We start from the raw sequence: 46,596 nt of genomic DNA on the forward strand, positions 1-46,596 counted from the left end.
GAGGGAGCCTCCAAAGTGCTCGAGTATGGCCTCGACGCTGAAGCCGACGTAGCCCGACATCTTTTCCTTCGGTATCTCGACCCTCTGCTTCGACCTGTTCGGGAAGTTCTCGACTGCAGTCCTGACGATTTCCTTCGCTATCTCGTCGGCCCTCCTCTCGTCGAACTTGATGTGAATTGCCCCTGGGAACGTCGCTATCGGGCTCGTGTCTATTATCTTGGTGTGGAAGCACCTCGCGACGTCGACCGTTGCGGGCATTATACACTGCACGTCAACGACCATGGCCTCGACGGCACCTGTAACGATGGCCATCTCCTGCTGGAGGAAGTTGCCCGCTATCGGAATTCCGTGCCTCATGAGGACCTCAAGGCCGGTACAGCACATTCCGACGACGTTTATGCCCTTGGCTCCAAGCTTCTGGGCGAGCTCTATCAGCTCGGGGTCCTGGGCCGCCTCGACTATCTTCTCCGAGAGAACCGGCTCGTGGCCGTGGACGACTATGTTGACGTAGTCCTCCTTCAGGACGCCGAGGTTGGCCTCGGCCTTTATGACCTTCGGTGTGCCGAAGAGGACGTCCTGGAGTTCAGTTGCTATGAGCGAGCCACCCCAGGCGTCGCCGAGGGCCGTCTTGAGTCCGTGGAGGAGTATGCTCACCGGGTCGTGGTCTGTTCCGATGTGTGTCCTGTGGAGGCTCTCAACTATCTCCCTGTCTATGCTCCTCGGGAGGACGCCCTTCTCAAACCACGGCATCCCGGCCTTTTCGGCGGCTTTTTCAAGCATCTCGTAGGTCTTCGGGTTGAGGTATGCCTTGAGAAATTCCAACGGTTCCTCGTCCTGCTTTCCGAAGTCCCTGAGAGCTACCTCTGCTACCTCCTTGGCGAGCTCCCTTATGCTCTTGCCCTCGGTTTCGATTCCGAGCCTCTTCGCAACCGCCTTGAGCTTCTCGGGGTCTCTGACCTGGTAGGGCAGGGTGTTCGAGACCATGTTGTCGAGCTCAAGGACGGGCTTTCCTTCCTTCTTGAACTTCTCGGCCATCTCGGCCGCGACGAGGAGCGTTAAAGCAACATGCCTCCCGTGGTCGCTGTGTGCAGCTGCACCGGCCGCTATCATTCTAAGGAGGTTTCTGGCAACGATTGTATCGGCGTCGGCACCGCAGACGCCTCTCTTGGGCTCTCCGCCGAAGGGATTAATCCTACACGGTCCCATCATACAGTTCCTACAGCAGATTCCAAGCAGACCGTAACCGCACTGGGGTTGCTGTTTCTCGAGCCTCTCCCAGACGGTTTCAATGCCCAGCTCTTGGGCGCGTTCGTACATCTTCTGGGTGGTGGGGTCTATCGATACTTCCTTATACTTCTTCATTTCGACTCCCCCTCATTAATCCGAATAACCTCGGCCTGAAAAGACCTAAACAGGTCCCAACCGTTGTATTCCTCCCCGTATTCGCCCTCTTTCAGCTTGATTATCTTCTCGGCGGTCTCCTTCCTGACCTTTGAGACCACCTCGTCTATGGTTCCGAACATAAGTGCGCCGGTCTTACAGGCCTCAACACAGGCTGGGGGCCTTCCTTCGGCTCTTCTGTCGGGGCACATGTCGCACTTGAACATCACGCCGTTGAGGGCGTCGAACTCCGGGATACCGAAGGGACAGACTATCGCACACATCTTGCAACCGATGCACTTGTCCACATCGACGAGAACGGCGCCATCTTCGTCCTTGAAAATCGCCCCGGTCGGGCAGACCTCCATACAGGGTGCGTTTTCACAGTGCCGGCAGTTCATGGGAACGTTGTATGCTCCCATGGGGAGAACGTGTATCCTCGGCTTCGGTAGCGGATTCTCGAATATCGCTGAGAACAGGTCCTTGCTCTGTGAGTGCTCCACTGCACACGCTATTTCACAGTGCCGGCAGCCTATGCACTTTGCTGGGTTTATGAAAATTGTAGGCTTTGAATCAGGTGGCATAGGAATCACCGAAGCTTATGTAACAAATTTGTATATAAATGGGTTTCCATTTCAACTTAAAACCGTGAATTTGTAATTCAAATTGTTACACTTTAGTTCCATATCTTTGTGTAATGAGATTTGGTTCTTATGACTGAATAGTCATACGGATAAGTTATCCTAAGGTTTGAAACTTTTAGTTATGCACCTTTGAACAGAAATGTTCGTATGAACAATTAGATACAATATTATCCAATTATGTTCCCTACAGTCCACAATTCTGCCCATTCTAATAGTTTTAAATTCGAACCTAAAAGCATTTATACGTTGGGTTTTTCAAATTTTTTGGTGTTGCTTATGGGAAAGCCCCTCAAATCGGTTGAAGACGAAAGACGAAAAAAGCTATTTCAGATAGCTGAAGAGTTGCGAGAACGAACCAAAAAGCAGGCCCCGGAAGAGGGGTTCAGAGTTGTAATCACCGGCAAGGGGGGTGTGGGTAAGACTACAATGACCGCCCTTCTCGCAAGACTACTCGCACGCGACGGCTATCGCGTTTTAGCAGTTGATGAGGACCCTCAGATGAACCTTGCACACGCACTCGGTGTTCCCAAGGAAATCAGGGATAAAATAGTTCCTCTCAACAAGAACCTTGACTACATCGAGGAAAAAACTGGGGCGCGACCCGGAACTAACTGGGGGCTGTACTTCTCGTTGACCCCAGATGTACGGGACGTGGTTGATAGGTTCGGTGTTGTTGGGCCCGATGGAGTCATGCTCCTCGTCATGGGAAGCGTTGTTCAGGCCGCCGCCGGCTGTCTCTGTCCTGAAAACGCTCTCCTTGATGCGGTTGTTAAGTACATCAACCTGAGGAAAGGTGAGATAATTCTCATGGATACTCAGGCGGGTCTTGAACACTTTGGAAGGGCTTTGGCCAAGGGCTTCAAGCAGGCCGTTGTTCTCACAGAGCCAACTTACAACTCCGTTCAGGTGGCGGTTGATGCCGCAAAGCTCGCGAGACAGCTCGGCATTAAGTATGTCCACCTCGTGATAAACAAAGTAAAGAAGGAAAGTCAGATTGAGAAGGTCGAGAGGATACTCGACGAGCTTGGATTCAACGATTTCACGACAAAAACGATAATCCCGTACGATGAGCTCGTGGAAGAGTACGACCCGGAAATTGAGGCCATACTCGGGAATCCGGAGTCTCCAACTTACATAAAAGCCCTCGAGCTGAAGGAGATACTGTTGAAGTACGCCGAGTGAATATTGCACAATTCTGACCAATCTTACCCTTTTTGGGACAAAGGTTTTTAAGTTCACCGAACTATTCTCGTCGGTGGTGTAAGATGACGATTAAGGCTCCGACCCTCAACATAGGCGGTCTGGGCGCTGACCCGCTCACGGAGAGGATAAAGGAGAAGCAGAAGAAGTGGAAGTACAAGATAGCGGTTCTCAGCGGTAAGGGTGGCGTTGGAAAGAGCACCGTCGCGGTGAACCTCGCGGCCGCGCTTGCGAAGAAGGGCTACTACGTCGGCCTGCTCGACGCGGACATACACGGGCCGAACGTTGCAAAGATGCTCGGCGTTGACAAGGCCGACGTTCTGGCGGAGAGGCTGGAAGACGGTCGCTTCGAGATGCTCCCGCCGATGGCCGACTTCATGGGTCAGATAACGCCCATCAAGGTCATGAGCATGGGCTTCCTCGTTCCGGAGGACCAGCCGATAATCTGGCGCGGCGCCCTCGTCACCAAGGCCATCAAACAACTCCTCGGCGACGTCAAGTGGGGCGAGCTCGACTTCATGATAATCGACTTCCCGCCCGGAACCGGTGACGAAATCCTCACCGTCGTTCAGAACGTCCAGCTCGACGCCGCCGTCATCGTCACGACCCCCCAGGAGGTTGCCCTTCTCGACACCGGCAAGGCCGTCAACATGATGAAGAAGATGGAGGTTCCCTACATAGCCGTCGTTGAGAACATGAGCTACCTCATCTGCCCGCACTGCGGAAACGAGATTGACCTCTTCGGCAAGGGTGGAGGCAGGAAGCTCGCCGAGAAGGAGGGCGTTGACTTCCTCGGTGAGGTTCCGATAGACCTCAAGGCGAGGGAGGCAAGCGATGCCGGCATTCCAATAGTCCTCTATGGAGATACCCCCGCCGCTAGGGCCTTCATGGAGCTCGCCGATAAGCTCGTGAAGAAGCTCGAGGAGCTCAAGGGAGAGGAGAGCAAAGAGAAAACCGAGTGATTTTTAACTCCTTCTACTCATTCTTTCCCGGGCGCGGCTCAGGCCGGCGGGAGCCGCTGCGATGGGGCCGCGCTGGACCAGGCTACGTTAAGCTTTTTAACCCCTTCCCCTACCTATCCCGGGGAGAGGATGAGAAGGGCTTTGGCTTTGATTTTGCTCCTCCTGCTCGTTTCACCGCTCGTTTCGGCCGGTGGGGTTAGCTATTATCCGGATAAAGAAAGCTTCGAGCACTTTTTGCACTCCAGCACCACTTATCGCGTCGTTCCGGGCAGGGATTACTGGGCAAAGGGCTGGGCCCGCTACGTTGACGCCAAACTCGGTGAAGTCCTTGAGCACGGGAACGGCACGCTCGTTCTCGTCGGAAACGTCTACGAGAACCCTGAGATGAAGAGGCTTTGGAACCTGACGGGTCTTCCCGAGAGTGCCTCGCTTTCTCCCATGGTAATCGTCGTCAACAACACCCTCTTCGTCACCGGAAGCGAGGACAACATTTACCTCACCCACGACGCCTTCTCGGAGATTTGGGTTCCCTCCCGAAGTGCCCTCGGTGTCTTTGCGATTCTGGCGTTTGTTATGGTTCTCCTGTTTGGATTGAGTTTAAGGAAGGACCGGAGCTACTCCGCTAGGTTCTTCCTTCTCGGTGCGTCCCTCATCTTCGTCTGGTTCACCCTATCGGAAACGCCCGTTCTGCCAAGCAACTTCCTTGAGTTCTTCTCACGGGCCCTGTCCGTTTCCGCGGGTGCAGTTCCATCCTCCCCGTTACTGGCCCTCGTTGGGCACCTCCTCTCCATAGTTTCCCCCACGGACGAGAACCTTTGGCTGGCCCACTGGCTTTTCCTTCTAACCCTGGCTGGACTCTTCTTCTACGTCGCCCCCAGGCGTGAGAGGGCGCTCGGCTTCATAGCCTTCGGGCTCGTTTTCTCGGCACCGCTCTTCCGCTCCCAGGTTGCTACGGTTGGAACTGCCCTGCCCGGACTCGTTTTGACGTTACTCTCGATTGCGATAGCCACAAACTCCTCTTTCGTCCCCGGTTCGCGGAGAACCCTGGAGATACTGGCCCTGGCCGGCGCCACGCTCCTCGCGTCCATCTTCAACCCGTACCTTCTGCTCTTCCCTCTGTTCTTCGCCCTGACGTACCCCGGCAGGAAGCTCAGGAACTCCTCCTACCTCGTCCTCGTGTGGGCAGGCTTCTGGGCCCTGTGCAGGGTTTACGGCTTCGACTGGCTGTCGAAGTGGACGAGCTTTCAGCCCCATCCCGGCTTCGTCGAGAACTTCATCCTTCAGTCCCTCCTTGGGCTCGTCATAGTGGTCTACGCCCTGTTAACAGGGCTGAGAAGAATAAGGTGGAGGGGCCCGACGGCCTTCATAACCCTGTCGACGCTGGCGTTCCTTCTGATTGCCCCCTTCGTGGGCGGTTTCTTCCCCTACGCGCTGACCCTCGTTTCGATACTTGCCGTCAGGCTCGTTCATTCGGTCATTCAAACTTGATTGCGCCGAAGACGGCTCCCTTAAGGTGCGGGCCGATTGCCTTGATGATTCCAGGGGCCTGGGTTCCCTTCTTGAGGACGAGTAGGGTTTCCATTAGGCCGAGCTCCTCCATTCTCTTGACGTCCCTGCCGTGGCCCGTCTTGATGAGTGCCTCCTCGACCTTCTCGCTTATCGTCCCCGTTATGAAGAGCTTGTCGTAGCCGTCGCTCAGCCACTCCTTAATCCTCTTCAGCTGGGCGTCGCTGAAGGCTAACTCCACTTCCCTGGCTCCAAACTCGACGTCCGTCACCTCGACCTCGACGGGCAGGTTGTCCACCCAGCCGAACTCCCGAATCATCTGCCTTACCGGCATGTCCCCGAAGGTTTTCTTGAGGTAGTAGAGCGGAATCAGCGCGTCCTTGGGCTTCGGTTTGAAGATTCCAATGTCAACGTAGGCGCCGTAGCCGACTTTGCCGAGGTCTATGAAGCGTCCCTTGTAGGTCTTTCCGACTTCGACGTTCTTGAGGCTGTAGGGAACCTCGCCGAACTCTTCTCTAACGAGGTTCGCGCTGATTTCCTCGTCCTCACCGCTGAGGCTGACCTTGACCCAGTTCTTGGTCGTTGCTGAGAGCTTCCACTCGACCTCCAAATCCCCCAGAAGGGAGCGGAGCTTCCTGTGGAGCTTGTCAAAACCACTCCTGTCCCCGTAAACCTTCTCAAGAATAACCACTTCTTCCATCTTCACCATCCCCGAAGTTCATTAAGAGCCCATTCCGTTTATTTAACCGCTCTTTTTCTTCCTCGGCTTCTTCCTCAGGCCGAGCTCGATTTCGAGTTCCTCTATGCGCTTCTTGAGCTCCTCAACAATTCGACTGTTGTCGTACTGCATGAGCATCTTACCGCATATCGGGCACTGGAACTCGTACTCCATCGCCTCGTCGAAGGTTAGCCTCGGATGGCCCTCCTCGCCACACCAGTAGTAAATCTCGCTGGTCTCTTCCTCGAGCATCTCCTTGAGCCTCTTCAGCTCGGCCATCTTTCGGGCCTTTATTATCTCGGGCAGTCTCTTGGTCTCAAGGCGCCAGTAGTAGTAATACCACCCGGTCTCAGGGTCGCGGATTCTCTTGAAGTCCGCCAGACCCTGGTCGTTGAGCTGGTAGAGAATCCTCCTGACGGTATTAACCCTGATTCCAGTCTTCTCGGCAAGCTCTTCATCGGTCGCCTCTTTCATCTTCTCGAGGGCTTTGACTACCTCAACGGCCTCCTCACCGCCTATGTCCATTGCGATTTCGATGAGCTCCTTGTTCTTCCGTCTTGCCACTGGGACGACCTCCACACGATTTGATTAACGGTCACCTAAACGGATAGACCCCAATAGAAATATTGGGTGCGGGGATATATATAAGTTTCCTGTCAAAACGACAACTATAATGAACAGAAAAGGACGTTAGTCGTTGAAGTACTCGTTGAGGAGTTCCTTCGCGGACGGCTTGTAGAGTTCGAGAACCTCAATATCCTCGATGACGTTTCCCTCACGGAGCTTGAGCTTCACCTTACCCCCGTAAACCTGAAGGTCGTCGAGCATGCCGTAGATGGCGTCTTCCGCCTCAAGGGGGCTCTTGAACTTCATTATGTACTCCTCTCCCTCGGGAAGGATGAGCTTGACCCAGTACTCGTTCTTCCTCTTGAAGGGCCTTGTTATCTTTGGCTTGAAGTTGTCAATCACTATTTCCAAAGGGCTCACCTCCGCTCTTCCGGCTCCCTAACCTTTTTTGAAACCCGAATTTTTAAGGTTTTCCAACTCGAGAACTTTCGTTACCAAGGCAAATCGAGGCCTAGCTCCTTTGACAGTTTGATGACTTCATCGAGCGGAACTATCGCGCTCCTCGCGCCTACCTTCTGGACGGTGAGATACGCCAGGAGCATGCCGAGCTTTGCCGAATCCCTGAGCGACCATCCCTTCAGGATTCCGTAGATTACGCCCGCGTCGAAGGAGTCTCCAGCCCCAGTGCTGTCAACAACCTTCGCGCTCAGCCCGCGAACCTCAAAGGTTTCATCCCCCTCGCGAACTATCGCCCCGCCACCGTTGAGCGTTATTATTAAATTTTTCGCGTTGCTGAGGGAAGTGTCGAGCGAGCCGTACTTCCTCCTGTACTCGTCCTCGTTCATGAGGAGGTAGTCAACCATGCCCTCCACTTCCCTTGGTAGAGTGGCCTCTCCGATGTCTACCGAAATCGGAATTCCGCTGGCGTTGGCGAAGCGGACTGCTTCCTCGATGAGCTCTGGGGGATTTGAGGAGAGGTGCAGGAATCTGGCTTTCTTTGCGTACTCGGGCTTGAACTTCCTGAGCGAGTTGGCTCCAAGGTGCTTGACTATCCTCTTGTCGTCGCCGTGAACCATCGCAACGGCCACTCCCGATGGGACATCAACGACGTCTATTCCCGAGGTGTCGACGCCGAGCCTTTCGAAGTACTTCAGGTGGGCTTCTCCTATCTCGTCCCTTCCAACAGTCCCGATGAAGCCGGTCTTCAGGCCGAACGTTGCGAGCCAGCTTATCGTGTTCCCTGCCGCACCGCCGAGGCCGAAGTGGGCCTCCCTGGAGACGACCTTCTCGTGAAACTCGGGAAAGCGGTCGAGCAGGAAGATTATGTCGTAGTTGAGGTTTCCCATGCCGATTACGTCGAGCATTCCACCACCTCCAGAGTTCCGAATACGACGTTTGAAGTTATAACCTTTGTCCGGGGAAAGATTTAAATATCCATTTCTACCCAGGTATGAGTAAGAGGTGAACAAAGATGATGCTCATACTTGAGGCCTACTTCAAGAACTATCCCGCCAGGAGGAAGGTCGCCGAGTTCCTCTTCGAGAACGGCCTGAGCGTGCGGAACGGTAAAATCTACCTCAAGAACGTTGAGGTCCCGATAAGCGAGCTCGCCAGGGCAATAGGCGTCAACAGGAAGATAATCTACCACACAATCGAGTACATCGAGAAGACCTACCCGCTAAAGCTCATCTTCGAGCGTCTCAACCCACTCCCCAGCTTGATAGACGTCGCCCCGCTCATGGGCTGGGAAGTGCTCGAGATTGACGTTGAAAAGGGGGACTACCAGGGGGCCTTTGCCGAAGTTATGCGGATTCTCGCGGAGAGCAACGTCCCGGTTATGGAAGTCTTCGGCAGGAACCTGAGGGAGGAAACGAGCAAGATATTCATCGTCATCGACGGAACGCTTCCTGTCGAGACCTTCGCGAGAATAAAGGACATCCACGGCTTCCAGAGGCTCATACTCCACACGCCGGAGAAGGAGAAGGAAAAGCTGGTCTGCAACTACTGTGAGGTCAAGTACTGCCCCAAGAGGGTTCTCCTTGAGGCAATCAACCAACGACCTTGAAGCCCTCCAGCCCCTCCGGTTCTTCCCATTTAACCTCGACGCGCGTTACCCTGGCGAGTGGCGGCCCCTGGTGGGCCCAGCCTATCAGCGCCTCGACCCTCTCTTCCTCGCCCTCGACGACTGCCTCAACGCTACCGTCCGGCAGGTTTCTGACCCAGCCGGAAACCCCGAGCTTCTTCGCTTCCCTCTGCATGCTCCAGCGGAAGCCGACCCCCTGAACGCGCCCGTATATCCTAAGGTGCGCCCTAACCTTCCTCATACACCATCCCGTTTCGATTTCTCCACAAGGGATTTAAGCTTTACTTGCCCTACTCTCCTTGGGGTGCCCTATGGAGGCGATATTCGTTTACACGACCTTCCCGGACTGGGAGAGCGCCAGGAAAGTCGTCAGAGAACTCCTTGAGAGGAAGCTCATAGTCTGCGCCAACATGAGGGAGCACGAGGCGATGTACTGGTGGGAAGGAAAAATAGAGGAGGGCAAAGAGATTGGAGTGCTCCTAAAGACCGAGGTGAGCCGGTGGAAGGCTTTGAGGGACGCGCTGAGGGAGCTCCACCCCTACGAGGTCCCGCTGATAGCGAGAATTGACCTCGACAAGCTCAACAGGGAGTACTCGGAGTGGATGGCGAGGGTGCTGTTCGGATGATTCGCAAGGTGAAGCCCGAGATAAGGGTCGTTGGCTTCGACGACGGGACGTTCTCCTTTTCTTCCAAGCTCGAAAGAAGAAAGACGGTTCTCTTCGGGGTCGTCATGAAGGGCTCAAGAGAGGTCGTCGGCGCGGTATCGAGGTGGATAACCGTCGACGGAACCGACGCCACCGAGAAGCTGATTGATGCCGTAAACCGGTCCCGCTTCAAGGATTTGAGAGTAATCCTCCTCAAGGGGATAACCTACGGGGGCTTCAACGTCGTTGACCTCGAAAGACTTCACCGCGAGACTGGCCTTCCGGTGATAGTGGTCGTGAGGAAGAGGCCCGATTTAAACGCCATGGAGCTCGCGCTTAAGAAGCACTTCCCGGACTGGAAGGAACGGGTTGAACTCCTGAGGAAGGCTCCCCCGCTCTTCGAGATGATTCCCAGAAAGCTCTACGTCCAGGCACTCGGCGTTTCTCCCGATGTGGCATTCGAGGTCGTCAGGGTAACCACGAAGACCGGCCTGATTCCGGAACCACTCCGCCTGGCGCACATAATGGCGAGCGCCTTCATGACAGGAGAAAGCACGAAGGAGTAGCTTTATAAGGCCGGAAAAATAGGGAAGGACAGCCGATGATGGCAACAGGGTAGCTACCGAGTTGATGAGGAAGCCGTTCCAGTCTGAGGCTATTCGCACGGGACGAGGAGGACAGGGAGTTTCGAGTCCCGCATGACTCTCTCCGCCGTGCTACCGAGTATCAAATCCTTGAGAATGCTCCTGCCCTTCTTACCGATGACTATGAGCGTTGCATTTTTCGCCAGTGCCGTCCCTATTATCGCCTGGCTGGCGGTTCCGACCATGACCTCAAGCTCGAAGTCGGCTTTGACCCCCTTGGCCGTCTTCTCGAGGTTCGCCTTCGCCACCTCAATGTTGTGCTCCAGCTCGTCGACCTTGCCGTAGTCAACCGAGTGCAGAAGTATTTCCCGCTCTATGAGCTCCTCGAACTTCCGGACGGTCTTGACTATCTTGATTGAGCACTTTGAGAAGTCTACTGCAACCAGAGGCTTCTTGAAGAGCTCGGAGCAGTCAACGGCCAGCTCGTAGGAGTCGTCCTTCTTGACGTACTTGAGCAGGAGGACCGGCCTCTTGGTGGCCCTCGCGAGGTTTGAGGCGGTGCTCCCCATGAACATCTGCCTCCATATGTTCTCGCCGACGCTCGGAGTCACGACGAGGTCAACCCCGGCTTCCTCGCTCGCCTCCGCTATCTCGAGCGATGGGATTCCCACCCTCACGTCGGCCTTGGCGTTGATTCCCCTCTCTCGCATCTCCTCGGCGAGCTTCTCAAGCTTCTCGCGGTAGATTTCTTCAAGCTCGAACGCCTCAAGCTCCGCAACGGTTATGTCGATGACGTGGAGGAGGTGGAGCTCCTTGGCACCGAGCTCGAAGAGTTTGGGGATGCAGTGCCTGAGGGCGTGGAGCGATACGTCTGAGAAGTCGGTCGGGTAGAGGATTCTCTCGAACATTTTGGTTCACCCAAGTATAATTCTGTTCGTCAATGTTTATTATCGTTGCGATGGGCCCTTTGGAAAGTGTTATAACGTTCAGGTCCAAGTTTGAGCGGTGATTGCCATGGTCAAAAGGGTGCACCTCTTCGACTGGCATAAGGAGCACGCCAAGAAAATCGAGGAGTTCGCGGGCTGGGAGATGCCAATCTGGTACTCGAGCATAAAGGATGAACACCTCGCCGTCAGGAACGCGGTCGGCGTTTTTGACACCTCCCACATGGGCGAGATAGTCTTCCGCGGGAAGGATGCCCTCAAGTTCCTCCAGTACGTCACGACCAACGACATAAGCAAGCCCCCCGCCATAAGCGGAACCTACACGCTCGTCCTCAACGAGAGGGGAGCCATTAAAGACGAGACCCTCGTCTTCAACATGGGGAACGACGAGTACCTGATGATATGCGACAGCGACGCTTTCGAGAAGCTCTACGCATGGTTCACATACCTCAAGGGTACGGTTGAGCAGTTTACCAAGCTCGACCTTGAGATTGAGCTCAAAACGTACGACATAGCCATGTTCGCCGTCCAGGGACCAAAGGCGAGGGATTTAGCGAAGGACCTCTTTGGCATAGACATCAACGAGATGTGGTGGTTCCAGGCCAGGTGGGTCGAGCTCGACGGAATAAAGATGCTCCTCTCAAGGAGCGGTTACACCGGCGAGAACGGCTTCGAGGTCTACATCGAAGATGCGAACCCCTACCACCCCGACCCGGAGAAGAGGGGTAAACCGGAGAAGGCCCTTCACGTCTGGGAGAGAATCCTTGAGGAGGGCGAGAAGTACGGCATAAGGCCGGCCGGACTCGGAGCAAGGGACACGCTCAGGCTTGAGGCCGGCTACACGCTCTACGGCAACGAGACGAAAGAGTTACAGCTCCTCAGCACGGACATCGACGAAGTCACCCCGCTCCAGGCCAACCTCGACTTCGCGATATTCTGGGACAAGGAGTTCATAGGTAAAGACGCCCTCCTCAAGCAGAAGGAGCGCGGTTTGGGAAGGAAGCTCGTTCACTTCAAGATGGTCGACAGGGGAATCCCGAGGGAGGGCTACAGGGTTCTGGCCAACGGCGAGGTCATTGGTGAGGTCACGAGCGGAACGCTCTCGCCGCTCCTCGGCATAGGAATTGGAATAGCCTTCGTGAAGGAGGAGTACGCCAAACCCGGCCTCGAAATCGAGGTGGAAATCAGGGGCAAGCCCAAGAAGGCCGTAACAGTTGCACCGCCGTTCTACGACCCCAAGAAGTACGGCCTCTTCAGGGAGGAGTGATTCTTTCCTTTTTCTCCAAACCCTTATTAGGTAACGGTACTGTTACCTGGTCCTGGGGGCAGAACCAAATTTTATTAGGGGACTAAAATCGCTGAATTTATATTCCCCAAATAATGAGTTAATGCCATGTCCAAAAAACACGCCGTCGGTGCCGTTCTCCTCTGGTCAACGGTTGCAAGTGCTTTCAAGCTCTCGCTCCGCTACATGAGCCCTCTCCAGCTCCTCTTCTGGGCCTTTCTGACGTCGCTCGTTCTCTACGGTGCCCTCTACTTCCGGAGCTTCAGGCCCTCCAGAGAAAACCTGCGCTCCGCTTACCTTGGCCTCGTACTCCTCCTCTACTACACCGTCCTCTTCTCGGCCTACGACCTTCTTCCCGCCCAGGAGGCGCAGGCGCTCAACTACACCTGGCCCCTGGCGCTCGTTCTGCTTTCCGGCCCCCTGCTTAAGAGAAAACTTGCCCTGAAGACATTATTTGGCCTCTTTCTTGGCTTTCTCGGTGCCCTTATTGTTGCAACCAGGGGCAACGTCCTATCCCTCGGCTTCTCGAATCCAATCGGGGATGCCCTCGGTCTCGGGAGCGCCCTAATCTGGGCCGCCTACTGGCTCCTGAACGTTCGGGACGGCAGGAGGCTTGAGGAGAAGATGTTCTGGAACTTCGCCTTTGCTCTCTTCTACGCCTCCCTGCTGATGCCCTTCGCGGGCTTTTCACCCCCTCCCCTGAAGGGCATTGCCGGCGCGGTTTACGTCGGCCTGTTCGAGATGGGCGTTACTTACCTCCTCTGGTACCGCGCGGTTGAGAGCGATGTTGCCTTTGCCTCGAACCTGGCTTACTTAGTGCCGTTTCTTAGTCTGCTCTTCATCTCCCTCATCCTCGGTGAGAGGATAGAACCGACAACCGTTCTGGGCTTGATTCTGATAGTGGTGGGAATCCTCCTTGGACGGGAGGAGTAGGCGCTTAACTGGCTTTATCTTTCGCTATCAGTCGGGGACGTTTGAACGAGTGAGAACGGCCTGAAGCTTTTAACGGCCTTTAAGAAAGGCTGGCGAAGAAGCTTTTGGAAAAAGCTTCACCAAAGAAACTTTGCCTTCGCAAAGTTTCATCAAAGTTTGTGATTCCTCTAACAGGGTGTTTTGAGGGGTTTGCACTTTTAACGGCTTTTGTAGATTGTGAATTCCCTAATTTTGGAAGCTCTCTCGTGCGGGTTTACCTTTTCTCGCGCTCCAAAGGGGCGCTTTTAGAGAAAACCCCCTCTTGAGGGCCTTTTAAAGGGAGTTTTCTCAAGAAAATAGCCGTTTAAAAGCGCAAACCTCTTAGAATTTATTTTGAATGAAGAATCACGAACCTTGGTCAAACTCTGCGGGACTGTCGTCCCTTGCGTCGAGCAGAGCTCGACGTCGCGCAGGCGAGCAAGCTTTAAGAAAGCTTGACCAAAAAAGTGCCCTATCTCGCCAACGGGCAAAAAGACAGTTGTGCACTAATTAAGGCGCGATTTTAAAACGAGTTTAACTTCAAAGATACCTTGAGGATTAGTTTCAACTTAGTTTTGGCGTCCGAAGGACGCCGTTTGGAGAGTGAAACACTCAACAAAGGGCAAGTTAATAAGAAACTCCACTTTACAATTGTTAAATCTTAGAACATGCACTCGCTCTTCCGCCAGCGCTGAAGCTTTTGGAAAAAGCTTCACCAAAAGTTAGTAGCTCCTCGTCAAATACCCCCATAAAATCGATTTTACTCACGAAATCGCGCTTTTCAAAGGAGAACACAAAAACAGCGCCCTATATGGTGTTTGCTCTCTTCTTGACGCCCTTCGGGCGTCGATTTTAAAAGCAAACCTCTACAAAAGGAGCAATTTAAAAAGTCCTCACACTCCAAACTGCCAACTGAGGAGAAAAATCACTCGAAATATAGCATTCCAGACGGAGCTACGGACCTTGGTCAAACTTCGCGCAGGCGAAGTTTGCAATGGTGGGGGCGCGGGGATTTGAACCCCGGTCCGCGGGTTTCTCCGGGTCAGAGCTCCAAAGGCTCATCCCCAATCAGCAAACCCGCAAGTCCTCATACCTCTGGAGCCCGCGATGATGGACCAGGCTACACCACGCCCCCGTCCGTCTCAACCTTAGCGATGGGAGGTTTATAAACTTTGCTCCCGGAAGTTTTATTAACCTTGACACACAAAAATCTACCGAGGTGGTGGTGATGGAGGAGCCGATAGTCATCGGAAAGGACAAGTTCAGGATTGGGGAGGACGAGACCGCTAGGAGGGAGCTCAGGGTTGTCAAAGTCCACGACGACGTTATACAGCTCCAGGAGGAGGTTCACGGTATCATAGCCCTCGTCGGCGCGAGCTCGAGCGTCAACATCAAGAAGGACGAGCTCAAGAACCTCATCAAGGTCGTCAAGGAGCAGTTTGGCTGGACAGACATCTGCGAGTGACCTTTCTCCTTTTAGGCCCCCCGTATCATTTATGGTGATATTAACGTTTTATAAGCATAAAACTCCCTATTCTCGTCGGGTGGTTGCCATGGCCGTTGGAGAAAAGATAACGATTAGCGTAATCAAGGCCGACATAGGTGGCTGGCCGGGGCACTCCAGGGTGCACCCGCAGCTGATAGAAACCGCGGAGGAAGTCCTTGCCAAGGCCAAGGAGGAAGGGACGATAATCGACTTCTACGTGGCCTACGCGGGCGATGACCTTCAGCTCATCATGACCCACAAGAAGGGCGTTGACAGCCCCGACGTTCACGGGCTCGCCTGGAAGGCCTTCGAGGAGGCAACCAAGGTCGCCAAGGAGCTCGGACTCTACGGCGCCGGACAGGACCTTCTCAAGGACGCCTTCAGCGGAAACGTCCGCGGAATGGGCCCGGGCGTTGCCGAGATGGAGATAACGCTGAGGAAGAGCGAGCCGATAGTGACCTTCCACATGGACAAGACCGAGCCTGGCGCGTTTAACCTGCCGATATTCAGGATGTTCGCCGACCCGTTCAACACCGCTGGCCTCGTCATTGACCCCAAGATGCACATGGGCTTCCGCTTCGAGGTCTGGGACATCCTCAAGCACAAGAGGGTAATCCTCAACACCCCTGAGGAGGTCTACGACCTTCTCGCCCTCATCGGTGCCAAGAGCCGCTACGTCATCAAGCGCGTTTACCCGAAGGAGGGCCACCCGATTCCGAAGGACGAGCCGGTAGCTGTTGTCAGCACCGAGAAGCTCTACGAGATTGCTGGAGAATACGTCGGTAAGGACGACCCGGTCGCTATAGTCAGGGCCCAGAGCGGACTTCCCGCCCTTGGCGAGGTCCTCGAGCCCTTCGCCTTCCCGCACCTCGTGAGCGGATGGATGAGGGGAAGCCACAACGGCCCGATAATGCCCGTTCCGATGAACTACGCCAACCCGACCAGGTTCGACGGCCCGCCGAGGGTTGTCGCGCTCGGCTGGCAGATAAGCCCCGAAGGAAAGCTCGTCGGCCCGGTTGACCTCTTCGACGACCCTGCCTATGACTACGCTCGCCAGAAGGCCCTTGAGATTACCGAGTACATGCGCAGGCACGGCCCGTTCGAACCCCACAGGCTCCCGCTCGAGGACATGGAGTACACCACCCTGCCGGGCGTGCTGAAGAGGCTTGAGGAGCGCTTCGAGGACATCGAGTGATTCCTCCCTTTTCTATTAACATTTCCGTTTAACTTTTCTCGATTGGGTTAGTTCTTATGTTTTTGGAAAACCTTATTAACTTTTGGCGAGACCTAACACTTAGAGTGATACAAAGGGGTGGTGGCCGTGAAGTTCACTGTCATACATATAAAGCTCAACGAGAACAAAGTTGAAAGCGAGGAAATCGAGAAAGATGGCATTTACGGCGTCATAGATTACGGTCTTGAGCTCCACGAGACCCTTGAGACTCATAGCATTGACCCGTACGACCCGAGGAACGTCGTTATAATGGGCATGGGTCCCTTCGCCGGCTCGGTTCTTCCTGGAGCACACAGGCTCATGTTCTTCTTCCGCTCACCCCTCTACGGCACGCTGTTCCCCTCGGCGATGGGCGGTGCCGCCTACGCCTTCAAGAACGTCGGCGTTGACTTCGTGACCTTCGAGGGCAAGGCCGAGAAGCCCGTCGTGGTTCTCCTCTACAACGACGGCGAGAACGTTAGGGTCGAGCTCCACGAGATTGAGCTTGAAAAGGTCATCGAGATATGGAGGGGCTACAAGGGCGAGGAGGGTGTCTATGCCCTCACCCAGTACCTAATAGACACGTTCGGGGGGCGCTTTGACTTCGAGTACCGCATAGCTGTCGTCGGTCCTTCTGCCCTCAACACCAACTACGGCGCTATATTCTCCCAGGCATTGAGGAAGGGCCAGCGCCTCGTCGGTAGCGAGGACTGGGCCGCTAGAGGTGGCTCTGGAAGCGTTCTGCTCAGGGCGCACAACGTCATAGGAATAATCTTCGGCGGAAAGCCGAGGAAGAGGAAATTCCCGGGCGAGGACATCTCGAACTTCAGGACGGCGAAGGGGATAGTTGAGGGCGTGCACAAAAAGCCCTACAACGAGATTATTGCTGAGAAAACCACCAAGTACCGCTTCAACCCCAAGCTCAACACCGGCGGAACCTTCGGCGGAAACTATCCGGCTGAGGGAGACTTCGTTCCGATACTCAACTGGCAGATGCCTTACATTCCGAAGGAGGAGCGCATAAAAATCCACGAGAACATAATGAAGCACTACTGGGAGCCCTTCAACGAGGAAGCAATAAAGCCCAAGAACTGGACGACCTGTGGCGAGCCCTGTCCTGTGGTCTGTAAGAAGTACCGCAACGGCCACCACGTCGAGTACGAGCCCTACGAGGCCAACGGTCCGCTCAGCGGAAGCATAAGCCTCCGCGCCAGCGACATAAGCGTGAAAGCCGTTGACTCCATGGGCTTCGACGCGATAGAGTTCGGAGGAACCGCCGCGTGGGTTCTTGAGCTTATCCACCGCGGGCTCCTCAAGCCGGAGGAGGTTGGCCTAAGTGGCAAGCCAGAGTTCACGAAGGAAGCTTTAATCGAGCGTCCTGTCGAGGCGAGCGAAATCAACGCCAGGCTCGTTGCTGAACTGGCCCACCGCGTAGCCTTCGGCGAGAACGAGATAGCGAGAATAATCGGTCTCGGCAAGAGGAAGGCGAGCGTAATCTTCGACGAGCGCTTCAAGGACAGGCTCAAGTACGGCGAGAGCTTCAAGGACTACGCGGTCTTCACTCCACTCGGCGAGGACGGCGAGATGACGCCCACGATGTACTGGGCGATAGGCAACTACATACCGCTCCCGATTCAGGGTCGCTACTGGACCTTCTACCAGTTCGGCGTCTTCCTTGAGCCCGAGGAGCTCGCCCAAAAGATAATCGCCTCGGCCCTCTGGGAGTTCTGGTACGACAACGTCGGCTGGTGCCGCTTCCACAGGGGCTGGATGAAGCCGGTCTTGAAGGCGCTCTTCATGGACGCCTACGGCCAGAACATCGACATGGAGGAGCACGCGAAGAGACAGCTCAAGAGGCTCATCGAGTACGCAAGAAAAGCTGGCTACACCCCGGTCTTCTGGGACAGCATGCGCGTCATAGACCTCGTTTCGGCTGGCAGTGAGGAGTTTGGAAACGAAAAGTGGGCCGAGAAGTTCAAGGCCGACAAGGTCGGCACTGCGAAGGAGTACCTGAGCAAAGTCCTGGAAGCCTACAGCGAGATTCTTGGGGTTGAGTGGAGGCTCTGACGACACCCTTTTATATTCCCCCTCTCTTCTCTTCCCGGTGGTAGAATGAGGGCTGTGGTAATAGGCTCAGGCATCGGCGGACTTTTAACCGCTTCATTTCTCGCCAAGAACGGATATGAGGTTACCGTTCTCGAAAAGTCCCCGAGAATCGGCGGCAGGTTCGCGAACCTTCCGTACAGGGGCTTCGGCCTCTCCACCGGTGCCTTCCACATGCTCCCCCACGGCGAGGACGGGCCTCTAGCCCATCTCCTGAAACTGCTCGGTGCGAAAGTCCAGATAGTCAACTCCAACCCGAAGGGCATGATTTTCTACGAAGGTAGAACCTTCCACTACCGCGAGGGCTGGAAGTACTTAAGCTTCACCGAGAAGGCCAAAGCGACGAAGTTGCTTCTCGATGTAAAGAGAAACAAACTCCCAGAGGGAGAAGAGGCCGAGATGAGTGGGCGCGAGTGGATTCGGGAAAAGATAGGCGACAACGAGTTCGTTGACCTCTTCATCAAGAGCTTCCTCGGCTGGGCCGACAGCGTCTTGGACGTTCCCGCGGGAGAGCTGGCGAGGGAAATTAAAGCGGCACTTAAGTGGGGCGGACCCGGACTTATCAAGGGCGGTTGCAGTGCAGTAACCGATGAACTCGCGGGAATCGTCGAGCGGAACGGGGGCAGAGTGCTCACGAGAAAGCGGGTCGTTGAAGTTGATGTTGAGGAAAAGAAGGTCATCACCGCCGAAGGCGAGGAGTTTCCCTACGACGTCCTCATCTCAAACGCAGGAATCAAAGAAACTGTTGAGTTGATAGGCCGTGACAGTTTTGACCGCGATTACCTGAAGCGCGTTGATTCGCTGAAGCCGAGCGAGGGCATTAAATACAACGTGGCTTTGAAGGGGAAGCCGAGGATAGGCAACACCGTCATGTTTACCCTTGACACAGAGAGGATAAACGGCTACAACGAGCCCTCCTCGCTCAGCCCGGAGCTGGCTAAAGAGGGCTACACCCTGATAATGCTCCACCACGCTTTGCAGAGTAAAAACGTCAAGGCCGAGCGGAGGAAGGGCATCGAGGACGTTTACAAAATCTTCCCGAACCTCGATAGCGAGGGCGAAATCCTTCTGATACAGACATACCTTGACGGAAACCCAGTGAACAGGGTTGCCAGCGGTCAGGTCGTGGAGGACTTTCCTATAAAAGATGTCTACGTCGTCGGCGACGCCTACAAGCCCCCCGGCGGGATAGAGGTCGAGGGGATAGCGCTGGGCGTGATGAGGACGCTTGAGAGGCTCGGTCTCGGAAGCTTTTCGGAATGGTATTTGTGAAGGAAAGTCCTTCCACGATTTTTCTTTACGTTTGCAAAGTAAGTTTCCCGCCCGCCGAACCTTTTTCAAATGAACACCGTTGGGGCCTAACGAACGTTTTTATGCCCAGGCACAGAATCCTTCATCCCAGGAGGTGATGCTCATGAAGAGAGTCGTCATAGCCCTTGGCGGTAACGCAATCCTCCAGCGAGGTCAGAAGGGAACCTACGAGGAGCAGATGGAGAACGTGAGAAAAACCGCCAGACAGATAGCGGATATAATAGAGAAGGGCTACGAGGTCGTTATAACACACGGAAACGGCCCGCAGGTCGGTGCTCTGCTCCTCCACATGGACGCGGGCCAGCAGGTTTACGGCATACCGGCACAGCCGATGGACGTGGCTGGCGCGATGACGCAGGGGCAGATTGGCTACATGATACAGCAGGCCCTAATCAACGAGCTCCGCGCGCGCGGTATAGACAGGCCAGTCGCGACGATAGTGACCCAGACGCTTGTGGATAAAAACGACCCTGCCTTCCAGAACCCGAGCAAGCCCGTCGGGCCCTTCTACGACGAGGAAACGGCAAAGAAGCTCGCGAAGGAGAAGGGCTGGGTTGTCGTTGAGGACGCTGGAAGGGGCTGGAGAAGGGTGGTGCCGAGCCCTGACCCCAAGGGGCACGTCGAGGCCCCCGTAATTCAGGACCTGGTGGAGAAGGGCTTCATAGTCATCGCGAGCGGCGGCGGTGGCGTCCCAGTTGTGGAGGAGGACGGAAGGCTGAAGGGCGTCGAGGCGGTCATAGACAAGGATTTGGCCGGGGAGAAGCTGGCGGAGGAAGTCAAGGCTGATATCTTCATGATTCTCACCGACGTCAACGGCGCCGCGATTAACTTCGGGAAGCCGAACGAGAAGTGGCTTGAGAGGGTTACCGTCGGGGAGCTGAGGAAGTACTACGAGGAAGGCCACTTCAAGAAGGGAAGCATGGGGCCGAAGGTTTTAGCCGTTATCAGGTTCGTCGAGTGGGGCGGCGAGAGGGGAATCATAGCCTCGCTCGATAGGGCCGTCGAGGCTCTCGAGGGGAAGACCGGAACCCAGGTTGTAAAGGGCTGAACCAAAGCCTATAAATACCTCTCCATCTTTTTCTATTGGGTGATTGCATGACGGATGCCGCAGGCGCCGCGAGCGGGTTCTTCGGCTCGCTTATATGGTGGTTGTTCTTCCTGTACCTGCTCCTCTGGCCTCAGATGCAGTACAGGAGCCTTCAAATGGCCAGAGCAAAGATACTTCAGCAACTCTCTCGCAAGAGGGGCTCGACGGTAATAACGATGATTCACAGGCAGGAGAGCATAGGGCTCTTCGGCATACCCTTCTACCGCTTCATCAGCATGGAAGACAGTGAGGAAATCCTCAGGGCTATCAGAATGGCCCCCAAGGACAAGCCCATTGACCTGATAATCCACACTCCAGGGGGACTCGTCCTCGCGGCGACCCAGATAGCCAAGGCCCTTAAGGACCACCCTGCCGAGACTCGCGTGATAGTCCCGCACTATGCCATGAGCGGTGGAACGCTTATAGCCCTCGCGGCGGACAAGATAATAATGGACCCGCACGCGGTTCTCGGTCCGGTTGACCCACAGCTCGGCCAGTATCCGGGACCGAGCATAGTCAGGGCCGTCGAGAAGAAGGGCGTTGAGAAGGTGGACGACCAGACGCTAATCCTTGCCGACGTGGCTGAAAAGGCCATAAAGCAGGTTCGTGACTTCGTCTACAACCTCCTCAAGGACAGGTACGGCGAGGAGAAGGCCAGGGAGCTGGCACAGACACTCACCGAGGGCAGGTGGACGCACGACTACCCGATTACCTACGAGCACGCCAAGGAGCTCGGCCTCCACGTGAGCACCGACGTTCCTGAGGAAGTTTACGCCCTCATGGAGCTCTACAAGCAACCGATGAGGCAGAGGGGAACGGTGGAGTTCATGCCATATCCCCAGAAGGCCGAGAACTCGAAGTGAGTTACTTCCCTTTTACTCCTTTTCGATTTCGGCCAAAAAGTTTTTATTGGGTCTTGCATTTTTCAGTCCAGATGTTTGGAGTGAACAGAGCTGTTCTAAAAATGGGAGAGGGGTAAGAGAGATGCCAACGGTTAAAGTGGACCCAGAGGAGATTAAGAGAATCAAGAGAGAATTGGAGGCCCTTGAGAAGGAGAGAAACGAGATAAGGGCCAAACTTGATGAGCTCGAGAAGGAGCTCCAGACCTGGATTCAGAAGAGGGATGAGAAGAACAAGGAAGTCCAGCAGTTGAGGCAGAAGGGCAGGGAGTACAAGGCGAAGAGGGACGAGATAAACCAGAAGATAAAGGAGCTCAAGAAGAACAGGGAGGAAATCAACGCCAAGCTCGACCTCCTCTACCAGGAAATCCTTGAGTACAGGACGAAGAGGGACGAGTACAACCAGCTCAGAAGGCTTAAGATGAGCCCCGAGAAGATACAGGAGAGGATAGAGAAGCTCGAGTGGGAGCTCCAGACCAACCCGAACATCACCCCTGAGAGGGAGAAGCAGATAGTCGACCAGATACAGGTTCTCGCGACCGAGCTTGAGATAATCCAGCAGGCAGACAGGTTCCACAAGAAGCTCGTCGAGACGAGGAAGAAGGTTGACCAGCTCAAGAAGGCCAGAAAGGCCATAAGCCTCGAGATACAGAAGCTCGCCAACCAGAGCCAGCAGTACCACGAGCAGATGATTCAGGCCTTCAACAAGGCCGACGAGGTCAAGAAGGAGGCCGACGAGTACCACGCCAAGGTCGTCGAGCTCCGCGAGAAGGTCAGGGAAGTCAGAAGGGAGCTCAGGGAAATCGAGAGGAAGATTCGCGAGTACGACGAGAAGCACAAGGAGCTCATAGCTTACAGGCTCGTCGCGAGAATGCGCGCCAAGAAGGACGCCAGCTTCGAGAGGGCAGTTGAGGCCCTTGAGAAGTTCAAGCGCGGTGAGAAGCTCACCCTCGACGAGCTGCTGCTCCTCCAGCGCTACAACCTCGTGTGATGCCCATGGAAGTCATCAAACACGAAGGGCCTGGAAGGTTGGGGTTAGTTCGCTTAGGAGACTACTCTTTCAGGACCCCCGCTTTGGCAGGGGTAGACTTCACGCTCTCCCCCTTCAACTCCTTCTTCCACCCTGACGAGCCCGGCGACTACGACTTCAACCTTGCCCCGGCAATTCCCCTCGGCTTCTACACACCTGCGGAGGTCATTGAAAAGGCCCTTGGGAGGCTGTGGAGCGTTAACTATGACGGCTTCAACGCCTTCTATTTGCCAGCCCTGAGGAGAACCGAGTACCTCGAGGAGTTCTTCAAGATAATCGAGCGCTACAACTTCGATGCCGTCTACCTCGGCAACTCCAAAATCCTCGTCAAGGAGTACCGCTACTTCGTTAAAATCCTCCGCGCCCTCCGTGAGAGGTTCCCCAACGTCATGATTATAGCGGATTTGGAGCCGTTCTTCTATCCGCTCGCCGTTTACCTCGGCGTTGATGCCTTCGACACGCGCTCGCTCAAGCTCTACGACTTTGAGGGCAAGGGCTTCACCCAGTACAGCCCGTTCCTCTGGGGCAAAGAACCCAACTCCCTCGACTTCGCGAGAGAAACTATCCTCCTCGTGAGGAAGGCCCTCGAGACCGGTAGGCTCCGCTACCTCGTGGAGAACCTGTTCTACACCCAGTACCACGCGGGAATTCTCCGCATAGCGGATTTGGAGCACGCCGATTACCTCGAGAAGTACACGCCGATTCAGAAGGAGACGGTCTACTTCATCAGCGACGCCTCCATCAGGAGGCCTGAAGTTAAGCGCTGGCACTCCAGAGTTGTAGAGCGCTTCACCCCTCCAAGGAACACCGAGCTGGTTCTTCTATTCCCCTGCTCGGCCAAGAAGCCCTACTCCTTCTCCCGCTCGCACACCCTCTACAGGCGTGCCGTGAAGGAAGCTTTAGGCTCCGGAACGGCCAGGGTTCACGAGCTAATCCTCACTTCCCCCTTCGGTGTCGTTCCGAGGGAGTGGGAGTGGCTGGCGAAGTACGACATAGTCGTCACCGGCCACTGGAGCGAGGAGGAAATCAAACCTGCGGCAGAGCTACTCGCGAAGACCCTCGAGAAGTACCCGAAGGACGTTCCGATAGTAGCGCACCTCGACGAGGCCTACGTCGAGATAGCGAGGCTCGCGGGCGAGCTCTCGGGCAGGGAGATAATCTTCACCCGCGTTGAGAACGGAACGACGAGCAAGGAAAGCCTGAACTCTCTCACCGAGACTCTGAGGGAGTTCCACCTTGAGGGAACTAAGGAGGACAGAACCTACCGCTACTTCGAGAACATAAGGAAGGTCTTCGACTTCTACTTTGGCATCGGTGCCGGAGAGGCCGTCCTTCCCGATAACGGCCACGTCAAGGGCTCAAAGATGCTCCGCCTCTTCGTTGAAAACCAGCAGACGGGAACCTTCAGGGATGGCGTCATAAGCGTCACGCCCTTCGGAATGCAGAGGATTTACGACTCTCTCAAAGCCTACTGGGTGAAGATTGACTTCGACCTGCGCGGTGACGTCTTCGCGGTCGGCGTCAACGAGGCCGACGAGAGAATTCGTCCTGACGACATAGTCGGCGTCGTGAGGGACGAGACGGTCGTCGGCGTCGGCAAGGCCGTTCTCGCTGGAGAGGAGATGATTAGGGCGAAGAAGGGCGTCGCCGTCAAGGTGAGGAAGCGGGCATAACTTCTTCAAGTCTTTTCACGGGGGAGTAGAAGCCCGTTTCAATCATTTTCTCCAGCAATTCATTGCCTTCTTCCAACGTTAAAATGCCTTTCTTGACTCCAAGCACGAGAAGGCCTATCGTCCCCGATACTTTGACCCCGAGCAGTCTCGCCTTCTTTCGCGCGTCGTAGTCATCGCTGAGCAAAATTAACCCCCTGTGTTTTGCGACGGCTATGCAAGATGATTCTCCCTTTCCCAGCTTCGCGCGAAGGAGTCTGTACAATCTTTCTTCCTCGGGAGTTAGCTCCGTAATGGGCATGGGGATTTCAACTGGAGGATACCTGCCTCTATTAACTCCCACCATAAATTCCTCAACAACCTGAGGGGTTGTTAGCGCCGTTTCACTGAGAATTTTTCCGAGAACGTCCATCGAATTCGTCTTTGCAAAGTTGGACAACACCGTTGTGTCAACTACAAACACGTTATAACCTCCACCTCTGAGAGAACGTCTTCTCTGTCGGGGGTTCTGATGGGGATTCCCCGTTTTTTAAACTCCTCCATAAGCTCCTCTCTCGTTACTCCGAGGACCTCTGCGGCTTTCCCGAGACTTATGATTTCATCAAGATACGCTGAGATTACTATCTCCTTTAAAAGGTCGGGGTCCTTCTTTATAAGGCGGAGGGCTTTCTCTGGCATTAACTCCGCCACTTTTTCAAACTCTTTAACAATCCACAGGTCCTCCATTCTCCCACCGATGTAGTTTGACATCGAGGATAACTTAAGCCTTGCGCAAGAGCTAAAAGTCCCGGGTTGAATCTATGCCCATGCCCAAGTACTTCCGCAAAGGCGTCAAGAGGGAGCACCACTTCCTCAAGGGGCTTGAGAAACCTCTCGAGGAGATAGCCTCGATTCCCGGCGTCAAGAAGGTAATCCCGGGCAGGATTTACGCAAGCGATTCCCGGGGATTTGAGATTAAGGTGACGCGGGAAACGCAGACCGGCCTTAAGCTCGTCGCCAAGAGCGACGGGAGCGTTCAGGAGGTGTTTCTCGTCGTTGACAAGGCCGACCGGGCCAGGGTTCGCGAAGAGATAAAGCATCTTGCTGATGAGTGGGCGAAATAATTTTAAGTTCGGTTTTTAACTATTCATGATGGTGAACCTCAAATTTAAAACCCGGTTATCAGCTTACGACATTACTGCGGTTCTCATAGCCCTATTCTATTCGCTCGTTATGATTCATCTTAGCCTCCTTAAGTTCAAATACTTCCGCTACACCAGCTTTGACCTTGGAATCTTTACGCAGTCCTTCGCGGGCTTCCTCCACGGTCGTCCGTGGTTCAACACTGTGGAGTGGCAGGTTCACGGCGTTACCAGCCACTTCGGTGTTCACTTCCAGCCGATAATGTACGCCCTTATTCCCCTTTTCAAGCTATTCCCATCCGCGAAGACCTTTCTCGTGGTTCAGAGTCTTGCACTCGGCACGTCAGTTTTTCTCGCTTACCTCCTCGCCAAGAAGGTTCTGAACGAGAGGCTAGCGCTCGCGCTGACGGGGCTCTACGCCTTCAACTCCTCCCTCATTGGAATCAACCTCTTTGAGTTTCACCCCGTTTCCCTCGCGGTTCCGCTCTTCCTTCTCGCGGCAGTTCTCCTCGTTGACGGCAGGGAACGTGAGTTTTTCGCAACCTCAGCCATCTTGCTCTCAGTGAAGGAAGACACGTTTCTCGGCGTGGCTTCGCTTTCGCTGTGGTGGGCCTTTCGCGATGGCTTTTCCATCGAGGAACTGGAGAAAAACCGCCGCTTTCTTGTTTTTGCGGCCATACCCGTGCTCTACGGCGTAATCGTCATCAAGCTTATAATCCCCTACTTCGGGAAGGGCTACATCTATGGTAGTCTTTACAAACACGTCCATCTAACCGGCAGAAAGCTTGCCTACTTCTTACTCTTTAATCTAAGCTTTGGTCTCCTTCCACTCTTCCTCCCGAGAAACTGGGTCCTCCTTACCCTTCCTTGGCTTGAGAACCTCCTTGCCTCAAGGGCCAGCCAGTACTCCTTCGGCTTCCATTATCCTTACATGCTCGTCCCGCTTTCCTTCCTGGGCACAGTCTACGTCCTGAAAGAGCTTGAGTTCAGGCATCTCAAAAGGATTCTATCAGTGCTCCTCGTGCTTGGGTTTATAACATCGTGGGCTACTATGCCTATCGCAGAGACTCCACCCAAAGAGCCGTTCTCTCTTGTCTACTATTCAATTCTTGAGCCGCTCCCCGGATACAAAACTGCTTGGGAAGTTATAGACGTTCTTCTGAAGACGAACCTCTCAATTTACACCCAGCCTGCTTTTTATCCAGCCCTGGCGGTTAAGGAGAATGTCTATGTTTATCCAGCAGGGATTAAGCCGGATTTGGTGTTCGTGGACGTGAGGACGTATCACGGGAGGCTCTACCTGAAGAGACTTAGGGAGATGGTGAGGAATAACTACGTTCTCGTTTATTCAAAAAATGGAATTGAACTGTACGCAAGGTCGGGTTTAAAGCTCCCGCTTCCCCTCAAAGAACTCAAGAACTAACCAGTGCCTGCCATCCTTCAGCTTCATTGAGACCCTGTCCTTTCCACCAATGACCCTTGAGACATAGGGTTGAAGCTCTTTCAAGACACTTCTTTCTCTGCCCCTAAACGTCACCTTCAGGGGAAGTTCCCTTATGAGAAGCGCGTTTCCCCTGAGTAGGTAATACTCCCTCCAGGGACCGACTAACCGGAAGTTATGCCTTGCGAGTATTTTGAGAACTTCCTCTGGAATCACGTGGTAGAGCTTCAGCATGTCCTCACACCTATTCGTCTTGCGATTCTGTTGCTTCACCCCAGTTCCCGCTTTCCCTCAAAGAACTCAATTAGCTCCTCGTCGCTTATTTCCTCGTCCACTTCGGTGTAGCCGAGTTCCCTCTTCTGGAGCTCAATGAGGCCCGGCGTGAGCAAAAGCCTCCCGTCCAGCTTCGGAACCGCGTAGTGGAGCGTTATCTCGCTGAACTCGTCGAGCCTTATCGTCGGGTTCTCCTCGTACTCAATCTCCTCCAGCCTCTTACCGTCCGCGATTAGCCTGGCCACTATGCTTGCCCCGTCAATCGAGAATTGGGGCTTTCCGATGTGCCTGACCTTAACGCCTTCCATCTTCGACGTTATGAACTCCTTGGTTCTTCCCCTCGGAATGGCATCGCCGAGGATTCCTCCGACGACTATTATCGTGTCCTCCTCGATGTCCTCCGGCTTCAGCTCTTCCTCCGCCTGAAGGTCGAGGACTATGATTTTTGAGCGGTCAAAGGGGAACTTCGTGACACTTTCATCTATGACGCTCCCGAGCTTCGCGAGTTTTTCCCTTTCCTCAGGCAGGACGTTGGTGAAAATCAGCTTATCCTTCCACCACTCGCTCACGTGCTTGTACTCCAGCCACAGCCAGTCGCTTATCTCCTCGAGGTGCTCTATGACGAGGTACGGCATGCTCTCACCGCCCGGCTTTGGGTTCAACTTTTTAAAAGCTCTTCCCAAGTTAGGCCATGTCGTTCAGGGAGAAGTACTCGCGCATTGCCCGGCACTATGAGGCCCTCGAGAAACCCCTTGACAGGTTCTTCTGCCCCCTGCGCGAGAGGGCGGTTTCATTTGTCAGGGGAAAGACCCTTGAGGTCGGTGTTGGCGTCGGGAAAACGTTGCGCCATTACCCGAAGGACGTTGAGCTCTGCGCCGTCGATGCCGTTCCCGAGGCCATTGAAATCGCCCGGGAAAAGGCCAGAAGGCTTAACCTGAACGCCTGTTTCGAGGTTGCCGACGTTGAGAAACTTCCTTTCCCGGATAACAGTTTTGACACCGTTCTGAGCTCCTTCGTCTTCTGCACCGTTCCGAACCCCGAGATGGGGATGAGAGAAATCCTCCGCGTTCTGAAGCCAGGTGGAAGGGCGGTTTTCCTCGAACACACGAAGAGCGACTCGGTTCTGCTCAACTACCTGTTTCTCCTTCCTCTGAGGTTGCCGTTGAGGCTGCTCCTCGATGACGACCCGCTCAGGGAGACGCATAAACTGGTCTCGAAGCACTTTGAAATCGAGCGCGAGGAGCGCTATTACCGCGGAATCGTCCGTTTAATCGTTGCGCGGAAGCCCGCTGAGAGTAAAACTTTTAAAGCTCCCTCCCCTTAAGAATAACGGGCGTGCGGTGGTAGTCTAGCCTGGTCCAGGACACCGGCCTCCCAAGCCGGTAACCCGGGTTCAAATCCCGGCCACCGCACCATTACAGCCCTTTCTGACGAAAGCGCTGGCGGAAGATTGAGTGCTTTTCTGAGAATTAGTTGGTTTTGAAATGGGTTTTTATTTACTTGCTCCTTTATGAGTGTTTCACTCTCTAAAGGCGCCCTTTGGGCGTCGATAAAAATGTGAAACTGCTTGAAGGACTAATTTAAAAGTTAAACCCATGTGTCGGTTGTACTTAAGCAGTGCACGACTGGTTTTTTGCTCTTTGATGAGAAAGGGTACTCTTTGGTCAAACTTTGCTTTGCAAAGTTTGTTCGCCTGCGCGAAGTTTGACCAAGGTTTGTAGTTCCTTCTTTGGAGTTAACTTTTGAGGGATTTCCCTTATTGGTGGGCCCTTTGAGTGTGAGAACCGTTTAATGTTGCTTTGTGGGGTAATAGGTTTACCTTTAAATCGACGCCCGAAGGGCGTCAATGGAGGTGAATAAAATCTGGCTCCATTCGAGCCTTGGGCAAGGGCTACAAGCTTTTGGTGGAGCTTCACTCCTCACTTACTGAGCATCTTCTCGAGTTCCTCAACTGGCTTTAGTTCTGAGACCAGCATGTTAAAGGTCTTCTCGTCGAGGGCTTCCCGCTCTATTGAGACTAGCAGGATTCCCCTGTTGAGAGTCGCAAGGTCCCTCAGGCTGGCTATGAACTTCAAAACGCTTTCGGGTTTGTTTTCAAGCAGAAGGTACTCAACGCAGTCTATAAGAATGACCTTGTCTAGATTGGTGGATTCAAGGAACGCTTTGAGATTCTCAAGTAGGTATGGAAGTCTGGTGGGGTCTACGGCCTCGTCGTGCCTAACCTTCGAGACCCAGAGAACCGGGACGATTTTGAGCCCTAGTCTTGACCTGAAGACCTCTGGGGGGTCTCTTGTGACGGCAATTCCCGGAAGGTGCCTGTGCTTTGTTAGCTCAACGAATAGCCTTTCGGTTGCTTCACTCCTCCCCCAATACGCACCGTACGCTATTTCTTGACTTGGCTCTGTTGCTATGGGGACGATGACGTATTGCCCCCTAGCAAAGGGCAAGTAAAGCATTACTGAGGAAAGGAATAGCAAAAGGGCGCCGATTGTCAGGAGAATTGACCGTATGATTGCGTACGTTTCATTGCCATACAAGACTGAAGTGCGGAGAAGAACTCCTATAAGCTCCGCCACAACGACGAGAAGAAACGCTCCGATGAGCAGATTAAAAACCCTGGTGAAGTAGCTAACCCGGAGATTCCTCTTAACGCTTTTTTCAATCGTGAGCAGCATGATGACTATAGCGAGCGATAGTAGGAGCACGGTCAAATCCCTAAGGAAATAACCCATCGAAAGTACGTGAGGCATGTATGTACATTGATGCTCAGGTTTTTAACGGTTTCGTGGGGTTTTTAAAGGGTTGGAGGATTTATCCATGGTGGTTCCAATGTCATGGAAGGAGAAGCTTGGTTTGGTTCACATCTACACCGGAAACGGGAAGGGCAAGACGACGGCCGCGTTCGGTCTTGCCGTTAGAATGCTCGGCTCCGGCGGAAAGGTCGCGATAGTCCAGTTCATGAAGGCCCCGAAGGTTTACGGCGAGCAGAAAAAGATTGAGGAGTGCGGTGCACTGATAGAGTCCTTCGGCCTGCCGAAGTTCGTTCACGGGAAGCCGGAGCCTGAGGATATAGAGGCCGTTAAGAGGGCCCTCGCAAGGGCAAAGGAGCTCGTTTCAAGCGGGGAGTGGGATTTGGTGATACTCGACGAAATCTGCGTTGCCCTCGGTTTCAACATGCTGAACGTTGAGGAGGTCAAGGAGCTCATAAAGAGCAAAGCCCCGAAAACCGAGCTCGTTTTAACTGGTCGCTACTGTCCGGAGGAACTCTTTGAGCTGGCCGACTACGTCACGGAGATGAGGGAGGTAAAGCACCCGTACCAGAAGGGAATCCTCGCGAGGAGGGGCGTTGAATACTGAAGTCCACTTCAAGAACCGAAAAGCTTTTTAGTTAGGAAAGCTTAAGATAAGCCGGGGAGATTTTAGTAACAATTTTTTAGGATAATCGAAAGGGGGTGATAGAATGAGCGAGCTGATTCAGCAGATTGTGCAGGTTCTCAAGGAGCAGGTCGTCCAGGACACCGTTGTTCCCAGGAACATAAGGCGCGCCGCCGAGCAGGCCATAGAGGTTCTCCTCGACGAGAGCAAGGAGCCCGCGGTTAGGGCGGCCGATGCAATAGCCATTCTCGAGGAGATTAGCGAGGACCCGAACATGCCCATGCACACGAGGACCATCATATGGGAGGTTCTCGGTGCCCTCGAGCAGGTTAAGTGAGCCTTTGATTTTTCCGCTCATTTCCTGCTCATGTACCACAGCTTGGCGCTCTCCTCAACCAGCTCCGCCTTGTAAAAAGCTTCTCTCAGGCTTTTTCCGACGGTCACGATTCCGTGCTTCGCCATCAGAACCGCGTCCGCACCCTTCAAAGCTTCTGCCGTGACTTCCGCGAGCTCCTCGGTTCCCGCCGGTCTGAACGGCGCTATTGGAATTTTCCCAAGGTAGAGCTCGGCCTCGGGCGTTATTATCGGCAGTTCGCCTTCGAGGAGGGTCGAGGCGACTATCGAGTAAGGCGGGTGGAGGTGGGCTATTGCCTTAACGTCCGGCCTCGCTCTGTAAACGGCCAGGTGAAGCCTGTACTCGGAGGAGGGCCTAACGCCAGAGAGCTGGTTCCCGCTGAGGTCTATCACGGCCACCTGCTCCTCCGTCATCTCATCCATAACGGCTCCGGTCGCCTTGATGAACACCAAATTCCCGACGCGGACGCTCAGGTTCCCGCCGAATGCTGCAGTTAAACCGCGCTCGTGGGCCTTCCTTGAGTAGAGAACGAGCTGGCGTTTTGCTATTCGGGTCATGAGAATCACCTCTCAAGAAAAGTGTACCTCAACGGCCTCCCTAATGTTCTCCATGAGCTCGTCGAGGGTCTTTCCTTGGGTGAAGATATCATCGTCTATGCCCTTGGCGCACCAGTACTCGCCGTCGAAATATACTTCGAACTTGACTATCATGCTCCCACCGTTTGTTCTTATGTTGGCAAGGGTACTTAATCTTTGACTTTAACACCGTAGCCGCAGTCCAGACAGAGGGCCTTCTTACCGCGCCACGCGAGCTCACCGCCGCAGAGGGGGCACGTGTCGAGGTTTCCGGCCTCTTTCCAGCGCTCGAAGGTTTCGCTGTCTATGACGAGATAAACCCCGTCCTTTTCCGCCTCGAAGTCGCCCAGAACGGGGGTGCTTTCGAGTTCGCCGGTTTCGAGGTTCACTATTACGGGCTCGAGGCCGATGTTGCCCTCGTACTCCAAATCGTTCGCGGGCAGTATCTCAAGGATAAGAGAGTTGAGCTTTCTGTCGTGGTACGCTATTACCTCGAGCGCGTCGCTCACCTCTCCGCTCGCGGGGATTACATCAACGACCAGGCTCTCTCTCGGAAAGAGTAGCACTACGACGTCCCTGCTCCTGAGCAGTGCGAGGCCCTTGCCCATATAGAGCTCTTCAAGGCCGAGCTCCTTCAGGAATTCCCTGACCTCGTCTCCGCTTGGAAGGCGCTTTTCCGTGACCATGACGTTCATCATTCTCTTCGCGAGCGGAACCGCGACGGTTATCGGCTCTTCCATTTTCCTCACCGCCGATATTCGGAGGGAAAAATTTATAAACCTGCCCCGGGGATAATGGTTCGGGCCAAGCAGTAGGGTCCCGCGGTAGCCTAGCCTGGGAGTGGCGGCGGACTGTAGATCCGCAGGTCCCCGGTTCAAATCCGGGCCGCGGGACCACCAGAATTCTAAGCGCTTCTTGATGTCTTAAAAACAAAAACTGCTGGTAGCGTTTTCATCTGTTGTTCTCGAAAGAAGCATGTAAAAGAGCGTTTAAAACCGTCTAGCGGTCCAAAAGTTAAAAAGAAATCCCTTCGGTTCACTTCATTCTCTCGAGGATTATCGCCGGGCAGACCTTGGTGACGCCCTCAATCCTGCCGATTTTGTTCGAGATGATGTCCGATAGGTCCTCTCCGTCCCTGGCCCAAATCTCGGCCATTATCATGTGGTCACCGCTCGTCAAGTAAACGTGCCTCACGAAGTCGAACTCCTTGAGCTTGCTGGCGACCTCAAAAATCTTCTCCGGCTTGGTGTCTATCCCGGTGATGCTCACGAGGTTGTAGCCGAGCTTCGATGGGTCCACAACTATGGTGTACTGCTTTATCACTCCTGCCTCCTCAAGCGCCTTGACGCGCTTCCTAACTGCCGTCTCGCTTATGCCGAGAACCTTCGCTATCTCCGTGAAAGGTGTCCTCGCGTCCTTGGTGAGCATGTCGAGTATAATCTTATCCCTCTCGTCCAGCATAATCCACCACCTAAGTTCTAATTACGCACCCATTCCTTATTAAGGTATCGGTCTTTTTGGTTTATGTATCGAACTTCTTCAATTCAATCACGGCCTCAACGTGGGGTGTGTGCGGGAACATATCGAGACCGACGGCGCTCTCAATCCTGTATTTCTCCATCAAAGCCGAGAGGTTCTCGGCGAGCGTTTTGGGATTGCACGATACGTAGATTAGCCTCTCCGGTTCGTCTTTTAAGATTTTCCGGATTAGCTTCGGGTGGAGGCCCGCCCTCGGCGGGTCAACTATTACCGTGTCGTAGTTTGAAAGGTCCTCCACGTCCCTATCGCTCCCCACCCTGAACTGGGCGTTTACCCCGTTCAGCTCGGCGTTTCTGTTGGCCATCTCGACTGCAAAGGGGTTAATCTCGACCCCCTCGACGGCAAAGCCCCTCTTGGCGAGGTAAACGCCGAAGGTGCCGACGCCTGAGTAGAGGTCAAGGACTTTTTCTCCCTCTGCGAGCTCCGCCACCTTTCTGACGAGGTTGACCGCCTGATGGCTGTTGGTCTGGAAGAAGCTGTTGGGGTGGATGAGGTAAGTCACGTCGTCGAGTTTCTCCCTTATGAATGGCTCGCCCCAGAAGCGCTCGACGTCGCCGTAGGAAACGTCGCTCTCGCTCCTGTTGACGCTCCAGTAGAGAGATGTGGCGAAGGGGAAGTAGTCAGGGAAGGACTCCGGAAGGGTTCCCTCCTTCGTCACGAGGTTCACCATGAGCTCGCCGGTGAATTTCCCCTCGCGGATGACGATGTACCTCAAAAAGCCCTCGTTCTTCCGTATGTCGTAGAGCGAAAGCTTCTCGTCCTCGATGAACTCTCGCAGGGCCTTCAGAACCCTTCTGCTCGCATCGCCGAAGACGGGGCACTCGGCTATGTCAACGGCCTCCCACCACGTCCCGTAGCGCCTGAACCCCATCCCTGTTGTCGAAATGACAACGTCAATTCTGTTTCTATGGCCGTATATCTTCGGCGAGGGAATAACCTCGACGTCAAGACCGAGATACTTTGAGAGTTTTGATGCCTTGAAGCGGAGCTGTTCCTCATAGGGCAGGTGCTGGAGCAGACAGCCGCCGCACCTTCCGAAGTAGGGGCACTTTGGTTCGGTTCTGATTCCAGAGGGCTCTATTAGCTCAAATTCAGTCGCTATGAGCTTCCTCTTTTTTCTCCTCCACTTCCTGACTTCCACGAGGTCTCCTGGTGCCGTGTGCGGAACGAGGATTTCCCGCTTTCCTGCCCGAAGAACGCCCAGCCCATCGTCGCTCAGCCTCTCTATAACTCCCCTCATGGCCGGCGATGCTCAGGATTGCTTATAAACCTGCCCATTGATGGGCCTTTGAACGTTCGCCAAAAGTGTTCACGGAAGGTTTATTTAGTTCGAGAGCGTATTACTATCGGTGCCGGGTTCATGTTTGGGCGCCGTAAGGATATAGTCTACAAGGTTTTGGCAACCAAGAAGAGGGCCGTTGCCCTGCAGAACCTCAGCGCGGAGCTTGAAACGCCCGCTCCGGCCCTGCTCAAGACCGTTCGGGAGCTGGAGTCCGAGGGCCTCGTTGAGGTCTTCTACGGCCGCGAGAAGGCGGCCATCATGGTGAAGGCCAAGACGCTTGAGGACTACATTTGACCTTCAATCATTTTCTTTGAATCAACGGGAATGGGAGAAATGCTTTATGGTTGCGATAGTGGTTACTGGGCGAGGTGGGGCCGGGAAGACAACGATGACGGCCAACCTCTCGACCTACTTCTCGGGCATAGGTCTGAGAACCCTTGCAATAGACGGCGACCTTTACCTTCCGAAGCTCGCCTTTCACTTCGGGATATACAATCCGATAACGAACCTTCACACGCTCTTGAAGAAGGAGGACTCAAGACTCGAGGAGTCCATATATCGGGATGTAAGAACGGGCGTTGACGTTCTCCCCGGGAGCTCAAAGCTCTACGATATCCTAGATATAGACCAGAGGCGGCTCAGGCAGATAGTGATGGACGTCCAGACCAGGTACGACGTTACGCTGATTGACTCGCCCGTGGGGATTCCCTTCGACACAATCTCAACGTTTCGGCTGGCGGAGTATCAGCTAATCATAATCGAGGTGGAGCGGGGCCCGATTCACTCCTTCCACCGGATGGTGGAGAACGAGGTCGAGAAGCTCAAGGCCCTCGGTGAGGCCTACGGCCTCAAGGTCGGTGTGCTGATAAACAAGGTTCGCGAGGCCGAGCCGGTAATAGATGGCATAGTGAACTTCCTTGAGGGGAGCTTCAACATTCCCGTCGTTGGAATCGTTGCCCATGACCCCGCGGTTCCGGCGAGCCAGAACGAGGGGATTCCGGTCATAGCCTTCTCCCCGCACGCGAGGGCGTCAAAGGATATAACAACCGCGGGAAGGGTTCTGAGCGAGTGGGTCTTTGGGAGAAGGGAAAAGAAGAGCCTCTGGGAGAGGATAAAGGAGGCCTTTCTGTCAGTCCTTCATGGAGTCCCTTCTGGCGAAAAGCTCTGAGACCGTGACGAGGGGTGCAAAGAGGTAGTCTCCGAGGTTCTCGCGGGCGCCTTCTTCCCGGTCCACTACGACGAGGATAGCGGATACCTTTGCCCCCTGATTCTCAAGAACCTTCGCCGAGCGGAGGACGCTTCCCCCGGTGGTTGTCACATCTTCCACAAGGAGAACCTTATCCCCCGGCCTCACTTCGCCCTCAATCTGGCTCCCCGTGCCGTGTCTCTTCGGCTTCTTCCTGACGATTACGAGGGGCTTTCCAGTTTCGAGCGAGAGGGCCGTTGCTATGGGAACCGCGCCGAGCTCCGGGCCTGCAACGCGGTCAAACTCGACTCCAAGTTCCTCAGCCTTCTCCTTCATTAGCTCGGCGATGAGCTTCAAAACTTTGGGGTTTGTGATGAGCTTCTTGACGTTGATGTAGTAGTCGCTCTCCTTTCCAGACGTCAGGACGAAGTGACCGAAGAGTATTGCCCCCTCCCTGAAGAAGGCCTCGATGAGCTCGTCTTTCTTTCCCATTGAAACCACCGGTGGGTTTTGGCAGGGTCTCTTAAAAACGTGATGGAAGTAGGGGTCAAGTTGACATAAACTAATCAACCGAAAACTTTAAGTTACCACTGTCAAAAGTTAGTCGGTGGTTGAATGCTCGGGGTACTGCTCGTCGTGGGCTACGTACTCATCGCGCTCGCGGTTGGGGTTAGCGTGTTTCTCAAAACGCTGTCCTGGCTCGCGGAGACGGACAGGGCGATATTCCCCCTACCACTCCGCTCGGCTATGGGCTGGGGAATCTTGGCGTTTCTGGTTGCCCTGACCCTCGAGGCGCTCGCCTTATACCCGTTCTGGGGTACTCCCACGGCCCTCCTAATCCTCGCCCTCGTGGTGGGTCCCATCGAGGAAGGCGCTAAGCTAATCCCCTTCATCGCCAGAAAGGACGAGAGCGTACTGACCCGGTGGCACCTCACCATAAAAACGGCACTGGCCTTCGGCTTCATAGAGGCGGTCATGTACTTCATACTCCTCGTCTCCATGGGGAACATAATCGGCGCCCTCTTCAGGACGATAGTCATCATGTTCCACGTTGCCTGGACCGCGATAGCACTGGAAGAGGCCCTCAAAGGGTCCCTCGCGTGGGGCTACCTCAAGGCGGCCCTGATTCACAGCCTCTATGATGCACCCCTCCTGCTGTTGTACACCAGCGGAGCCCTCGCAGGCGTCGTTTCCCTCGTAAGCGTTGTTGTTCTCGTGTACCTCCACAACTCGGTTGACGGTGCCTTCGAATTCGCGGTGAGCTACGCGAGGAAAGCCGTCGCCCGGAGGAATGAAAGCGACGCCGAGGAGTACTCGGAAGAAACGCCGATGGAGAACGGTGAGAGGGTGGAAAATAACGAAGAGGAGAACTCTTGGGAACTCACCTCTTCGCCTTGAACCTCTCCTGGAGCTCGTAGAGCTGGGCGACCCTCTCTATGGTGTCGGCCTCCTCCGGGCTTTTATCTTCCCTCAGCGCCACGTAGCGCGGGAAGCGAAGCGCGAAACCGCTCTTATACTTGGGGCTCTTCTGTATCTCCTGATACGTTACTTCGATGACGACCTTGGGCTCAATCTCGACAAACTTGCCCTCTTCACGGACAATCAGGGGCTTGAGCATCTTGGTGAACTCGACCAAATCTTCATCAGTGAAACCGCTCCCGACCTTGCCCACCGGGACGAACTCACCGCTCTCGGGGTCGTAGGCCGCAACGAGGAACGAGCCGAGCAGGTGCGCGCGCCTCCCCTCGCCCCATTCGGCTCCGATAATGACGAGGTCAAGGTTCTCCATCGTGGGCTTAATCTTCAGCCACTTCTTACCGCGGTTTCCGGGCTCGTAGATGGAGTCCAGCCTCTTCGCCATCAGACCCTCGTGACCGAGCTCAAGGGCCCTCTTGTAGAACTCCTCGGCCTCTTCGACCTTCTTCGTAACGAGCTGTTCGGCGAGCTTTATCTTATCGCTCTCCTCAACGCTCTCCTCAAGCTTCCTCCTCCTCTCGGCGAACTTCGTGTCGATGAGGCTCTCCCCTTCAACGTAGAGGATGTCGAAGAGGTTGAGCTCGAGCGGAATCTTCTCAATCATCTCCTCGATGTTGTACTTCCTCCTAAAGCGCCTCAGGACGTACTGGAAGGGCCTCGGGCGACCGTTCTCGCCAACTGCAACCAGCTCGCCCTCGACTATGGCCTTAGAGGGCTTCAGCGAGGCCTTCACTGCCTCAACTATCTCAGGAATCGAGCGGGTGACGTTCTCAAGCCTCCTCGAGTAAATTACCACTTTATCCCCGTCGCGGTGGACCTGAACGCGCGCGCCGTCGTACTTAATCTCGAAGGCCGCCTCACCGCCCATCTCTATCAGGGCTTCCTTGACGTTGGCGGCGTTTTGAGCTAGCATCGGCCTTATCGGCTTCCCAATCTGTATGCTGACCTTCGAGAGCCCCTCGTTCCCCTCGAGCTTGGCGACCTTCGCCACGTATCCGAAGTCGCTCGTGAGCATGTATGCCCTCTCGACGAGCTCTGGCTTCACCTTGAAGGCCTCCGCTATGGCATCGCGCAGGATTCCCTCGGCGACGCCCGTCCTCATCGTCCCGAGGACGGTTCTGGCTATGTACTTGCCCTCCTCGGGTTGAGCATCCATGAAGAGGTTTGCTAAGTACTTCATCTTCCTGTCTTGGCTCCCCTCTCCGCTCGCCTCGGCAACCTTAACGAAGGTGCTGTAGACGCGCTTTATCGTGAGGGGCTGGCTGAAGAAGCTCTTCTGCTTCCTCTTCTTTAGGGCCAAGGCCACGCTCTCGCCCAAATCGCCCGTGTCCTTAATCGAGTTCTCGATTTCCCTCTCTGGAACCCCAGTCGCCATCGAAACGGCCCTTATGAGCAACTTTTCCCCGACGCCGAGCTCGCGCTCGTCCCAGTCCGGAAAGACCTTGCCGAGAATCAGGTAGGGAACTATCTCGAGCAAATCGTCGGGAGTTTTCTTGAGGAAGTCCGCGACGAACTTGGTCTTGAGCGTTTTGAGCGTGGTCTTCTCAAGCCTTCTGTAAAGTTCGGCCAGCTCGGAGTACCTCATGTCGCCCACTCTCACCACCGAAACCAATACGGCGAGGGGGATAAAAGGTTAGCCCACCCACCTCCCGACCTTCGGCTTCCCCTCATGGATTTCTGCAACGTCGTACGGAACATCAAGGTCGGCAAGGAGTGCCTTCGCGTTTTCAAGCTCCTTCTCCCGAACGAGCGTGAAGAGGCCCTTCCCGAGCATTATCATAGAGCTCGGATTCTTCAGAACCCTGTCGAGTTCCTTCGCCAGCTCAAGGAGCTCGCCTGTGAGCAGGCCCGTCCTCTCTGCGAAGGCCCTTGCGAGGACCATTAGCCTCTCGGGCGTTGGCTCCTTCAGGAGTTCCTCCAGAGCCTTCCTCCCCTCGACTTCTATCGCCTTCACGACGTCGCCGTCAAGAACCTCTTTCGTCGAGAGCTTTCCGAGGGGAACGACCAGAACGCGGTAGTCCTCGAAGAAGAGGTTGTCAACAACGCCAACTCCGGGCCCGCCGGCTCTAACGCGGACTTCAATCCCCCCTGCGAGCTGGGCTATGACATCGCCGAGGCCTCCCCTGTGGGTCACCTCGGCCTCGTGCGCTATCTGAGATGCCCTGAGCCACGTCCCCCCGAAGGCGTAGCTCAGCGCTAAAGCCGTGCCGAGAGCGCCCCCCGCGCTGTTGCCGAAGCCGTGGCCGTTGGGAAAGTCGAAGTACTGCCAGATTTCAACCTCGCCGAGGAAATCGGAAGGAACGAGCCTCTCGGCGACTGAGTAGCTGATTACGGCTTCTTCTCTCTTCACTGGCTCTCCGTTGAAGGCGATGTGGATATGCCTCTCCAGCGTTCCGGTCTCTACGCTTACGAAGACGTTTGTTCCCTTGTTTAGGTTGATTCCGGTCCCGAGGGAGCCGGCTTTGAGCGGGTCATCGTGGAAGACCGGCACGAAGAATGCCGTTATGTGGGCTGGAACGAACGCCCTGATGAGCATCACGACACCTCCAGAAGGAGTTGAGCCGGGCTTTTAAAAGGGTTTAGAGAGGGCAAAGAAAGAAAAGGGTCACTCCTCGACCACGTATATCGGCACCTTGCCGTGGGGTATGCCGTACTTCTTGCCGTACCACTCGCTCAGGAAGTACCAAGCGCCGACGAGCAACAGGACTCCAAGCGGAAGGAGTATCGCCCAGCTCCTCACTCCAAGACCGAAGAGGATATACAGAATTGCGCCGACAGAGGCCGCCGTCACGGCGTAGGGTATCTGGGTTGTAACGTGGTCTATGTGGTCTGAACCGCTGAACATAGAGCTCATAATCGTTGTGTCGCTTATCGGGGAGCAGTGGTCTCCGAAGATTGAACCCGCGAAGGTTGCGCCTATCGTGGCGAAGACTATCTCATTGACGCTTCCGCTGAAGGCCAGGCTGAGCTGGACGCCGAGGGGCACCATGATTGTGAAGGTTCCCCAGCTGGTTCCAGTTGTAAACGAAACGAACATCGCTGAGAGGAACATTATCAGGGGCATCCAGGGGCCGAGGTTTGCCCCGGAGCTGGTGGCGACGTCTATTATGTACTTGCCGGTTCCGAGGTGGTCGCCGTTGGTTATCGTTCCGAGGCTCCAGGCGAGAACGAGGATTGTGTTGGCGAAGAGCATCTGCTTCATTCCCCTGATTATCGTGTCCTCCCACTCCTCAACGGTCATCTTCTTCCTGCCGAGGAGCATTACGCTGGCAACGACAACCATGGTGAAGCTTCCCCAGAGCAGGGCAGTTGCTGCATCCGCCTCGCGGAAGGACTCAACGAAGCTGTACTTGAGGAAGTTGACGCTGAAGGGATGCTCAAGCTCGCTCCACCAGCCGAGGTCCTGGGAGTACGCCTCAAGGTTCGCGGCACCTGTGTACCAGAGACCGAGTATCGAGACCACGACGAGGCTGAGAATGGGGATGATGAAGTCCCAAACGCTTCCGTTGGGCTTCGGCTGGCCGAGGTCTGTTTCTGTCGTCATGAGGGGCTTTGCACCGTCGCGGAGAACCTTTCCGGTCGTCCTCGCGCGGTATTCCGCTTTGAGCATTGCGCCGTAGTGCCTGTGGGTGTAGGCAACTATTAGGACGAGGAGTATTGCGAGTATCGAGTAGAACCTGAAGGGAACGCTTGAAAGCCAGGCACTGTAGGCGTTGTAATCCACGCTGGCGCCCTTAAAACCGTCCTTTATGAGCGAGAGCTCGTAGCCTATCCAGGTTGAGATGAGCGCTATACCCGCAACCGGGGCGGCGGTCGAGTCGTCTATGTAAGCCAGCATCTCCCTTGAAACCCTCGTCCTGTCGGTTATGGGCCTCATGGTGTTTCCAACGATGATGGTGTTGGTGTAGTCGTCAAAGAACACGAGAACGCCGAGGAACCATCCAAGAACCGATGCACCACGACTCGTTTTGACGCGCTTTGCCAGCGCATTCGCCAGCGCTTGAACTCCTCCAGATTTGTATATCAGACCAACACCGGCTCCAATCAGGAAGTCGAAGATTAGAATCCTTGCGTTCCAGTCGTCAGTGACGCTGCCAACAATAGTCTCAAGGGTGTACGTCGTGCCCGTTATTGGATTCCATCCCATAAATATCAGGGAGCCAATCCAGACACCTGCGAACAGTGCGAGAATAACCCTCTTTGTCCATATGGCCAGAACAATCGCAACCAGCGGTGGAAGCAGGGACAGCACTCCAAAGTCCGACACGATTTTTCACCTCCGGAAATTCAACCCCGAAGTTTCTTCGAGATATATAAGCTTTTCCCGAACTTTTTTGTCAATCTTTGGAGTTCCTCCGAATGCCCTCAAAAATCCGCGAGCATCTCTGGTCATGTCACTGCTCTGAAGTGCATATAGGTGTACCTGAGTATATTATAGAGCATTGAACCAATAAAAACCTTTCCCAAAAGCGTTCCAGCTCGGCTCGTGCAAAATGGATAAAACCAAAAATCGTAACATTTGGAACCGTAAAATTTGCAGAAACGTGAAGGGAAACTCAGCCAAGCTCCTCGAGTATTTTCGCCAGTTTGACAAAGTCCTTCTCAAGCTCCTCCCTGATGGGTGGCCTGTACAGGGCCGCGGCGGGATGGTACATCGGCATTATGATTATCCTGCCGAAGAGCGTCCTCGCCTCGAAGGTCTTTCCGTGGATTTTGCTTATCGGTTCGGGCTTGAACCCGAACTTCTCAAGGATGTAGCGCATCGAGTGCCTGCCGAGTGGAACTATGACCCTCGGCCTTATTATGTCAATCTGCCTGTCAAGGTAAGGCGCGCAGGCCCTGATTTCCTCCTCCGTCGGGTCGCGGTTTTCAGGCGGGCGGCACTTGACTATGTTGGTTATGTAAACCTCGTCCCTGCTCAGGCCTATCCCCGCCAAAAGCTCGTCAAGAACCTTTCCGGCCCTGCCCACGAAGGGTAGCCCTTTCTGGTCTTCCCAGTAACCAGGGGCCTCGCCGACGAACATCACCTTGGCGTCGTAGCTTCCCGCCCCGGGGACTGCGTTCGTCCTGAGCTGGCCGAGGGGGCACTTCTGGCAGTTCCGGATTTTCTCCTCAAGCTTCTTCATGAGCTCTTCCTTTCCCATAGGCATCACGCGAGGGTCTTCTGGCTGAGGTACGCCTTCAGAAACTCGCTCCAGGCCGTGTAAAAGCCCCTCTCGTAGTCGTCGCGGAAGTCCTGGGTAGCGAGCTTCGAGTAGTTTTCAAGCAACTCCTCGGCCCTCTCCCTGTCGTTGCCCGAAATCAACTGGACAATCAGCGAATCGGTGTCGTTGTCCTTTAAGGCGTTCATTATGCCTTCAACGGCCCTTGAGTAGCCCCTGCCCCACTCGTCGTTGCCCGCTATCTTGATGAGCTTTTCCAAGTGACCCTTTGCCCTGCTGAAGTCCCTTCTCAGCAGAGCCCTGACAAACATCTCCATCCTCATCTCGCGAGCCGGCATTCTACCACCCGACTGGCTTCCGCGGAAGAGCTTTTAACCTTAGCCTCTGCTTCCCAAAGTTGGGTCATACCTATGCAGGAAAATCTTCATATTTACGCAAAAGCTTTTATACCTCACCGTTGGATTAGGGGTAGCGGTGATGAAAGATGGCCGAGAACATCGGTGAGGTACCGAGCGGTGAAAAGGAGTTTGAACAGCTCACCAGAAAGCTCAGGGATATAGTTGAGTTCCCTGAAATAAGCGAGGAAGAGTTTGAGGAGATGCTTAAAACCGCGAGCAGGGTTTATGGTGGCCCGCTGCCCCATAGGACTTACTCCCTCTGCCCCGAAACGAGGCGCGTCGTTCCAGCCCTCGTCTGGGAGAAGGACGGAATGGTGTGGATAACCAAGCGCTGTCCCGAGGGCATGATAACCGACCTCTACTACGAGAGCGTTGAGCAGTACTACCGCTTCCAGCGCTGGAAGTATGATTTCAAGCTCAAGAGCGTCAACGTTGAGAACACCGGCGTCAACTGCCCCTTCGACTGTGGAATGTGCGCCAGGCACCGCTCCCACACGAACCTGCTCAACATCGTTTTAACCAACCGCTGCAACCTTTCCTGCTGGTACTGCTTCTTCTACGCCAAGGAGGGCCAGCCGATTTACGAGCCGACGCTCGAGCAGATTAGGATGATGCTCCGCAACGCCAAGAAGCAGTACCCGGTTGGAGCCAACGCCGTCCAGTTCACCGGCGGTGAGCCGACCCTCCGCGACGACCTGATTGAGATTATCAAAATCGCGAAGGAAGAAGGCTACGACCACGTTCAGCTCAACACCGACGGAATAAAGCTCGCCTTCGAGCCGGAGCTCGTGAAGAAAATCCGCGAGGCCGGAACCAACACCCTCTACCTGAGCTACGACGGAATGACGCCCCAGACCAACTGGAAGAACCACTGGGAGATTCCGCTCATCTTCGAGAACGTGAGGAAGGCCGGCGGACCCGGAATAGTCCTCGTGCCGACAACGATTAGGAACGTCAACGACCACGAGCTTGGGGCCATAATCAACTTCGGTCTCAACCACCTCGACATCGTCAGGGGCGTGAACTTCCAGCCGATTTCCCTCGTCGGAAGGGTTCCCAAGAAGGAGCGCCAGAGGTTCAGGATAACGATTCCGGGAGCGATAAAGCGCATAGAGGAGCAGACCAACGGCGTAATCGCGATGGACGACTGGTACCCGATTCCGATAGCCGGTCATATTGCTCGCTTCTTCGAGGCGTTCTCCGGTTCGCGCTACTACATGACGAGCCACTACTGCTGTGGAGCGGCCACCTACGTCTTCCTTGACAGGGAGAACAAGCGCGTCGTTCCCATAAGCAGGTTCCTTGACGTTGAGGGCTTTGTTGAGTACCTAGAGGAGAAGGCGGAGGAGATAGAGAAGTGGAAGAAGCTCGGCAAGCTCCAGAAGCTCAAGCTCGGGGCGGAGATATTCCTCAAGTTCAAGAGCTTCTACGACGACAAGTACGCCCCGAAGGGACTCAAGGTTCTTGAGCTGATAAAGAACGCCTTCATGCACGGCAACTACGACGCCCTCGGCAAGTTCCACGAGAACGCGCTCTTCATTGGAATGATGCACTTCATGGACGAGTACAACTACGACGTTGAGCGCGTCGAGCGCTGTGTCATCCACTATGCCATGCCCGACGGAAGGGTGGTGCCGTTCTGTACGTTCAACGTGATTCCAGAGCTCTACAGGGACAAGGTGCAGGCCCAGTTCAGCTACACCTGGGAGGAGTGGAAGGCCCTTCACCCGGACTGGGACTACTGGAGCGACAAGTACAGGAGAACCAAAGAGTTCGTCGAGAAGATGAAGAACAGCGAGCTTTACAGGAAGACCTACATAGACATCGAGGACTACTTTGGCCTGAGGAACTGAGGGGGTGGTCGAATGGTCGTTAATCCCGATAAGAAGCTCACCAGGCTCGAGCTCCAGTTCGATAGGGGAAACTGGGAGCTTGCAACGGCCAAGCAGTACGAGCTCCTGACGAGGGCTGAGGTCTGGAGGGCTTTCCTCAACAGCTACACCGGCAGGGGCTTCGTGGTCTTCGACGAGGAAGCTCTGCCCAGAGAGAAAATCCTCGAAACTCTGAAGGAGCTCAACGCCAGGGTTGTGGCCGAGAAAAAGCTGACCGTCGGGGAGCTCATAGAGTCCAGCTACTCCTGGAACAACGTGCTCGAGAAGAGTTGATTTTATTCTCTTCTCCCTTCTTGGACTCGTAATCACCTACACAACCCCCTACACAAAAGCGATTTAACTTTTAACGCCGTAACTTCCCCAGGCGTAGTTGAGATTATGGGGGTGGGCGCGGTGCAATTCCGCAAAAAGATACTCCTGACTATGGTAGCAGCTGTTTTGGTCACGCTCCTCATTGGGGCGACGATAGTTGGCTACTACACGATGAGGATGAAGGGCCAGGTCCACACTGTTCTGAACGAACAGCTAAACGACCAGTTGCCGAAGATGATGGCAGAGGGCATTCAGAAGCCCATTGAAGAGGAAGCCGGAACAATTTCTGTTGGCGCGGCCAAGCTCGGTGCGAAGCTCTTCGATGATTACTTCGAGAAGATGCGAATGATGGGAAAGGTTGCAATAGAGGCCGTTGAGGTTGCCTACAGCAACTATCCTCCAAACAGCGACCAGTTCAGGGCTTTTCTCCTGAACCGATTCAGGGCCGTTAAAAACCTCGACCCGAACGTCGCTTACGTGTATTTCGGAAGTGCTGATGGTAACATGTACATGTGGCCTGACGAGCCCCTGCCTGAAGGCTACGACCCGAGGAAGAGGCCCTGGTATCAGGAGGCCGTCGCGAAGAACGGCCCCGTCTGGACCGAGCCCTACAAGGACGCCTCAACTGGGAAGTGGATTGTCACCTATTCTGAGCCCGTTTACGTTAACGGCAAGCTCGTCGGAGTCATAGGCGTTGACGTCTTCGTATCCACCCTCATCGAGCAGGCCAAGGAGATAAAGATTGGCCAGAGCGGTTACATAGCGATAATAAACAAGGCTGGAACCGTTATAGTTCACCCCAACGAGAGCCTCGTTCAGAAGCTGAACATCAACGACGTTGACTCCCTCAAGCCGATAGCGGACGTCCTCAAGGAGGGTAAAGACGAAGGATGGGTCGTTTACGAGTTCCAAGGAGTTCAGAAGGTCGCCGGCTACAAGAGGATGAAGACCACCGGCTGGATAGTACTCGCAGTTGTTCCGCTCCACGAACTAACGGACCCACTGACGAACTCAATTGAAGGTGTTCTCAAGCAGAGTACAGATAAGATAACAGCACAGATTACCTCAACGCTCGACCAGGCAATTAGAGACTCAATGCTAGGCTCGCTTCTCGCGGCGGTTGTTGGATTGCTCATGATAGCCCTCGCCTACAAGGTTCTCAACGACACGCTCAAACCGCTGGAGCACCTCCGGGACGTGGCTCAGGCCCTTGCCGAGGGCAGGCTGAGTGAGGTTAACAGCAAGCTCAAGCAGATTCGGTACCTTGAGGACGATGAGATTGGTGCGCTCATCAAGGCCTTCGAGGCCGTAGGAAAGGACCTGGTTGGTACTCTGAACACGATAGCGGCCAAGCTTGAGCGTTTGGCTGAAGGCGACCTGAGCAACGGCCTCAGCATGGAGGCCAAGGGCGAGCTCAGGGAAATCCTTGAAGACCTCCGCGACACAACCCACAAGCTCAAGGGCCTAATCGGGGAGATAGTTGAGGTCACGAACGAGCTTGAAAAGAAGGCCAACGTGCTGGCGCAGATATCTAGTGACGTCACCGAGGCCATCAACCAGGTCAATGAGGCCGTCCAGCAGGTCAGCATAGAGGCACAGAGGCAGCAGGAGCACATCAACGAGATTACCGAGGGAATGCGCTTTGTAGCAGAAACCAGCGCCGAAAGCGTCAGGGCAATGGAAGAGTTCGAAGGCGCAGTTACCGAGGTGGTTAACATAGCCACGGAGGGAAGGGAGAAGAGCGAAGTCTCGGCCAGGCAGATAGAGAGCATACAGCAGACGATGGAGGAGATAGAGACCGCGGTCAGGAAAGTTGCGGAGATGAGTAGGAGTATTGAGGAGATTACGGATGTGATTACGAATATTGCTGAGCAGACTAACTTACTCGCCCTCAACGCGGCTATTGAAGCAGCGAGGGCTGGAGAAGCTGGTAGGGGCTTCG

51 protein-coding genes and 3 tRNA genes (1 of these 54 only partly in view) are annotated in these 46,596 nt (G+C 54.7%); 29 read left to right on the forward strand and 25 right to left on the reverse strand.

Features of this window, described 5'->3' with window-relative positions; translation table 11 throughout:
- Together cooS and E3E30_RS09350 are read right to left on the reverse strand one after the other, a co-directional pair.
- Positions 1-1,362: the 5' portion of an anaerobic carbon-monoxide dehydrogenase catalytic subunit gene (cooS, locus tag E3E30_RS09345; RefSeq protein WP_167729335.1), read on the reverse strand. 609 nt of this gene lie to the left of the window's left edge; 1,362 of the gene's 1,971 nt are visible here — the first part of the coding sequence; its start codon is at positions 1,360-1,362; the stop codon falls past the left edge of the window.
- Positions 1,359-1,964, reverse strand: coding sequence for a 4Fe-4S dicluster domain-containing protein (locus E3E30_RS09350; RefSeq protein ID WP_206205149.1), 606 nt, complete (start codon positions 1,962-1,964; stop codon positions 1,359-1,361). Before E3E30_RS09350 ends, cooS begins: the two co-directional genes overlap by 4 nt.
- A gap of 336 nt (positions 1,965-2,300) precedes the next feature.
- On the opposite strand from E3E30_RS09350, the gene E3E30_RS09355 reads away from it, so the two are divergent.
- The 3 genes from E3E30_RS09355 (at position 2,301) to E3E30_RS09365 (ending at position 5,674) form a co-directional block, all read left to right on the forward strand.
- Positions 2,301-3,206 (forward strand): AAA family ATPase, encoded by a 906-nt coding sequence (locus E3E30_RS09355; protein WP_167729411.1) that lies wholly within the window; start codon positions 2,301-2,303, stop codon positions 3,204-3,206.
- A gap of 83 nt (positions 3,207-3,289) precedes the next feature.
- Positions 3,290-4,186: an Mrp/NBP35 family ATP-binding protein gene (locus E3E30_RS09360; protein ID WP_167729337.1), complete on the forward strand. Its 897-nt coding sequence runs from the start codon at positions 3,290-3,292 to the stop codon at positions 4,184-4,186.
- A 129-nt stretch (positions 4,187-4,315) separates the two neighbouring features.
- Positions 4,316-5,674: a hypothetical protein gene (locus E3E30_RS09365; protein WP_167729338.1), complete on the forward strand. Its 1,359-nt coding sequence runs from the start codon at positions 4,316-4,318 to the stop codon at positions 5,672-5,674.
- On the opposite strand, the gene E3E30_RS09370 is transcribed toward E3E30_RS09365, so the two are convergent.
- From E3E30_RS09370 to E3E30_RS09385, 4 genes are all read right to left on the reverse strand, one after another.
- Positions 5,661-6,392: a DUF2110 family protein gene (locus tag E3E30_RS09370; RefSeq protein WP_167729412.1), complete on the reverse strand. Its 732-nt coding sequence runs from the start codon at positions 6,390-6,392 to the stop codon at positions 5,661-5,663. The two genes, E3E30_RS09365 and E3E30_RS09370, sit on opposite strands and share 14 nt — an antisense overlap.
- 42 nt (positions 6,393-6,434) lie before the next feature.
- Positions 6,435-6,974, reverse strand: a complete 540-nt coding sequence (tfe, locus tag E3E30_RS09375; RefSeq protein WP_042692355.1) for a transcription factor E — start codon at positions 6,972-6,974, stop codon at positions 6,435-6,437.
- Positions 6,975-7,100: 126 nt separating this feature from the next.
- A complete protein-coding gene (locus E3E30_RS09380; protein ID WP_042692357.1) occupies positions 7,101-7,388 on the reverse strand; it encodes a hypothetical protein in 288 nt (95 codons plus the stop codon).
- An 80-nt stretch (positions 7,389-7,468) separates the two neighbouring features.
- The gene (locus tag E3E30_RS09385) at positions 7,469-8,341 is read right to left on the reverse strand and encodes an ADP-dependent ribose-1-phosphate kinase (protein ID WP_167729339.1); all 873 of its coding nucleotides are present in this window, start codon (positions 8,339-8,341) and stop codon (positions 7,469-7,471) included.
- Between the two features lie 107 nt (positions 8,342-8,448).
- Between E3E30_RS09385 and E3E30_RS09390 the strand changes: the two genes are divergently transcribed.
- Positions 8,449-9,042, forward strand: a complete 594-nt coding sequence (locus E3E30_RS09390; RefSeq protein ID WP_042692362.1) for a regulator of amino acid metabolism, contains ACT domain protein — start codon at positions 8,449-8,451, stop codon at positions 9,040-9,042.
- Here E3E30_RS09390 and E3E30_RS09395 read toward each other — a convergent pair.
- Positions 9,026-9,301 (reverse strand): acylphosphatase, encoded by a 276-nt coding sequence (locus E3E30_RS09395; RefSeq protein ID WP_042692365.1) that lies wholly within the window; start codon positions 9,299-9,301, stop codon positions 9,026-9,028. The genes E3E30_RS09390 and E3E30_RS09395 overlap by 17 nt on opposite strands.
- 70 nt (positions 9,302-9,371) lie before the next feature.
- Here E3E30_RS09395 and cutA point away from each other — a divergent pair, with 70 nt between their 5' ends.
- A complete protein-coding gene (gene cutA / locus E3E30_RS09400) occupies positions 9,372-9,686 on the forward strand; it encodes a divalent-cation tolerance protein CutA (protein ID WP_042692367.1) in 315 nt (104 codons plus the stop codon).
- A complete protein-coding gene (locus E3E30_RS09405) occupies positions 9,683-10,270 on the forward strand; it encodes a DUF99 family protein (protein WP_167729340.1) in 588 nt (195 codons plus the stop codon). Before cutA ends, E3E30_RS09405 begins: the two co-directional genes overlap by 4 nt.
- 89 nt (positions 10,271-10,359) lie before the next feature.
- Here the strand turns inward: E3E30_RS09405 and E3E30_RS09410 are convergent, their stop codons facing one another.
- Complete coding sequence (locus E3E30_RS09410; RefSeq protein WP_167729341.1) at positions 10,360-11,196, reverse strand: universal stress protein; 837 nt, start codon at positions 11,194-11,196, stop codon at positions 10,360-10,362.
- Positions 11,197-11,302: 106 nt separating this feature from the next.
- Between E3E30_RS09410 and gcvT the strand changes: the two genes are divergently transcribed.
- Positions 11,303-12,499 (forward strand): glycine cleavage system aminomethyltransferase GcvT, encoded by a 1,197-nt coding sequence (gene gcvT, locus E3E30_RS09415; RefSeq protein WP_167729413.1) that lies wholly within the window; start codon positions 11,303-11,305, stop codon positions 12,497-12,499.
- Between the two features lie 126 nt (positions 12,500-12,625).
- The gene (locus tag E3E30_RS09420) at positions 12,626-13,450 is read left to right on the forward strand and encodes a DMT family transporter (protein WP_167729342.1); all 825 of its coding nucleotides are present in this window, start codon (positions 12,626-12,628) and stop codon (positions 13,448-13,450) included.
- 1,013 nt (positions 13,451-14,463) lie between these two features.
- Here the strand turns inward: E3E30_RS09420 and E3E30_RS09425 are convergent.
- Positions 14,464-14,603: transfer RNA gene (locus E3E30_RS09425), tRNA-Trp, on the reverse strand.
- Positions 14,604-14,696: 93 nt separating this feature from the next.
- Between E3E30_RS09425 and E3E30_RS09430 the strand changes: the two genes are divergently transcribed.
- The 8 genes from E3E30_RS09430 (at position 14,697) to arcS (ending at position 24,270) form a co-directional block, all read left to right on the forward strand.
- The gene (locus E3E30_RS09430) at positions 14,697-14,933 is read left to right on the forward strand and encodes a hypothetical protein (protein WP_042692379.1); all 237 of its coding nucleotides are present in this window, start codon (positions 14,697-14,699) and stop codon (positions 14,931-14,933) included.
- Between the two features lie 88 nt (positions 14,934-15,021).
- Positions 15,022-16,149, forward strand: coding sequence for a fructose-1,6-bisphosphate aldolase/phosphatase (gene fbp / locus E3E30_RS09435; RefSeq protein WP_042692382.1), 1,128 nt, complete (start codon positions 15,022-15,024; stop codon positions 16,147-16,149).
- A gap of 126 nt (positions 16,150-16,275) precedes the next feature.
- The gene (gor, locus tag E3E30_RS09440; RefSeq protein ID WP_167729414.1) at positions 16,276-18,234 is read left to right on the forward strand and encodes a glyceraldehyde-3-phosphate:ferredoxin oxidoreductase; all 1,959 of its coding nucleotides are present in this window, start codon (positions 16,276-16,278) and stop codon (positions 18,232-18,234) included.
- A 45-nt stretch (positions 18,235-18,279) separates the two neighbouring features.
- Positions 18,280-19,542, forward strand: a complete 1,263-nt coding sequence (locus E3E30_RS09445; protein WP_167729343.1) for an NAD(P)/FAD-dependent oxidoreductase — start codon at positions 18,280-18,282, stop codon at positions 19,540-19,542.
- 142 nt (positions 19,543-19,684) lie between these two features.
- A complete protein-coding gene (gene arcC / locus E3E30_RS09450) occupies positions 19,685-20,629 on the forward strand; it encodes a carbamate kinase (RefSeq protein WP_042692391.1) in 945 nt (314 codons plus the stop codon).
- A 47-nt stretch (positions 20,630-20,676) separates the two neighbouring features.
- A complete protein-coding gene (locus E3E30_RS09455; RefSeq protein ID WP_167729344.1) occupies positions 20,677-21,531 on the forward strand; it encodes an ATP-dependent Clp protease proteolytic subunit in 855 nt (284 codons plus the stop codon).
- Positions 21,532-21,652: 121 nt separating this feature from the next.
- Positions 21,653-22,558 (forward strand): coiled-coil protein, encoded by a 906-nt coding sequence (locus E3E30_RS09460; RefSeq protein ID WP_042692397.1) that lies wholly within the window; start codon positions 21,653-21,655, stop codon positions 22,556-22,558.
- Between the two features lie 5 nt (positions 22,559-22,563).
- Positions 22,564-24,270 (forward strand): archaeosine synthase subunit alpha, encoded by a 1,707-nt coding sequence (gene arcS / locus E3E30_RS09465; protein ID WP_167729415.1) that lies wholly within the window; start codon positions 22,564-22,566, stop codon positions 24,268-24,270.
- Here arcS and E3E30_RS09470 read toward each other — a convergent pair.
- Both E3E30_RS09470 and E3E30_RS09475 read right to left on the reverse strand, forming a co-directional pair.
- On the reverse strand, positions 24,248-24,730 hold the full coding sequence (locus E3E30_RS09470; protein WP_167729345.1) for a DUF3368 domain-containing protein: 483 nt from the start codon (positions 24,728-24,730) through the stop codon (positions 24,248-24,250). The two genes, arcS and E3E30_RS09470, sit on opposite strands and share 23 nt — an antisense overlap.
- Positions 24,721-24,993, reverse strand: a complete 273-nt coding sequence (locus E3E30_RS09475; RefSeq protein ID WP_167729346.1) for a UPF0175 family protein — start codon at positions 24,991-24,993, stop codon at positions 24,721-24,723. Before E3E30_RS09475 ends, E3E30_RS09470 begins: the two co-directional genes overlap by 10 nt.
- 80 nt (positions 24,994-25,073) lie before the next feature.
- Here E3E30_RS09475 and E3E30_RS09480 point away from each other — a divergent pair, with 80 nt between their 5' ends.
- Positions 25,074-25,370 (forward strand): DUF2103 domain-containing protein, encoded by a 297-nt coding sequence (locus tag E3E30_RS09480; protein WP_042693335.1) that lies wholly within the window; start codon positions 25,074-25,076, stop codon positions 25,368-25,370.
- Positions 25,371-25,398: 28 nt separating this feature from the next.
- Positions 25,399-26,811, forward strand: coding sequence for a DUF2079 domain-containing protein (locus E3E30_RS09485; RefSeq protein ID WP_167729347.1), 1,413 nt, complete (start codon positions 25,399-25,401; stop codon positions 26,809-26,811).
- Here the strand turns inward: E3E30_RS09485 and E3E30_RS09490 are convergent.
- Both E3E30_RS09490 and E3E30_RS09495 read right to left on the reverse strand, forming a co-directional pair.
- Positions 26,773-27,063: a hypothetical protein gene (locus E3E30_RS09490; RefSeq protein WP_167729348.1), complete on the reverse strand. Its 291-nt coding sequence runs from the start codon at positions 27,061-27,063 to the stop codon at positions 26,773-26,775. The two genes, E3E30_RS09485 and E3E30_RS09490, sit on opposite strands and share 39 nt — an antisense overlap.
- 35 nt (positions 27,064-27,098) lie before the next feature.
- Positions 27,099-27,737 (reverse strand): hypothetical protein, encoded by a 639-nt coding sequence (locus E3E30_RS09495; protein WP_167729349.1) that lies wholly within the window; start codon positions 27,735-27,737, stop codon positions 27,099-27,101.
- Positions 27,738-27,793: 56 nt separating this feature from the next.
- On the opposite strand from E3E30_RS09495, the gene E3E30_RS09500 reads away from it, so the two are divergent.
- Together E3E30_RS09500 and E3E30_RS09505 are read left to right on the forward strand one after the other, a co-directional pair.
- Positions 27,794-28,426, forward strand: coding sequence for a class I SAM-dependent methyltransferase (locus E3E30_RS09500; RefSeq protein ID WP_167729350.1), 633 nt, complete (start codon positions 27,794-27,796; stop codon positions 28,424-28,426).
- A 13-nt stretch (positions 28,427-28,439) separates the two neighbouring features.
- A tRNA-Gly gene (locus E3E30_RS09505) sits at positions 28,440-28,517 on the forward strand.
- Between the two features lie 504 nt (positions 28,518-29,021).
- On the opposite strand, the gene E3E30_RS09510 is transcribed toward E3E30_RS09505, so the two are convergent.
- Entirely contained in the window at positions 29,022-29,852 is an 831-nt protein-coding gene (locus E3E30_RS09510; protein ID WP_042691546.1) for a DUF835 domain-containing protein, read from the reverse strand.
- Positions 29,853-29,931: 79 nt separating this feature from the next.
- Between E3E30_RS09510 and cobO the strand changes: the two genes are divergently transcribed.
- Both cobO and E3E30_RS09520 read left to right on the forward strand, forming a co-directional pair.
- The gene (gene cobO, locus E3E30_RS09515; RefSeq protein WP_167729416.1) at positions 29,932-30,459 is read left to right on the forward strand and encodes a cob(I)yrinic acid a,c-diamide adenosyltransferase; all 528 of its coding nucleotides are present in this window, start codon (positions 29,932-29,934) and stop codon (positions 30,457-30,459) included.
- Between the two features lie 103 nt (positions 30,460-30,562).
- Positions 30,563-30,814 (forward strand): UPF0147 family protein, encoded by a 252-nt coding sequence (locus E3E30_RS09520; protein ID WP_014122777.1) that lies wholly within the window; start codon positions 30,563-30,565, stop codon positions 30,812-30,814.
- A 17-nt stretch (positions 30,815-30,831) separates the two neighbouring features.
- On the opposite strand, the gene E3E30_RS09525 is transcribed toward E3E30_RS09520, so the two are convergent.
- From E3E30_RS09525 to E3E30_RS09535, 3 genes are read right to left on the reverse strand one after another with little or no spacing between them, the layout of a single operon-like run.
- On the reverse strand, positions 30,832-31,389 hold the full coding sequence (locus E3E30_RS09525; protein WP_167729351.1) for an aldolase: 558 nt from the start codon (positions 31,387-31,389) through the stop codon (positions 30,832-30,834).
- Positions 31,390-31,401: 12 nt separating this feature from the next.
- On the reverse strand, positions 31,402-31,542 hold the full coding sequence (locus E3E30_RS09530; protein WP_014122775.1) for a hypothetical protein: 141 nt from the start codon (positions 31,540-31,542) through the stop codon (positions 31,402-31,404).
- Between the two features lie 35 nt (positions 31,543-31,577).
- Positions 31,578-32,147 (reverse strand): hypothetical protein, encoded by a 570-nt coding sequence (locus E3E30_RS09535; RefSeq protein ID WP_167729417.1) that lies wholly within the window; start codon positions 32,145-32,147, stop codon positions 31,578-31,580.
- A 78-nt stretch (positions 32,148-32,225) separates the two neighbouring features.
- On the opposite strand from E3E30_RS09535, the gene E3E30_RS09540 reads away from it, so the two are divergent.
- Positions 32,226-32,303: transfer RNA gene (locus E3E30_RS09540), tRNA-Tyr, on the forward strand.
- 139 nt (positions 32,304-32,442) lie between these two features.
- Here E3E30_RS09540 and lrpA read toward each other — a convergent pair.
- Together lrpA and rlmD are read right to left on the reverse strand one after the other, a co-directional pair.
- Positions 32,443-32,868, reverse strand: a complete 426-nt coding sequence (gene lrpA / locus E3E30_RS09545; RefSeq protein ID WP_042691562.1) for an HTH-type transcriptional regulator LrpA — start codon at positions 32,866-32,868, stop codon at positions 32,443-32,445.
- Positions 32,869-32,929: 61 nt separating this feature from the next.
- A complete protein-coding gene (gene rlmD / locus E3E30_RS09550; protein WP_167729352.1) occupies positions 32,930-34,186 on the reverse strand; it encodes a 23S rRNA (uracil(1939)-C(5))-methyltransferase RlmD in 1,257 nt (418 codons plus the stop codon).
- A gap of 120 nt (positions 34,187-34,306) precedes the next feature.
- On the opposite strand from rlmD, the gene E3E30_RS09555 reads away from it, so the two are divergent.
- A complete protein-coding gene (locus tag E3E30_RS09555) occupies positions 34,307-34,522 on the forward strand; it encodes a hypothetical protein (RefSeq protein WP_042691567.1) in 216 nt (71 codons plus the stop codon).
- Positions 34,523-34,568: 46 nt separating this feature from the next.
- Entirely contained in the window at positions 34,569-35,396 is an 828-nt protein-coding gene (locus tag E3E30_RS09560; protein ID WP_042691569.1) for a MinD/ParA family protein, read from the forward strand.
- Here E3E30_RS09560 and pyrE read toward each other — a convergent pair.
- Positions 35,358-35,906 (reverse strand): orotate phosphoribosyltransferase, encoded by a 549-nt coding sequence (gene pyrE / locus E3E30_RS09565; protein WP_167729418.1) that lies wholly within the window; start codon positions 35,904-35,906, stop codon positions 35,358-35,360. The genes E3E30_RS09560 and pyrE overlap by 39 nt on opposite strands.
- 123 nt (positions 35,907-36,029) lie before the next feature.
- Here pyrE and E3E30_RS09570 point away from each other — a divergent pair, with 123 nt between their 5' ends.
- Entirely contained in the window at positions 36,030-36,812 is a 783-nt protein-coding gene (locus E3E30_RS09570) for a PrsW family glutamic-type intramembrane protease (RefSeq protein WP_167729353.1), read from the forward strand.
- On the opposite strand, the gene E3E30_RS09575 is transcribed toward E3E30_RS09570, so the two are convergent.
- From E3E30_RS09575 to E3E30_RS09595, 5 genes are all read right to left on the reverse strand, one after another.
- Positions 36,796-38,475, reverse strand: a complete 1,680-nt coding sequence (locus E3E30_RS09575) for an ATP-dependent DNA ligase (RefSeq protein WP_167729419.1) — start codon at positions 38,473-38,475, stop codon at positions 36,796-36,798. The two genes, E3E30_RS09570 and E3E30_RS09575, sit on opposite strands and share 17 nt — an antisense overlap.
- A 48-nt stretch (positions 38,476-38,523) precedes the next feature.
- Positions 38,524-39,426: a pantoate kinase gene (locus tag E3E30_RS09580; RefSeq protein WP_167729354.1), complete on the reverse strand. Its 903-nt coding sequence runs from the start codon at positions 39,424-39,426 to the stop codon at positions 38,524-38,526.
- A 69-nt stretch (positions 39,427-39,495) separates the two neighbouring features.
- Positions 39,496-41,157, reverse strand: a complete 1,662-nt coding sequence (locus E3E30_RS09585) for a Na+/H+ antiporter NhaC family protein (RefSeq protein WP_167729355.1) — start codon at positions 41,155-41,157, stop codon at positions 39,496-39,498.
- Between the two features lie 289 nt (positions 41,158-41,446).
- Positions 41,447-42,034 carry a type-4 uracil-DNA glycosylase gene (udg, locus tag E3E30_RS09590; RefSeq protein WP_167729420.1) on the reverse strand — a complete coding sequence of 196 codons (588 nt, stop codon included), beginning with the start codon at positions 42,032-42,034 and terminating at the stop codon, positions 41,447-41,449.
- Between the two features lie 5 nt (positions 42,035-42,039).
- A complete protein-coding gene (locus E3E30_RS09595) occupies positions 42,040-42,390 on the reverse strand; it encodes a hypothetical protein (protein WP_042691597.1) in 351 nt (116 codons plus the stop codon).
- Positions 42,391-42,536: 146 nt separating this feature from the next.
- Here E3E30_RS09595 and tes point away from each other — a divergent pair, with 146 nt between their 5' ends.
- The 3 genes from tes to E3E30_RS09610 form a co-directional block, all read left to right on the forward strand.
- A complete protein-coding gene (gene tes, locus E3E30_RS09600; protein ID WP_042691600.1) occupies positions 42,537-44,303 on the forward strand; it encodes a tetraether lipid synthase Tes in 1,767 nt (588 codons plus the stop codon).
- A 12-nt stretch (positions 44,304-44,315) separates the two neighbouring features.
- On the forward strand, positions 44,316-44,615 hold the full coding sequence (locus E3E30_RS09605) for a DUF3213 domain-containing protein (RefSeq protein ID WP_167729356.1): 300 nt from the start codon (positions 44,316-44,318) through the stop codon (positions 44,613-44,615).
- Positions 44,616-44,735: 120 nt separating this feature from the next.
- Positions 44,736-46,596 (forward strand): methyl-accepting chemotaxis protein (locus E3E30_RS09610; RefSeq protein WP_346765915.1); only part of this gene is annotated, 1,861 nt, incomplete at its 3' end.

The organism is Thermococcus sp. 9N3, from assembly GCF_012027685.1.
GTDB classification, from domain to species: domain Archaea; phylum Methanobacteriota_B; class Thermococci; order Thermococcales; family Thermococcaceae; genus Thermococcus; species Thermococcus nautili.

Excerpts from the sequence above, each read along its gene's own strand:
- E3E30_RS09350 (WP_206205149.1), bottom strand. The coding sequence starts at position 1,964 with ATGCCACCTGATTCAAAGCCTACAATTTTCATAAACCCAGCAAAGTGC.
- E3E30_RS09355 (WP_167729411.1), top strand. The coding sequence starts at position 2,301 with ATGGGAAAGCCCCTCAAATCGGTTGAAGACGAAAGACGAAAAAAGCTA.
- E3E30_RS09360 (WP_167729337.1), top strand. The coding sequence starts at position 3,290 with ATGACGATTAAGGCTCCGACCCTCAACATAGGCGGTCTGGGCGCTGAC.
- E3E30_RS09365 (WP_167729338.1), top strand. The coding sequence starts at position 4,316 with ATGAGAAGGGCTTTGGCTTTGATTTTGCTCCTCCTGCTCGTTTCACCG.
- E3E30_RS09370 (WP_167729412.1), bottom strand. The coding sequence starts at position 6,392 with ATGGAAGAAGTGGTTATTCTTGAGAAGGTTTACGGGGACAGGAGTGGT.
- E3E30_RS09385 (WP_167729339.1), bottom strand. The coding sequence starts at position 8,341 with ATGCTCGACGTAATCGGCATGGGAAACCTCAACTACGACATAATCTTC.
- E3E30_RS09390 (WP_042692362.1), top strand. The coding sequence starts at position 8,449 with ATGATGCTCATACTTGAGGCCTACTTCAAGAACTATCCCGCCAGGAGG.
- E3E30_RS09395 (WP_042692365.1), bottom strand. The coding sequence starts at position 9,301 with ATGAGGAAGGTTAGGGCGCACCTTAGGATATACGGGCGCGTTCAGGGG.
- cutA (WP_042692367.1), top strand. The coding sequence starts at position 9,372 with ATGGAGGCGATATTCGTTTACACGACCTTCCCGGACTGGGAGAGCGCC.
- E3E30_RS09405 (WP_167729340.1), top strand. The coding sequence starts at position 9,683 with ATGATTCGCAAGGTGAAGCCCGAGATAAGGGTCGTTGGCTTCGACGAC.
- E3E30_RS09410 (WP_167729341.1), bottom strand. The coding sequence starts at position 11,196 with ATGTTCGAGAGAATCCTCTACCCGACCGACTTCTCAGACGTATCGCTC.
- gcvT (WP_167729413.1), top strand. The coding sequence starts at position 11,303 with ATGGTCAAAAGGGTGCACCTCTTCGACTGGCATAAGGAGCACGCCAAG.
- E3E30_RS09420 (WP_167729342.1), top strand. The coding sequence starts at position 12,626 with ATGTCCAAAAAACACGCCGTCGGTGCCGTTCTCCTCTGGTCAACGGTT.
- E3E30_RS09430 (WP_042692379.1), top strand. The coding sequence starts at position 14,697 with ATGGAGGAGCCGATAGTCATCGGAAAGGACAAGTTCAGGATTGGGGAG.
- fbp (WP_042692382.1), top strand. The coding sequence starts at position 15,022 with ATGGCCGTTGGAGAAAAGATAACGATTAGCGTAATCAAGGCCGACATA.
- E3E30_RS09445 (WP_167729343.1), top strand. The coding sequence starts at position 18,280 with ATGAGGGCTGTGGTAATAGGCTCAGGCATCGGCGGACTTTTAACCGCT.
- arcC (WP_042692391.1), top strand. The coding sequence starts at position 19,685 with ATGAAGAGAGTCGTCATAGCCCTTGGCGGTAACGCAATCCTCCAGCGA.
- E3E30_RS09455 (WP_167729344.1), top strand. The coding sequence starts at position 20,677 with ATGACGGATGCCGCAGGCGCCGCGAGCGGGTTCTTCGGCTCGCTTATA.
- E3E30_RS09460 (WP_042692397.1), top strand. The coding sequence starts at position 21,653 with ATGCCAACGGTTAAAGTGGACCCAGAGGAGATTAAGAGAATCAAGAGA.
- arcS (WP_167729415.1), top strand. The coding sequence starts at position 22,564 with ATGGAAGTCATCAAACACGAAGGGCCTGGAAGGTTGGGGTTAGTTCGC.
- E3E30_RS09475 (WP_167729346.1), bottom strand. The coding sequence starts at position 24,993 with ATGGAGGACCTGTGGATTGTTAAAGAGTTTGAAAAAGTGGCGGAGTTA.
- E3E30_RS09480 (WP_042693335.1), top strand. The coding sequence starts at position 25,074 with ATGCCCAAGTACTTCCGCAAAGGCGTCAAGAGGGAGCACCACTTCCTC.
- E3E30_RS09485 (WP_167729347.1), top strand. The coding sequence starts at position 25,399 with ATGGTGAACCTCAAATTTAAAACCCGGTTATCAGCTTACGACATTACT.
- E3E30_RS09490 (WP_167729348.1), bottom strand. The coding sequence starts at position 27,063 with ATGCTGAAGCTCTACCACGTGATTCCAGAGGAAGTTCTCAAAATACTC.
- E3E30_RS09495 (WP_167729349.1), bottom strand. The coding sequence starts at position 27,737 with ATGCCGTACCTCGTCATAGAGCACCTCGAGGAGATAAGCGACTGGCTG.
- E3E30_RS09500 (WP_167729350.1), top strand. The coding sequence starts at position 27,794 with ATGTCGTTCAGGGAGAAGTACTCGCGCATTGCCCGGCACTATGAGGCC.
- E3E30_RS09510 (WP_042691546.1), bottom strand. The coding sequence starts at position 29,852 with ATGCCTCACGTACTTTCGATGGGTTATTTCCTTAGGGATTTGACCGTG.
- cobO (WP_167729416.1), top strand. The coding sequence starts at position 29,932 with ATGTCATGGAAGGAGAAGCTTGGTTTGGTTCACATCTACACCGGAAAC.
- E3E30_RS09520 (WP_014122777.1), top strand. The coding sequence starts at position 30,563 with ATGAGCGAGCTGATTCAGCAGATTGTGCAGGTTCTCAAGGAGCAGGTC.
- E3E30_RS09525 (WP_167729351.1), bottom strand. The coding sequence starts at position 31,389 with ATGACCCGAATAGCAAAACGCCAGCTCGTTCTCTACTCAAGGAAGGCC.
- E3E30_RS09530 (WP_014122775.1), bottom strand. The coding sequence starts at position 31,542 with ATGATAGTCAAGTTCGAAGTATATTTCGACGGCGAGTACTGGTGCGCC.
- E3E30_RS09535 (WP_167729417.1), bottom strand. The coding sequence starts at position 32,147 with ATGGAAGAGCCGATAACCGTCGCGGTTCCGCTCGCGAAGAGAATGATG.
- lrpA (WP_042691562.1), bottom strand. The coding sequence starts at position 32,868 with ATGCTGGACGAGAGGGATAAGATTATACTCGACATGCTCACCAAGGAC.
- rlmD (WP_167729352.1), bottom strand. The coding sequence starts at position 34,186 with ATGAGGGGAGTTATAGAGAGGCTGAGCGACGATGGGCTGGGCGTTCTT.
- E3E30_RS09555 (WP_042691567.1), top strand. The coding sequence starts at position 34,307 with ATGTTTGGGCGCCGTAAGGATATAGTCTACAAGGTTTTGGCAACCAAG.
- E3E30_RS09560 (WP_042691569.1), top strand. The coding sequence starts at position 34,569 with ATGGTTGCGATAGTGGTTACTGGGCGAGGTGGGGCCGGGAAGACAACG.
- pyrE (WP_167729418.1), bottom strand. The coding sequence starts at position 35,906 with ATGGGAAAGAAAGACGAGCTCATCGAGGCCTTCTTCAGGGAGGGGGCA.
- E3E30_RS09570 (WP_167729353.1), top strand. The coding sequence starts at position 36,030 with ATGCTCGGGGTACTGCTCGTCGTGGGCTACGTACTCATCGCGCTCGCG.
- E3E30_RS09575 (WP_167729419.1), bottom strand. The coding sequence starts at position 38,475 with ATGAGGTACTCCGAGCTGGCCGAACTTTACAGAAGGCTTGAGAAGACC.
- E3E30_RS09580 (WP_167729354.1), bottom strand. The coding sequence starts at position 39,426 with ATGCTCATCAGGGCGTTCGTTCCAGCCCACATAACGGCATTCTTCGTG.
- udg (WP_167729420.1), bottom strand. The coding sequence starts at position 42,034 with ATGGGAAAGGAAGAGCTCATGAAGAAGCTTGAGGAGAAAATCCGGAAC.
- E3E30_RS09595 (WP_042691597.1), bottom strand. The coding sequence starts at position 42,390 with ATGCCGGCTCGCGAGATGAGGATGGAGATGTTTGTCAGGGCTCTGCTG.
- tes (WP_042691600.1), top strand. The coding sequence starts at position 42,537 with ATGGCCGAGAACATCGGTGAGGTACCGAGCGGTGAAAAGGAGTTTGAA.
- E3E30_RS09605 (WP_167729356.1), top strand. The coding sequence starts at position 44,316 with ATGGTCGTTAATCCCGATAAGAAGCTCACCAGGCTCGAGCTCCAGTTC.